Here is a 57,671-nt window from a genome sequence, read left to right on the forward strand (position 1 = left end):
ATGCGAGAACATGGTAGACGGCCTTGACAGCGAATTTGAGAACATTGAATCATTGATCAGACAAAAAGATGTTCCTAACTACAGCTTCAGGGCAGAAGGAGCAGAAAAGAGTAACCTGACGAATGAACAGTATATGGACATCGTCGAAAAAGGTAAACAACACTGCTTCCGCGGAGATGTGTTCCAGGTAGTACTCTCCAGAGCTTTCCAGCAACAGTTCAAAGGTGATGAATTCAATGTATATCGCGCACTCCGTTCCATTAACCCTTCTCCTTATCTCTTCTTCTTCGATTACGGTGATTATAAACTGATGGGCTCCTCTCCGGAAGCACAGCTGATCATCAAAGACAATAAAGCTATTATCCATCCTATCGCAGGTACTTTCAAACGTACCGGTAATGATGAACAGGACCGTGAACTGGCTGCCAGACTCCTGGAAGATCCGAAGGAGAATGCAGAACACGTAATGCTGGTGGACCTGGCAAGAAATGACCTCAGCAGACTGGCCACAGATGTAGAAGTGGAGTCTTACAGGCAGATCCAATACTACTCACACGTGATCCACCTGGTAAGCGAAGTGTCTGGTAAGATCCAGCCTGGTCTGAATCCGTTCTCACTACTGGCCGCCACATTCCCGGCAGGTACTTTATCCGGCGCACCTAAGTACAGGGCAATGGAGATCATCGATGAAAATGAACCTACTGCACGTGGCTTCTATGGTGGATGTATCGGCTCCGTTGGTTTCAACGGCGATTTCAACCATGCTATCATGATCCGCTCCATACTCAGTAAAGCAAATACGCTGTACTACCAGGCAGGTGCTGGTGTAGTTGCCAAGTCCGTAGCTGCTTCTGAACTGGAAGAAGTGAACAATAAACTGAATGCATTAAAACAGGCAATTATCCTGGCTCAAAATATCTGACATGAACATTCTGGTGTTTGATAATTACGACTCTTTTACCTACAACCTGGTACACCTGGTGGAAAAGATCATCAATGGAAAAGTGACCGTGGTACGCAATGATGAAATTCCATTGGAGAAAGTAAAAGACTATGATAAGATCATCCTCTCTCCCGGACCTGGCATTCCTGAAGAAGCGGGGCTGCTGCTGCCACTGATCAAAGAATATGCGGCCAGCAAATCCATCTTCGGCGTATGTCTCGGTCAGCAGGCTATCGGAGAGGCTTTCGGTGCGAAGCTGATCAATCTCAAAGAGGTATACCATGGTGTCGCTACCAATGTGAACATCATTGCAAGAGACGGAAGGCTGTTCAATGGCCTGCCCGATCAACTGGAAGTAGGCCGGTATCACTCATGGGTAGTTGATGAAAGTACATTGCCGGCAGCGCTGACCATCACAGCAAAAGACGACAATGATTTTATCATGGCACTGCAACATAATACCTATGATGTAAGTGGTGTACAGTTCCATCCTGAAAGCGTACTGACGCCAAAAGGAGAACAAATACTCCGTAACTGGTTGAACGCTTAAATTCCGAGTAATGAAAAAGATACTGAATTACCTTTTTGAACATAAAACATTTACCCGTAGTGCTGCTAAAGAGATACTGATCAGTATTTCCAAAGGCATGTACAATGAAAGTGAACTGGCGGCATTTATGACCGTGTTCCTCATGCGTAGCATTACGGTAGACGAACTGCTGGGCTTCCGCGATGCCCTGCTCGAACTCTGTATCCCGGTAGACCTGAAGGGATATGACGTACTCGATATCGTAGGTACCGGCGGCGATAACAAGAATACCTTTAACGTATCTACCTTGTCATGTTTTATCGTGGCAGGTGCCGGCGGTAAAGTAGCTAAGCACGGTAACTACGGTGTGTCATCTATAAGTGGCGCTTCTAACCTGATGGAATCTGCCGGTTATAAATTCAAGAACGATGATGCCAGGCTGCGACAGGAACTGGAAGAAGCAGGCGTTTGTTTCCTGCATGCTCCGCTGTTTCATCCTGCATTGAAGAATGTAGCCGGCATCCGTCGTCAGCTGGGTATACGCACCTTCTTCAACATGCTTGGCCCCCTGGTGAACCCAGCTTTCGCGCAGCATCAGCTCATAGGCGTATACAGCCTCGAACTGGCCAGGGTGTATAATTATCTGTTCCAGCAGACGGATAAACGCTATGCGATCGTTTATAGCCTGGATGGTTATGATGAGATCTCACTGACTGCCGATACCCGTGTCATCACGAATGATGGTGAGAGAGACTGGACGCCTGAACAGCTGGGTAAACGCAAAGTATATCCCGAAGACATCTACGGTGGTGCCACTGTAGAAGCGGCTGCCAAGATCTTTATGAAGATCCTCAAAGGTGAGGGTACCTGGGCGCAGAACTCTGTAGTAATGGCCAATGCTGCCATGGGCCTTTACTGCATGCAGAAATATGATAACTATGCCGATTGTTTCCAGGCAGCTGTTGAATCACTGGAATCAGGCGCCGCATACAATGCGTTTAAGAAGTTGATAAGCTTGCAATCATGAAAAATATCCTGACAGAAATAGTTGCCCATAAGCATGTAGAAGTGGCTGCCCGCAAACAACAGCGGAGCGTGGAAGAGCTGGAACAGACCTCCCTGTTTAAGCGTACACCACTGTCACTGGCGCAGTTCCTGCAAGACCCTGCCAAGACAGGTATCATTGCAGAATTCAAAAGGCGTTCTCCTTCCAAAGGATTGATCAATGGAGAGGTAACCGTACAGGACGTGACCACTGCCTATACCCGTTATGGTGCATCCGGTCTGTCTGTACTGACGGATGAGAAGTTCTTCGGCGGCTCATCTGATGACCTGCAACAGGCGCGTGCACTGAATAACATACCTATCCTGCGGAAGGATTTTATTGTGGACGAATACCAGATCGTTGAAGCGAAGGCGATCGGCGCTGATGTGATCCTGCTGATAGCAGAATGCCTGACGAAAGATGAAGTTGCACAACTGGCTAAGTTTGCGCACAATCTCGGCCTGGAGGTATTGCTGGAAGTACACAGTGGTGATCAGCTTGAAAAGGTAACCGACCACATACAACTGGTAGGTGTGAACAACCGTGATCTCACTACATTCAGGGTAGATTTCAACCGTTCCTGTGAACTGGCCCCGCAGATACCTGCTGGTAAATGCAAGATCGCGGAAAGTGGTATCAGCAATACCGATGCGATCATTACGCTGAAACAGGCGGGCTTCCAGGGATTCCTGATCGGAGAGCATTTTATGAAGGAAGCTAATCCGCCAAGAGCATTTGAACAATTCGTTTCAGAACTGGCCAATAAATCAGCAAAATGAAAATAAAGGTCTGTGGAATAACCAGGAAGGAAGACCTGCAACAACTGGTCGAATACCAGGTGAACTATGCCGGTTTTATTTTTTACGAAAAGTCGCCGCGCTTTGCCGCACCAAAGATCGATGCACGTACCGTGCGGGAGATCAGCGGTATTAAAAAAGTAGGTGTATTCGTCAATGCTTCCCTGGAACAGGTTCAGCGTACCATTCTCGACTACGGACTGGACATGGTACAGCTGCATGGTGATGAAACACCCGCATTCTGTGCCACGATCCGGGAGACAGTGCCGGTGATCAAAGCTTTCAGGGTAGGTGAAAATGTGAACTGGTCGGCACTGCTGGCTGCCTATATACCCGTGACCGACTACTTCCTGTTTGATACCGAAGCTGGTAAAGCTTATGGTGGCACAGGTAAACGTTTTAACTGGGAGTTGCTGCAGGCATATCCCTACGCACATCCTTTCTACCTGAGCGGTGGTATAGGACTGGAAGAAACACCGGAACTCATGCAATTACAGCTGCCGGCATTATTTGCAGTAGATGTGAACAGCAGGTTCGAAGAACGGCCAGGTGTAAAGAATATGGAAAAGGTGAGGTTATTTACAGATCAGATTCAATCAACTTATTTAAAATAGTCATAGCATGAAGATAGCGGAAAACACGTTCGGCTCTAAATATCATGTAGATGAAAAAGGCTTCTATGGAAGATTCGGTGGCGCATACATCCCTGAGATGTTGTTCCCGAATGTAGACGAGCTGCAACGCAATTACCTGCAGATACTCCGGGATCCGGGATTCCAGGAAGAATTTGACCAGTTGTTACGCGACTATGTAGGCCGCCCTTCGCCTTTGTATCTCGCAAAGCGTTTATCTGAAAAATATAAGGCGCAGATCTACCTGAAACGCGAAGACCTGAACCATACCGGTGCACATAAAGTGAATAACACCATCGGTCAGATACTGCTGGCAAAACGTCTCGGTAAGACACGTATCATCGCAGAAACCGGCGCCGGACAGCATGGTGTGGCTACAGCTACAGTATGTGCACTTATGGGACTGGAATGTGTGGTATATATGGGTAGCATAGATATTCAGCGCCAGGCGCCGAATGTAGCCCGTATGAAAATGCTGGGTGCTACCGTGGTACCCGCTACCAGCGGCAGCCAGACCCTGAAAGACGCCTGTAACGAAGCGATCCGCGACTGGATCAATAATCCGGTAGATACCCATTACATCCTGGGTACTGCCGCAGGTCCTCATCCTTATCCGGATATGGTGACCCGCTTCCAGTCCGTGATCAGTGAAGAAATAAAAAAGCAGCTGCTGGAGAAGACCGGTAAAGCTAATCCCGATTATGTAATGGCCTGTATCGGTGGCGGTAGTAACGCAGCTGGCGCCTACTATCATTTCCTCGATGAACCGGACGTTAAACTGATCGCTGTTGAAGCAGGTGGTAAAGGGGTGCACTCCGGTCATTCCGCCGCTACAACGCAGCTGGGTAAACTGGGTATTATACATGCGAGTAAGACATTGCTGATGCAGACGGAAGACGGACAGATCACTGAGCCATATTCCATCTCCGCAGGACTGGATTATCCTGGTATCGGCCCCCTGCACGCGCATCTCTATGAAACAGGTCGCGCTACCTTCCTGAATGCTACCGATGAGGAAGCATTGCAGGCTGCCTATGAGCTGACCCGCCTGGAAGGTATTATCCCGGCACTCGAATCTTCTCATGCCCTCGCTAAACTGGGACAGGTCGCTTTCAAACCGGATGATGTGGTAGTCGTATGTCTTAGCGGTCGTGGTGATAAAGACATGGAAACCTACATTCGTAATTTGCCAGGTAACACCGGCGGTAACGTATAAATATATTTTATGAGCAATCGTATAGATCAATTATTTGCCGGCAAAAAAACAGGTGTCCTGAACATTTACTGCACAGCAGGTTTTCCGGAACTGAACGATACGCTGCCTGTCATGCAGTCATTACAACAGCATGGTGCTGATATGATAGAACTGGGTATGCCATTCTCCGATCCGCTGGCGGATGGTCCTGTTATCCAGGATAGCAGCACACGTGCTATCAAAAACGGGATGAGCCTGAAAGTGCTGTTCGAGCAACTGAAGGACTTCAGACTAAAAGTACACGTACCTGTATTGCTGATGGGCTATCTGAATCCGGTGTTACTGTACGGTATCGAGAACTTCTGTCAGAAATGTGCGGAAGTAGGTGTGGATGGTGTTATCCTGCCGGATCTGCCGATGGATGAATATGAATCTGAATACAGACCTGTATTTGAAAAATATAACCTGCACCTCATCTTCCTCGTCACGCCGGAGACCAGTGAAGAAAGGATCAGGAAGATCGACAGCGTGAGCAGAGGTTTCGTATATGCGGTGTCCTCCTCTTCCACAACCGGAACAGATAAGAACATGGGGCATCAGCAGACTTATTTCGAGCGCCTGAAAGCACTGCAGTTGAAGAATCCGGTATTGATCGGTTTTGGTATCAAAGATAAAGCTACCTTTGATGCGGCCGCAGCCTGCAGTAATGGAGGTATTATCGGTACTGCCTTTATCCGCGCAATTGAAAATACGACCAACCTGGATACTGCAATAGAAACGTTTATTGCAGGCGTAAAACACAATTAGTATATGAAAACGGTTATCATAAAATACAATGCCGGTAATATCCGTTCAGTGCTATTCGCACTCGACAGAATTGGTGTGGAAGGTGTTGTAACAGACGATCCCGAGGCAATAAGATCGGCGGACAAAGTTATCTTCCCGGGTGTGGGAGAGGCGAGTACTGCCATGAATTATCTGAAGGAAAGAAACCTGGATAAGCTTATCAAAGAACTGAAACAACCTACCTTAGGCATCTGCCTCGGTATGCAGCTGATGTGTAAACATTCTGAAGAGAATGACACACCCTGCCTGGGTATCTTTGATGTAGAGGTAAAGCGCTTCACTTCTCCGGTGGATAATCTGCTGAAAATACCACAGATCGGCTGGAATAATATCACAGGTCTCTACAGCACGATGTTTGAACATGTACCGGAGAACTCCTACATGTACTTCGTACATAGCTACTATGCCGCGTTAAGCGCCGATACAGTAGCGACCACTAACTATGTGATCAACTACAGTGCTGGTTTGCAGAAAGATAATTTCTATGCCGTACAGTTCCACCCTGAAAAGTCGGCTACTGTCGGCCAAAAGATACTGGAGAACTTCCTGAAGTTATAAGCAATGATGCAACAGGTACAGATAAGAAGGGTCACTGCCGACGAAACATTACCCTTACGCAGGGATGTATTGTATCCTGACTGGGAACTGAGCCGGGTGAAGGTGGACCATGATGAGGATGGATTGCATTTCGGTTTGTTTGAAGATAACCGACTGAGAGGCGTCGTGTCCCTGTTCCTGCAAAAGAACGAAGCACAGTTCCGTAAGCTGGCCGTACATCGGGAGAGCCAGGGTAAGCGCTATGGCAGTATGCTGATGCTACATATAGAGAACTTTTGCAGAAAGGAACATATCCCCCTGTTATGGTGCAACGCACGCGATGCTGCCGAAGGGTTTTATCTGAAACGTGGGTATGAATACTGGGGCGATCATTTCACAAAAGATAATATTGTCTTCAATAAGATGAAATTACAACTGGACAAAACAACGGAAAGTGGTATCACCATTATTCCGGCCATTGATATTATAGATGGTAAGTGTGTACGCCTCACACAGGGCGACTATGCACAGAAGAAAGTATATAATGAGCATCCGCTGGAAGTGGCCAAGGAGTTTGAAAGCATTGGCGTTCGTCGTTTGCACCTGGTCGATCTGGATGGTGCAAAAAAAGGAGCCGTAGTGAACTGGAAAGTGCTGGAAGCTATTGCTGGTAAAACTAACCTGGTGATCGACTTTGGTGGTGGTATCAAAACAGAAGATGATCTGCGTATCGTATATGAGAATGGCGCCGCACTGGCGACTATTGGTAGTATTGCAGTAAAAGATCCTGAGCTGTTTTCCGGCTGGGTGAAAAAATACGGATCAGATAAGATCTTCCTGGGTGCTGATGTGAAAGAGGAAAAGATCGCTGTAGGCGGATGGCTGGAAACAACATCGCTGTCTGTGTTTGACTTCCTGGACGAGAACGTGAAACAAGGCGTTAAACATATCTTCTGTACAGACATTGCAAAAGATGGCCTGTTACAGGGGCCTTCCACCGATCTGTATAAAAAGATCCTCGGGCGTTTCCCGCAGATCAGCTTCGTGGCTAGCGGTGGTGTGAGTACCATGGCAGATGTACATACGCTGGCAGAGATCGGGTGCAGTGGCGTGATCGTTGGAAAAGCGATTTACGAGGAGCGCATTAGTATGAAGGAATTGTCGGACTTTATTAAAAATAATTAGGAATTGGGAATTAGGAATAATAGCTCAATTCCTGATTCCTGATTCTTAGTTCTTAATTAAAAATTACATTCATGTTAACGAAACGCATCATACCCTGTCTTGATATAAAAGATGGCCGCACTGTGAAAGGTGTGAACTTTGAGAACATCCGCGATGCCGGTGATCCGATAGAGCTGGGTGCTTTATATGCGGAGCAGGGCGCAGATGAACTGGTATTCCTGGATATTACAGCGACCAATGAGCGCAGGAAGACATTGTCAGAACTGGTAACCCGTATTGCTAAACATGTGAATATCCCATTTACCGTAGGTGGTGGTATTTCTTCTGTGGATGATGTGAATGTACTGCTGCAGTCAGGTGCTGATAAAATATCTGTCAATACATCTGCTTTCAAACGTCCCGGGCTGATAGATGAACTGGCCCGTGAGTTCGGCAGTCAGTGTGTGGTACTCGCCATAGACACCCGCTTTGAAGAGGATGACTGGTACGTGTACCTGAACGGTGGTCGTGTTAAGACAGATATCAAAGCTTATGACTGGGCGAAAGAGGCGGTACAAAGAGGTGCAGGCGAAATTCTGCTGACATCCATGAACAACGATGGTACCAAAAAAGGCTTTGCCCTGGATATCACCGGTAAGTTATCACAGCACCTCAACGTGCCGGTGATTGCCTCCGGAGGTGCTGGTAACATGGAACACTTCATGGACGTATTTGAAAATGCACAGGCAGATGCGGCACTGGCGGCCAGCATTTTCCATTATAAAGAAATAGAGATACCAGCCCTTAAAACCTACCTCTATCAGCGAGGTGTGAATATCAGGTTCTGATGCCGTGGAAAACTACTAATTTTGCCGGCTGAAACGGTATCATTGACCAACCAAAAAACAAGAGCACTGCATGTATAATAATAAACAGATCAATTTTCAGAAATGTGCTGACGGACTGGTGCCTGCAATCGTACAGGATTCAGCTACCCTGAAGGTCCTGATGCTTGGTTATATGAACCAGGAGGCCCTGGATAAAACCCTGCAGGAAGGTAAAGTGACCTTCTTCAGCCGTTCCAAACAGCGCCTGTGGACTAAAGGTGAGGAAAGCGGTAATTTCCTGTCGCTCCAGGAGATCAGGGTTGATTGTGATAGCGATACCCTGCTGATCAAGGCTATTCCTGCCGGTGTCGTATGTCATACCGGCGCCGATACCTGCTGGGAAGAGAGTAATGTCAGCAATGACTTCCTCGCTAAACTGGAAAGCATTATCGTGGACAGGAAGAATAACCCTTCCGACGATTCCTATACTTCCAAACTATTTGCTAAAGGTATCAATAAAGTAGCCCAGAAAGTAGGGGAGGAAGCCGTCGAAGTCGTTATAGAAGCGAAAGATGATAACGAAGAGCTTTTCCTGAACGAGTCAGCCGATCTGCTGTTCCATTACCTGGTACTGTTGCATGCCAAAGGTTATCAGCTGGCAGATGTACTGTCTGTGCTGCAGAAAAGACATAGTAAATAACGTTTTTTTTATATATTAGTACGGATGAAACAACTTGTTACCGGCGCCTTCGCGGTGCTATTTTCATTTACGGCCATTGCTCAACAGACTGTTTCTGGTACGCTAAAAGGGGCTGATGGAAAAAATCTCTATCTGTATTCGGATGATGATAATCATCCGAAAGACTCAGTGACACTGAAAGGTGGAAAGTTCTCCTTTACCGTACCTGCCACCGAAGGACCGAAGATCTTCGCGCTGATCTTACAGGATGTGCAAAACCCGCTGTTACTCGTTTCTGGAAAAGAGTCTTTACAGTATACGCTGACTGCTGAGGAGTTTCCCATTGCCACTTCTTTGAAAGCAAATGAGGAAAATAAGGCAATGCAGGCTTACCAGAAGACTTTCCTGACACTGGTTAAGCGTGCGCAGGGACTGAATGAGGAAATGGCATCCCTCTCTGACAATGACGCTGCCGGTAAGAACGCGATCCGTGCTAAAGCGGCCATGTTCAATGATGACGTCGTGACAACAGGAACGGATTTCATCAAGGGACATCCCAAACAGATCGCAAGTATCTGGATACTGGTGAATGAATTACGTAACAGACTGGAACCGGATGATTTCGAGAAGTATTATAACATGCTGGATAAGCAGCCAAAAACATCCAAATATGGTGTAGCGGCAGCTAAATATATCAACAGTATCAAAGGAGATGAAGGCGTTGTCGCGATGGACTTTACCCAGGAAGATATCAACGGAAAGCAGGTCAGCCTGTCCTCATTCCGCGGTAAATATGTGCTGGTTGACTTCTGGGCAAGCTGGTGTGGTCCCTGCAGGGCTGAAAATCCGAACGTAGTGAAGGCATTTGAACGCTTTAAAGGCAAGAACTTCACTATCCTGGGTGTCTCGCTGGACCAGAATAAGGACCGCTGGCTGGGAGCTGTAAAGCAGGATAATCTCCAATGGACCCAGGTCTCCGATCTGAAAGGATGGGGAAATGAGGTCGCCCAACTGTACCGTATCAGTGCGATTCCTGCTAACCTGCTGATCGATCCGGAGGGTAAGATCATCGCCCGCAACCTGAGAGGCAGCGCATTGGAAGCTAAATTGCAACAAATATTAAAATAACTTACTTACCGGCCTCGTTCCCACACGAGGCCGCTTTGTTTACTGTCACCACCTTCACCGTTTATCACAATCAGGTTGATTTTCCTCCCGGGATATGTGAATTTCGTTAGTCTTAAATAATCTAAATCAATGAAGTCCTTGATGATGGCCGTGGCGCTTCTTGCGCCTATGGTCCTGTTGGCGCAGGAAAAATGGAAGGGAGAGCAGGCGTTTACGATCCAGGGAACTGTTACTGCATTACAGAAGCCGGCGAAAGTATATTTAAATGTAAAACGTTACGGAGATAATACGTTGGATAGTGCTGAAGTAAAAGATGGGCAGTTTTCTTTTGCCGGCAAACTGGCGGAACCGACACTGGCTAATCTTTACCTGAAAGTGCTCGATCCGGAAATGCCGGAACGTAAAGGCTGTGACGTGCTGACAGTATTCCTGGACAAGGGTAATATCACCCTCACGGCGGAAGACTCGATCAGCCATGCAGTGGTGAAAGGATCTGTGGCCAATAATGATTACCTCCAGCTCAATAACCTCCTGAAAGATGTGAACAAACGGCTGGACGAACTGGAAAAACAATACCGGCAGGCATATATGGCTGAAGATGAAGAAGGTATGAAGCGGATGGAGCCACAGTTTGATGAACTGGAAGCCAGGAAAAAGCAGGTAATGGCCGATTTTCTGAAGAATAACAGCAACTCTCCGATCGGGTTGTATATACTGAATAAGTACGCAGACTATGATATCAATCTGACGGAAATAGAGCCTATGTTCAATAAACTGAGCAGGCACCTGCGTAATACCCCTTCCGGGAAGGAGTTTGCCGCCGGACTGGATAAAGCCAAGAAGACAGCAGTAGGGCAGCCGGCAATGGATTTTGACCAGCCGGATAAAGACGGAAAGAATGTAACGCTGGCATCCTATAAAGGTAAATATGTGCTCATCGGCTTCTGGGCCAGCTGGTGTGGACCATGCAGGGCGGAAAATCCGAATGTACTGAAGGCCTACAGCCGGTTCCGGGACAGAGGGTTCGACGTGGTGTCTATCTCCCTGGATGAGAAAAAGGAAAAATGGCTGGCCGCTATCCAGGCCGATAACCTGGCATGGACACAGCTGTCTGATCTGAAGGGATGGAGGAATGCAGTGGCAGAAAAGTATGGTATCAAGGCTATCCCCCAGAATTTACTGATCGATCCTAATGGAAATATCATCGCTAAAAATCTACGGGGAGATGCCCTGGAACGCAAGCTGGAAGAAGTGTTAAAGTAGAATATACCCAGTTATGGGGAATAAGGGCACCTGTCGGTTAACAGGTGTCCTTATTTTTTTATTTGGTGGTTTACGAAAGTTTCGTAGATTTACGAAACAATCGTAGATGATTGTCTTTAAAAAGAATAACTATGGAAAAGTTAACGCAGCAGGAGGAACTTGCTATGATAGCGATATGGAAAACAGGTGGTGGTTCTGTAAAGGATTTCCTGGAAGTACATCCTGCTCCCCAGCCGCCTTATACTACTCTCGCATCAACGATCAGGAACCTCGAAAAGAAGGGGTTCGTGAGCAGCCGTAAGACAGGGAACGTCTATGAGTATACACCTATAATTGCGGAAGAGGTGTACAAACAACAGTTCATGAGCGGATTTGTGAAAGACTATTTTGAAGATTCCTATAAAGCCCTGGTGACATTCTTTGCCAAAGAGAAGAAGATCTCACCGGAAGAACTGAAAGAAATTGTCAGGATGATTGAGAAAAACTAATCACCATGCTTATCTATTTGCTTAAAGCCAACATCGTACTTGTTTTGTTTTACCTCGCCTATCGTTTCGGATTAAGGCGGTTGACCTTCTACACGCTGAACCGTTTTTTCCTGGTGGGCGGCATTGTCTGCGCAACGGTGGCTCCGTTGATCGATCCTTCTGTTTTCATCAGGGAACACCATGAGCTGAATGCTGTAGCAGAAGCGTATATACCAGATCTTTCCGCTTTGGGACAACATCCGGCGGAGCCGTTTATCAACAGGCTGGTGGTGTATGTGTTCTGGATAGGTGTGATGGTAATGACTATCCGTCTGGTCATTCAGCTGTTATCTCTGTGGAAGTTGCACCGGCAAACCCGCAAGACCCTTTATGATGATAAGTCCTTGCGTATCATGGAGAAAGAAGCTAACCCGTTCTCTTTCATGCGCAATATTTATATCAATCCTTCTCTGCATACGCCGGAGGAATTCAGTTCCATTATCGAGCATGAAAAAGTTCATGTGCAGCAGTGGCATACACTGGACGTACTGCTGGGAGAGCTGAACAAGATCTTCTACTGGTTCAACCCGGGGGCATGGCTGATGAGTATCGCCATCCGTGAAAACCTGGAGTTCATTACCGACAGGAGCATCCTGCGGCAGGGAATAGATGCAAAAGCATATCAATACAGTCTTTTAAAAGTAAGTGGGATCCCATATGCGACGGCCATCGCGAACAATTTCAATTTCTCACACTTAAAACAAAGGATCATGATGATGAATAAGAAAAGATCATCCAGTTATCACCTGATGCGCTATGTAGCGCTTGGAGGTATGATGGGGATCGCGGTACTATCACTGAATTTCACAAGCGCCATCGCTAAGGCAGAGACGTCTGCCAGGACATTGGCCGCTGTATTTCAGGCTGATACCCTGCAACCTGTTCCACCACCACCACCTCCTCCTCCTGCACCTCCGGTACCGCCGCCACCACCACCTCCTGTAAAGGGGAAAGTAAAAGCTGCGAAACCTGCCCCACCAGCACCTCCGGCTGTACCAGCACCGGCTGCTGCTCCGGCTGCCACGTCCATCCCTGCTCCGCTGACACTCAATGAGTCTCCGGTATCGGGCGAAACGGTAATGGTCAAGGCGCAGTCAGACGAGCAGCAGGATCATCCCAAGATTGTCCTGAGATCAGGAACGGGAGCCACTCCTCTATATGTCATAGATGATGTGCCTTATGGACATACCTTACCGGCAAATCTGTCCCCTGAAAATATCAGTTCTATACATGTGTTCAAAGGGGAAAGTGCAACGGGCATATATGGAACTGCCGGTGCAAATGGTGTAATAAAGGTTTACACCAAAGGGTATCAGAACGAGCCCAATGTACAGTTTGTGGATAACATAAAAGCTAAAGACAACTTAACTGCTGCTCCTGTAAAACTTACAGAAGTAAAGACAGATGCGAAATCCCAGGTGTCAGCTAATCCCGATATTGTTACAAGAATAGAAGGAGACGGCGTCGCTACCTATATTAATGAAGATGGTAGTAAACAGCTGTCAGGAAAACGTAAACAAAGCAGAAAAGCGGAAAAATTAACAGAAGTCCGCAGTACGAATACTGATACTAAAAATCAGTCGTCTACCGGAACCAGATAGTCCCCTGGTTATATAAAAAGCAAAAGCCGTTCACCTTCCAGGTGGACGGCTTTTGCTTTTTATGTGTTTATATAGCATTTAGTATTCAATCTATACAGTCACCTCAAGATTATTTATATATCATTTATATATCCCTTGGATATTCAAGTGATATATAAATGACGTATTAGTACTCATTCAGATTGGATGCCTCATCAATACTAAGTACCTTTGTAACTATTACCTCAAAATGAATTATTATGGCCATTGTTAAAGACAATATCCTTCTGCAGCTCGTCCGCGGCTCTATAGGCAGACAAATCACCATCTACGAAAGGAATGGACAGATCATTATGGCGAAGAAGCGCCGTCCTTCCAATAAGAAACCAACACAGAAACAGCTGGAAGCCAGGCTTAAAATGCGTGTAGCGGCTGATCTGGCGAGGGATATGATGAATGATCCCGAGATCAAGGCGTATTACGCCTCGCTGGCCGGACCCGGGCAGAACGCCTATAATATGGCTGTAAAGGATGCTTACCGCTCTCCTGAAGTGCAGCAGATCCGGTTAGAAGAGACAAACGTGGTCGTGACCGCGAAAGATGAGTTCCGGGTAGCGGCAGTCACTGTGCAGGTAGTTGATAAGGAAGGAGTTATTACGGAAAGTGGTCCGGCGGTATTAGGCCGGAACGGGGTAGACTGGTACTATAAAGCAGCTGTGCTGCCTGCCGGCGGCAGGGTCATCGTGGTAGCAACAGACCTGCCCGGGAAGAAAACCACGAGAGAGCTGCTGTACACATAAAAGAGCCACCACATATAGTATGTTTGGCCAGTCCCGGAACATCAGGATCGTATCCGGTGGCGGGGCCCTGGGGATTATTGCCTTGTTTTCCCGCATAATAGCGGCTGTCATACCAGTCGACACCATTCCCATACATTACCCGACATGTCGTATAAGCCTGTGGCTATAGGACTATGGAACATTTGTCCGGAATCGGGAATCCGCGGATTAAATTTTAGTCCCCTTAACAATTAAATAATCAGCTTTACAAATAAACTATTGTAAACTGCATCCTTGTTTTATATATGGAACAATTTAGCGCACCTTTCAGCCGTCATGATTTTGGAGAGAATTTCCTTTGGGGAGTGACTATTTCTGCATTTCAGAATGAAGGTGCGTGCGATGCGGATGGCAAAGGAAAGTCTATCTGGGACGAGTTTACAGCAAAAAAAGGGAAGATCAAAGACGGCACCAACGCCCTTGTAACAGTAGATTTCTATAACCGGTACCGGGAGGATATTCAGCTGGTGAAAAAGATGGGCTTCCAGGTATTCCGTTTTTCTATTTCCTGGCCACGTATACTGCCAATGGGCACTGGTAGCGTGAACCCTGCCGGCATTGCCTTTTATCACCGGGTGATAGATGCCTGTCTGGAAGCCGGTTTGATACCCTACGTAACATTATATCACTGGGATCTGCCACATGCATTGGAACAGAAAGGAGGATGGTGCCACCGGGGCGTCATCTTTGCTTTCGAGGAATATGTGCGTATATGCGTGCAGGAATATGGGGATAAAGTGAAGAACTGGGTGGTGATGAATGAGCCCTTTGGGTTTACCTCTCTGGGGTATATGCTGGGCGTACATGCACCGGGTAAATTTGGTATATCGTATTTCCTGCCGGCGGTGCATCATGTGTTACTGGCACAGGCAGCCGGAGCGAAGGTGATCCGGGCGACCGTAAAAGGGGCCAATATCGGGACGGCCTTGTCCAGTTCCTATATTTATCCATACACACAACAGGAAGGCGATATACAGGCCGCCAGGAAGGCGGACGCGCTGTTTAACAGACTATTTATTGAGCCTGTACTGGGCATGGGGTATCCGGTGGATGATTTTCCGCTGTTGCGCCGTATAGAGCGCCGCTATGCCTTGTGGCGGGACTGGGACCAGCTGGCTTTTGACTTTGATTTCATTGGCGTACAGAATTACTTTCCCCTGGTGGTGCGAAAGAATGCATTTATGCCGGTGGTAGGCATATCTGAAGTGAAACCTAAGTTCCGCAAGGTACCGATAACAGCATTAGGATGGGAGATCAGTGGAGAGGGAATGTATGCGATCCTGAAACAGTTCGGCGCTTACAAGGGAATTAAAAAGCTGATGGTGACGGAGAGTGGGGCTGCTTTTGCAGATATTATGAGTGGAGGGGCGATAGATGATCAGGACCGCATCGGGTATTTTAGGGAATACCTGGCAGGTGTGTTAAAAGCGAAGCGGGAGGGAGTGCCGGTAGAGGGTTACTTTGCCTGGACGTTAACAGATAATTTTGAATGGGCAGAGGGGTACCGCGCACGTTTCGGACTGGTGCATGTGGACCTGGATACGCAGGAACGGACGCTCAAAAGTTCCGGTCACTGGTTCCGGGAGCTGTTAACCATGTAAATAAGGATGGAAGCTATTCAGATAGAAAAAGCCCATAGCATATGCTATGGGCTTTAATATTTTCGGTAACCGGATCATCAGATCAATCGTATGTTCTGCGCAGGAACCAGATATCTCTCAGTGAGAAGTGGAACACACCGTTGACATAGGTTTCCTTGATAAGGCCACCGCTGGTAGTACCTCTCTGGCCAACTTCAACACCTATGTAATAACGCAGGTAGTTCGATTTGGAAGGAAGGGATACGCCGACAGTACCAGCGACATCCTTGATCTGGTTGTTGTTCAGTACCAGGTAAGATTTATAATAGGAAGCACCTGCCTGGATCACTACACCTTCTACCTGCTGCGTACCATATTTACGTCTGAAGGTATATTCCAGACCCGTAGACATTCTCTCAGAGTTAGCGAATTTGTAGTTAGTACCAGGCGCCTGGGTTTCACCCCACATTTGTCTGCGGTAGTCAGCCAGCCAGCTGATCGTACCGTTACCCAGGTGGATACCACCGCCGAATTGCTCAGGCAGGGTATATTTTTCTTTTGCGAGATTATCTTCAAACAGGGTAGTCTCTGTAGCGTTCATCACAATGAGCTTTTTCTCATAGCTCAGTTTTGTTTTGAAGCGGTAGGTAGCACCGAGACCGAGCACCCAGTCACCACCTAATCTACCGGCATATTGCGCACCCAGATTGAAGTTGGTGTTGAATGCGTACCGCTGGATTTTAGTAGAAACGGTATCACCGCCTACGTTCTCAGTGGTATTGTTAGGTCCGAAAAGGAAGTTGGTGGATACACCGACAGCGAAGTTCTTGGTAAGTCTTACGCCATTGGAGATGTATGCTTTATAGATACCACCAGTACCTTCGGTAGTAGTAGTCTGGGGTGATGTATCGACAAATTTGGTAGATACGAGCTTATAGTCCACGCTGCTGAACTGTCCGAAGCCGGCACTCATCCCCCATCTGCTGTTTACTTTGAAGCCCATTGCCAGGCGTTTTACGTTAACGTCGCCGGCCTGTCTGTTCAGGTTGACAGCATCTTTGTAAGTAACGGACTGAGCGCGCAGGGATACGTCAAACATGAAATGCTGACGAGGTAAAGCAGCATAAGAAGCAGGGTTCAGCTCATTCAGATAGTTATCTGAACGGCGGCCGATACCGGTGCTACCCAAGCCAAAGTTGCGGGTATAATCGCGCTCTTCCTGGTCACCGATGGCATACGCAGAGTAGAGAGAATTGATCCCGTGTTGTGCCATTGCCTTGCCGCCGAGTAAAAGCATCAGGCCGCATAAGCCGGTCGTATATTGTATTCGCTTCATGTAGTCAATTCTTGATTGCATTATTTATACCGCAGGTAATAGATCTGTATAGTAATTCTGTTGGTCGAATTTCTGCCATCACCCAGGATCGCACGGTCAAAGTTAGTAAGACCAGTGTTTCTGGGAGGCAATAATGCCAGACCACGGTAAGAATTATCAGTAGTATTTAACTGTGCAATGCAATAATTGGTAATGTCGTAAGTATAGGCGGTTCCTGTATTATAGATATTGTCCAGCACCAGGGTACCGTACTGAATGGCACCGGTAAGCGGGGAGCGGAGGGTGTCTTCAATGACGTTGCCATTGGTGATGACACCGAGTGGCAGGTTGGCAGGCAGTGGATAAGGGTATTTGTAGGTACCCTTTTCCGGTCTGACAGTGAGGGTAGCTCTCATAATTTTAGAGAACTTGCTCAGCTGGTTGAAATTCTTCAGATAAGGGAAGTCGATACGGCCAATGAGGTTGGTCAGCGGCTGTACAAACAGCTGGCGGTCAGCGTCAGCAGAAGGGAGCAGTCGTTTAGAAGGGCTTAAAGCAGCCAGCGGAGAACCGGCTGGGCGCTCTACGTCTATACGATTGAACTGTGTAGCTGAATTATATACAGCAAAGTCTCTGTATTCCTGTTTGATCTCGCCGGGAGTAGTATGGAAGAAGAGGCGCAGGTTGAGGGAGTCATCCGCTCTCAGGGAGGTGATGACCTGACTGTTGGCCCCTGGTTTCAGTGCCAGTCCTTTAAAGTAATTTAAGAACTGTTGCTGATTGGTGATGGTGGTAGCGTTTCTGTCAGCGAGGTCGAAGAACTCCTTACCCAGCACGTCATTGATCGCGATCCTTAAGACAGTATCACGATGGGGACGGATGGTTCGCTGGATCTGACCTAACGGGGTAGTTTCAGTAGCGAAGTTACTGCGGCTGTAGAGGAACGCGCTGTTTCCCGGGCGTTTGATCTCTTCGGTCACACGATATACCTCAATATGCTGAGGGAGGGTCGTGTCGCCGTAGTGTTCGTATTTCGGATGTATTAATAATACAAGAGAGTCATAAATTGCCCTGTCGGGGATAGCGGTACCGCTATATGCTTTTACCTGCCAGAAAGAGCTGGCGGATATTTTACCGAAGTAAGGGTCGTTATTGGTACCCACCAGCGCAACGCCCATATTAGAAGTAGGAACAGAATCAAGGTATGCCGTGCTCATGTTCATTGTAATGGTATCTGTAACGAGATACTCGGTACCACTCTGATCTGTGACACCATCATACAAAAAACCTTCCTTTTCACAGGCAGCGGCGCCAGTGATCAATAATGCACAAACCAGGTATTTACAGGCCACTTTGGCGCGGATACTTTTATTCATGGAGCGCAATTTTAGACAGGAACCCAACTTCACGCTGATTTAATATGCGAATAAGCTCTTTTCATCGACGAATAACCATTCATATTCTTTGTGCTACTGTTGGGGTAGCAAGGTATACTATATGTCAAAAAACGGGTTGGCAGATAAAAAGACCTAGTTTGTCTGTCAAAACTCCCCAAATATCTATTTTATGATTGAGCTTAGATAAGTGCGGATAATTTTGGCAGCTATTAAAAAAGTAAAAATAACTTATGCGCTATTTAAAAGTATGTTTTCTGGGATTGGCAGTACTTACATTAGCCTCCTGTTCATCAAGCGAAGATACGACCACGCTGGGTAACTGGGTAAGAAGAGCAGATTACCAGGGCGATGCCAGAAGGGAAGCAGTGAGCTTTGTGATTGGAGATACAGCGTATGTAGGAACCGGTACCAGCGGTGTTGATGGTGGTACTTTATTAAGTTCTTTTTATAAGTACGACCCGGCGAAAGATAACTGGACTATGATAGCGTCTTTGCAGGATCCGAACGATGCTACTAAAAATCTGGCCCGTACCGGTGCATCAGCTTTCGCAGCTGCAGGCAAAGGTTACGTAGCTACTGGTAGCGATGCAGATTTCAAATCACTGAAAGATACCTGGGAATATAACCCAACTACCAACACCTGGGCCAGCAAAGCTGATTTCCCTGGTGCTGCACGTTACTTTGCAGTTGCCTTCTCCGTGAAAGACCAGGGTTACCTGGGTACTGGCTACGATGGCGGTAACAACATGAGCGACTTCTTCAAATTCAACCCGGCTACCAACAGCTGGACACCGATCACTGCACTGAAAGATAAAAGAAGACAGGCAACTGCTTTCGTTATCAAAGACAGCGCATACGTTGTGACTGGTACCGGTGCTGGTACTGTTCCTACCCGTATGTATGTATACGATGCAGCGAACGATGTATGGAAAGAGAAAGCTAAGATCGAAAACGCTACTGATGAGTCTTTCGATGATGATTACTCTTCTATCTCCCGTTATGCAGGTGTTTCCTTCGTGATCAACAACAAAGGATATGTAACTACAGGTTCCAGCTCAGCTACCTGGGAGTACGATCCGGTTAACGACCGTTGGACAGAAAAAACCGCTTTCGATGGTGCTAGCCGTACCAGCGCAGTTGGTTTCTCCGTAAAGAACAGAGGTTTCATCGGAACTGGTTACTCCAGCAGCACTTACCTGGATGACCTGTATGAATTCTTCCCTGATCAGGAAAATGATACGAATGACTAATCCTAAGTCTATTCTCATCGCTTCCCTGTCAGCAGGACTGGCTTTAACTGCCTGTCAGCAGCAACAGACGAACCGAACCGAAAATATGCAGGAAACTACCGCTACCGCAGTGCATGACAGCATTGCGGTAGTGACGTTTCAACCAGCAAATGGTGGCTGGGGTTATAAGATCAACAAGGGTACTCATACCTACATTGAACAACCATTCATCCCGGTGATCCTCGGCAATAAACCTTTTCAAAGTGAAGAGGACGCCAGGAAAGTCGGAGAACTGATAGCGGCCAAGCTCAGGAAAAACCCGGGCGGTTTGCCGGATTTAACGCGGCAAGAGCTGCTTGAAATGAAAATAGCCGGTGTAGAGTAGCACTAAAAACACTCCGGTAGATACATGTTAACTTATATTAATATTGGCCACAGTACTGTGTCTGGCCATATAGGCTATCTATTCCCCTCCAAATTTTAACATTCCTTTTACTACACTTAACAAATTTTAACAGCCTGTTTACGGGAATTGAGTGTAAGTTTATCGCGCTTTTGGGCTACATGATAAATTTAAAACAACTCTATAGGAACCGGTTAATCAAAATAGGGCTGCATATTGTAGTTTGGACCTGTTTCCTGTGCTTTCCCTTTTTCATCTATCGGATAAAGATCCAGCATCCCTGGTTCTTCGCCCGGGAAATCGTGGATAACCTCTTCCTCATAGGACTGTTTTATCTCAATTTTTATGTACTGATCCCGCGGTTTTTCACAGTAAAGAAAATCGTCTACTACCTGTCTTTTGTGGTACTGACATTGGTCTTTATCATTATGCAACAGGCTGTGACAGAATACTTTTTCTGGAAAGGCTTTGCCACTGAAGAAACAGTTGTAATACCCGCCGGGACCAGAGATGTCGGATTTGCACCACCGCCTCCGGGCTTTATGCGATATGACCTTCTCGAAAGCAGGGCACATACCAGGCATTCCCGCAAAAGCAGCCGGGCAGCACTGTATACAGATGCCAGCCTGAACGATTCGATGGTCGTTCCAAATAAGGAAATCGTTGATAATCAAACGGAAATGTCGTTTCTGGATTACATTTTGTTTCCAGAGATCTTACGGAAATCAGTGTTTGCCGCACTACTCATGCTCTTTATGAGCGGATTTATCAAGATAGCCCAGGAATGGTTTAAGAGCGAACAGCAGCGGGAGGAACTGAAAGTGGAGAATCTCAATGCTGAACTGAAATTTTTAAAGTCGCAGATTAATCCTCACTTCCTGTTTAACTGTCTAAACACCATTTATTCACTGGCCCATAAGCATTCCGTCCAGACAGAGCACGCCATTGTGAAGCTGTCTACCATCATGCGGTATATGATCTATGATTCGAATGAAGACAAGGTGCAGTTACAGCAGGAGTTGCAATACCTGGAAGACTATATTGACATACAACGTCTTAGAATGCCTGATGATATAATAGTGGATTATGCGGTACAGGGAAATCCGGCAGGATTAAAGATAGCTCCCATGTTATTGGTGCCCTTTGTGGAAAACGCCTTCAAACATGGGATCAGTTACGCGGAACCTTCTTTTATTGCCATTGCCCTGGCCATTGAAAAGAATGAGATGAGACTGGTGGTGGAGAATAGCCGTTTCCGCCAACGGGTAGCTGAAAAAGGTGGTATCGGTTTACAGAATGTGCGCAAGCGCCTTGAATTACTGTATGCGGATCATCATGAGCTGGAAATCACAGAATCCGAAAACCAATTTATTGTTGATTTAAAAATCGTGTTGAAAAATGATCAGGTGTATAGCGGTGGATGATGAACCACTTGCGTTGGAAATAATCACTGATTTTGCAAAGAAGGTGCCCTTCCTGCAACTGGTAGGCACGTTCCAAAATGCAACCGAGGCCCTGCGCTTCCTACAGGAAGAGCGGGTAGACCTGCTTTTCCTCGATATCAAGATGCCCGATATTACAGGTATTCAGTTAATGAAATGTTTGAAGTATCCGCCGATGGTCATTTTTACCACTGCATATGGTGAATATGCGCTGGAAGGCTTTGACCTGGAAGTAGTGGATTATCTGCTGAAACCTGTACCGTTCGAACGTTTCCTGCGAGCGGCCACCAAAGCGCTTGAGTTCAGAAGCATGTCTCAGCAGAAAAACGGAGACAGCAGTAACGGGCATGTAAATGATTACATCTTCATTAAGACAGAATACAAGATCATTAAGATCAATCTGGAAGATATTTTATTCATCGAAGCACTGAAAGACTATACGAAAATTTATACTCCTTTTCAGCCGGTGTTAACACTGCGCAGCCTTAAATCATTTGAAACACGTTTACCTGCGGATAAGTTCATCAGGGTACACCGCTCGTACGTGGTATCGCTGAATAAGATCAATTCTGTGGAAAAGAACACCGTGATGATCGCTAATCAGTCTATCCCTATCAGCGATGGTTACAGGGAGAAATTCTATGATGTGATCAACCGCAACAGTTAGGACATTCAGCATATTATCAACATAAAGGAAAACGGTAACCAGTATGATACTGATTACCGTTTTCTTATTTATGGATAAGCTGTTTGCTGTTATCGTTTAGATGATCTCTTTCAGCTTCGCTATAACCGCATCGATCTCTTCTTTAGTGTTGTCTTTACCAAATGAGAAACGTACGGCTATCTTGTTAGGATCGCTGTTGATAGCACGGATCACGTGAGAACCTGCATCCGCACCGGATGTACAGGCACTACCGCCGGAGGCGCAGATACCATTGATGTCCAGGTTAAACAGCAGCATCTCACTCTTCTCCGTTTTAGGGAATGATACGTTCAGTACGGTGTACAGGCTGCGTCCATAGAGGTCGCCGTTGTAACCTACACCTGGAATGTTTTTAATCAGCTCTTCCATCATGTATAAACGCAGATCATTGATGTACCTGCTGTGCTCTTCCATGTGCTCAGTAGCCAGTTCCAGTGCTTTCGCAAAACCAACGATACCATATACATTCTCTGTACCGGCGCGCATGTTACGCTCCTGTGAACCACCATGAATGAACGGGGAGATCTTTACATTTTCGTTGATGTAAAGAATACCCACGCCTTTCGGACCATTGAACTTATGCGCAGAACCGTTAATGAAGTGTACCGGTGTATTACGCAGGTCGAATGGATAGTGGCCTACTGTCTGCACAGTATCAGAATGGAAGATAGCGTCAAACTCCTTACACAGGTTACCTACAGCATGAATATCCAGCAGATTACCGATCTCGTTGTTGGCATGCATCAGGCTTACCAGGCAGCGTTCAGGGGAGTTAGCCAGCAACTCACGGAGGTGTTCCATATCTACGTGCCCGTTCGGCAGCAAACGAACATTGCTCAGCTTTATCTTCTCTTTGGAATGTGCATGCTCTACGGAGTGCAGGGTAGCATGGTGTTCAATCTCAGAAGAGATGATGTGGCGGCAGCCCAGGTTATGGATAGCTGCGCTAACGGTTGTGTTGGTACTTTCAGTACCACCGGAAGTAAAGAAGATCTCTCCCGGATTCGCATTCAGGATCTTGGCTACGGATTTACGTGCATTTTCGATGGCCAGTCTGGTTTCGCGGCCATAGGAATAGATGGACGATGGATTACCATACTTTTCAGTCAGGTAGGGCAGCATCACATCCAGCACTTCTTTATCCAGCGCCGTGGTGGCTGCATTATCAAAATAAATTCTTTTCAAGATGGTGGTGGTTTTTGATAAAAAAATGCCGTTGGCGGTCACAAATGTCTGAATTTTTTGGAAAATATGCCCAATGTAATATGCTACATGACAGTATTGTGATGAATAAACCGGAGCCGCCGGGGTAGAACCAGGAATGGGGAACTAAACCAATTGCCACCATATAAATGACAGGGGCGCTTTCCATTATCGAAAGCGCCCCTGTCGTTTATAGTAAGCAGTACATTTAATAGTCAAAGTGCTCAGGCAGCATTCCTGATTCCTGATTTTTAATGCATAAACTCCCTGATATCCTGCATGATCCTTTTGGCAATGTTATCCGCTGTCGTCTCATTCTGGCTTTCCGCATAGATACGGATGATAGGTTCAGTGTTGGAGGTACGGAGGTGTACCCAATCCCTGTCGAACTCTATTTTTAAGCCGTCTTCGGTGTTAACAGGCTGGTTTTTGTATTTACCCCTGATCTTGTCGAAGATGGTTGCCACGTTTACACCTTTGTCCAGCTCTATCTTGTTTTTAGAGATAAAGTAGTCAGGATAGCTGTTACGAATGGCTTTCAGGTTCTTTTTGGTCTGGGCTACATGGCTGAGGAACAGACCGATACCGATCAGTGCATCACGACCGTAGTGCAGGTCAGGAACGATGATACCACCATTTCCTTCCCCCCCGATCACGGCGTTCACTTCTTTCATTTTACGTACTACGTTCACCTCACCTACAGCAGACGGGTGATATTCGCCGCCATTCTTCAGGGTCACATCTTTCAGTGCCTGTGTGGAGGACAGGTTGGAAACGGTGTTCCCTTTTCTTGATTTCAGCACGTAATCAGCTACAGCTACGAGGGTATATTCTTCACCGAACATGCTACCGTCGTCACAAACGAAGCAAAGACGGTCTACATCCGGATCAACAGCGATACCCATGTCAGCGCTGGATTTATTGACTTCATTGCTTAGTGCAGTGAGGTTTTCCGGAAGAGGCTCCGGATTATGGCTGAAGCGGCCGTTCACTTCATCAAACAGTACAGTAACTTCTTCCACACCCAGTGCTTTGAGCAGGGCAGGAACGAAGATGGCGCCGGTTGAATTGACAGCATCTACGACTACTTTGAAATTGCGGGCTTTAATAGCTTCAACATCGACCAGCGGGTAGTTCAGTACCATGTCAATATGTTTCTGCATATAGGTGTCATCCTGGCGATAAACACCGAGTTTATTCACATCAGCGAAGGTAAAATCTTCACGTGCGGCCAGGTCGAGTATGATGGCACCTTCTTCGCCGGAGATAAATTCGCCTTCACCGTTCAGTAGCTTTAGCGCATTCCACTCTTTAGGATTGTGGCTGGCGGTAAGGATAATACCACCCGCTGCCTGTTCCGCTTTCACCGCAATTTCAACGGTGGGAGTGGTGGAGAGGCCAAGGTCCACGACATCCAGCCCCAATCCGGTTAAAGTAGCTACGACGAGTTGCCTTACCATTTCTCCCGAAATGCGGCCGTCGCGTCCGATCACCACTTTTTTATTGTCAGATTGTTTAAGTAGCCAGGAGCCGTATGCCGCTGTGAACTTTACAACATCAAGAGGGGAGAGTCCTTCTCCAGGTTTACCTCCGATAGTTCCGCGAATACCAGAAATCGATTTGATCAGTGCCACGAATTTCAATTTTTAAAGGAAGGGCAAATATAAAATTACAATCAGCAAACAACAAATGAATTAAATATATAGCACTGCCTTTCAGTGATATAGTGAATTTAATAGATGTGTTATGGTTTTAATGTAGGCTAATTATATAGGGGTTAGGAAACTTTTGCCTGTTTTTCTTTAATGCCACAGTTTAGCATACTTTTGCATGTCAAATTAATCAACAGCTACGTTTACATGAAATATTTATGGAAGAGTATACCCAGGTATATTAGGTATGTGATCGTTCAAGTCTTATTCCTGTACCTGTTCATGGTCGTTTTCCGCCTGGTATTCTTTCTGTTCTTCTTTAAGACTACAGTTACGGGGAGTAGTCCGATATGGAAGGCCTGGAGCCTGGGATTGCGGTTTGATCTACGGCTTACACTGATCCTGGCCGTTCCCATATTACTGGCCGCGTTTATTGCCCGGCATCACTTTTTCACTAAAGCAGCCATCCGAAGGCCCCTTTTTGTATATCTTTTTATGGTATACCTGGGGCTGACTGTCATGTATATCTTTGACCTGGGGCATTATGCTTACCTGGGATTGCGCATGGATCCTTCCGTTACCCGTTTTCTGGCGTATGGAGAGCGGGCAGACAATGCCCGGATGTTGTGGCAAAGTTATCCGGTGGTCCGTGCCGTGATCGGCATCGGCCTGTTCCTGTTCCTGATCACCGTCCTGTTCACCCGGTCTTATTACCGGCTGGGTAAGGAGCCGGCTGTAAAACTGGGCGGCTGGAAATATACCGGCTGGGTCGCGTCTCTGGTCATTCTCTTTGCTGCGGGTATTTATGCGAATGTGGCCTATTTCCCGTTGCGCTGGAGCCAGGCCATGTTCACAAAAGATAACGGTGTTACCAGTTTGTCGTTGAACCCGGTTTTGTACTACGTGTCAAACATGTCGGTACAGAAAGATACCTATGATCTTAAAAAGACGAAGGAGTTTTATCCGTTTATAGCCGACTATCTGAAAGTGGATCAGCCGGATGTGAATACGCTCAGCTTCGTGCGAAATGTTCCGGGCAGGGACGGAAAGAAAATGAATGTGGTACTGGTTATGCTGGAGTCTACCGGCGCAGCTGTCACCAGTATGTATAATAATCCCATGATGCCGACGCCGAATATGAAGCAGCTGGCAGACAGCGGCGTACTATTCAGGAACTTCTTTGTACCGGCAATCAGTACGGCAAGAACCGTCTATGGTGTAACCACCGGGCTCCCCGACCTGACCATCACCAAGACAGCCTCTCGTCACCCGCAGATGGTCGATCAGCGGGTAGTAATGGACCAGTTTAAAGGATATGAAAAGTTTTACATGCTGGGAGGTAATACGAACTGGGCTAATATCCGGGCAGTGTTCACCAGTAATGTGGAAGGGATCAGGATATTTGAGGAAGGCTATTATAAAGCGCCGAAGGCCGACGTATGGGGAGTATCGGATTTTGACCTGATCACCGAAGCGGATGAGATATTCAGGGATGCCAGCAATAAGCAGCAGCCCTTTATCGCCTTCCTGCAGCTGGCTGATAATCATCCTCCATACACCACTACCAAAGGCCGGGGGGATTTTAAGAAGGTAACGGAGAAGGATGTTGACAAAGAAAAGTTCAAAAAGGCAGGATTTGTGTCTATGGAGCAGTTTAATGCGATCCGTTATGAGGACTATAATATAGGGCACCTGATGGACCTCGCGAGGAAAGGCGGTTACCTGGATAACACGATCTTTATCATGTTTGGCGACCATAACTGTACGTTGAATCCGTATCACTTTATGCCTACGCCGGAGTATGAGCTGATCAGCGGGGGGGTGCATGCCGCCTGCTTTATTTATTGCCCGGCGCTGTTAAAACCACAGGTGGTGGACTATGCGGTGAGTTTGGTGGATGTTTATCCGACAGCGGCGAAACTGGCGGGCGTACCGTTTAAAAACTACACGCTGGGGCAGGATATGCTGGATACAACTGTCACCAACCGGTATGCATTTGCCACTTATTTAAAGAACCTGCAGACATATATTTCCCTGATCGGCGAGCGCTATCAGTATGAGATAAATACTTATACACACCAGTCATATCTGTATGATATGAAGGGAGATCCGTTAAAGGATGTGAAGCAGCAATATCCGGATACAGCAAAATCCCTTGATAATTTAACGCGGGCATTTTACGAAAGCACCCGATATTTGATGTTTAACAATAAAAAATAGAGCTTTGGGGCGTTCATCTGATCATGGAAGTTTTTAATGAGTTAGCAGTGGAAATACAAAAACATTGGTTTAAAGACTGGTTCAATTCTCCTTATTACCATTTGTTGTATAGCAACAGGAACACCGCAGAGGCGTCTGTATTCATTGACAAGCTTTTGCAATACCTGCGTCCGCCTGCTAATGCGACCATGCTGGATGTGGCTTGTGGTACCGGTCGTCATTCCGGTTACCTGGCATCCAAAGGATATACAGTTACGGGTATTGACCTTTCCATCCGCAGCATCAATATTGCTAAAAAACTGGAGAACAGTCATCTGAGTTTTTTCCAGCATGACATGCGTCTGCCATTCAGGGTGAATTATTTTGACCTGGTATTTAACTTTTTTACCAGCTTTGGCTATTTTGACACGGCACGGGAGAACGAGAATGCACTTCGTACCATGAAGAATGCGCTGAAACCGGGAGGTCGCCTGGTACTGGACTACCTGAACAGTCCTTTTATTGCGGCTAACCTGGTGCCGAATGAAGTGAAAGAGAAAGGGGACGTTGTGTTTGACATTGTGCGGGAGATGAATGGCGGTAAATTCCAGAAGCAGATCAATATACTGGACCGGGCGAGAATGCAGCGGGCTGTTTTTACGGAGAATGTGAGTGCCTTTACCCTGTTAGATTTTGAAGAGATGTTTGCCCGCCAGGGTTTACAGATAACCGAAGTTTTTGGAGACTATCATTTCAACAGCTATGACGAGGAGCATTCACCGAGGCTGATCCTTGTAGCTGAAAAACAATAGCCATCATGTTGGAAAGACTGCTTAGACTGGATTACAAACTTTTTTTTCACATCAATAACGTCTGGCAGCATCCGGTACTGGATGCTATCATACCCTGGTTACGGGAGCCTTATTTATGGGCGCCACTGTATCTCTTTCTGTTGCTGTTTGTGACGATCAATTATGGCTGGAAGGGATTCTGGTGGATGGCGTTTTTCCTGATCACATTTGGTCTGGCGGATCAGTCCAGCTTATTTATCAAGGATGCCGTGGGCAGGATACGGCCATGCCGGGACCCGCTGATGCAGCATTTTGTAAGGGTACTGGTTGTATATTGCCCTGGTAGCGGAAGTTTTACTTCTTCTCATGCAGCCAACCATTTTGCACTGGGCACTTTTTGTTTCTTCACTTTCAGGCATATCTCAAAATGGTTTGCCTCTCTGTTTTTTGTCTGGGCTGCATTGATCTGTTATGCACAGGTCTATGTGGGCGTCCATTACCCATTAGATGTGATAGGCGGAGGCCTGTTGGGCATTTTTTTAGGGGGGATGAGTGCCGGGTTTTTCCAACGGCGCATCAGACTGGAACCTGAACTCGCAACATGAACTGGATCTTTTTGTTAATTGTATTACTGGCTACCTTAGGTGGTGGCATGATTCCAATGATGGTGAAACGGGTTAATCCCAATTTTCCCATCTATATGCTGGCATTTACCGGTGCCTGTCTGTTCGGGATCACGATCATGCACCTGTTGCCCGAAGTTTATCATGAACTGGGGCACCAGGCCGGTATCTATATCGTACTGGGCTTTTTTCTGCAGGTAGCATTGCAGGCATTGTCGCATGGTACGGAGCACGGGCATACCCATGTTCCTACCAACAAGCATCAGCATGTACACCTGGCACCACTGCTGCTGGGATTGTCTATCCATGCCTTTATGGAGGGGATCCCGATGGGGTTCCGTTTTCAGGACAAGGCAGCGTTGTCTTCCCTGGTGATAGGGGTGGCCGCACATAAACTCCCCGAGGCCTTTACGCTCATAACGGTGATGTTACACGCAAAACAGCAGGGCGCCAAACTCTGGCGCATCCTCATACTGTTCTCGCTGGTAACACCGGTAGCAGCATTACTAGCTTCAGTACTTGGGGCGCATTCGACGTTTATCTCCAATTTTACAGCTTATATTGTGGCTTTGGTGATAGGTGCATTCCTCCATATTTCAACCACCATTTTTTACGAGAGCGGTACTAAACACCACGAGTTAAGCTATCGTAAAGTGGTCGCTATAGCGGCAGGTCTGGTTTTAGCATTTCTTACTTTAATATTTGAATAATTCTTTATTTTTAGGCTTTAATCATGGAAGTCGTCGTCATTATCCTCATCCTTATTTTATTGAATGGCCTGTTCTCAATGTCTGAGATCGCCATGGAATATGCACGTAAAGCAAGGCTGGAATATCTGGCCAATAAAGGGGATGAAAAGGCAAGGGCCGCACTCAAGCTGGCCAGCAATCCGGACAGGTTCCTTTCTACCGTCCAGGTAGGTATTACACTTATCAGCATTTTAATAGGCGTTTTGTCAGGTATCAGCCTTAAGCCATACCTGGCCTCCTATATTTCCGGTTTTCCTCAGTTAAGCACTTACAGCGATGGGATCTCGATCACGATCGTAGTCGTGGTGGTGACCTATTTTACGCTGGTAATAGGTGAGCTGGTGCCGAAACGCCTGGGTATACTGCGTCCCGAGTCGGTAGCCCGCCAGATGGCAGGACCTATGAAATGGGTGTCTATGGTCACTTATCCTTTCATTTGGCTGCTGACTATTTTTACCAATTTCCTCGTTAATATTTTCAACCTTAAGCCAACCGTGGATAATAATGCCACGGAAGAGGAGATCAAGGCATTGATCAATGAAGGCGCCACTTCAGGCGCGATTGAAGAGACTGAACAGGAGATCATCGAGCGGGTATTTCACCTGGGAGACAGGAATATTACCTCCCTGATGACCCACCGTACGGATATTGTCTGGCTGGACATCAATGATCCCAAAGAGATCATCCGTCGCAAGATACTGGACAGTCCCCACTCGGTCTATCCGGTCTGCGATGATGAGATTGATAATATTAAAGGTATCATCTCCATCAAAGACCTCTATATGGCAGCAGCAGATAATACACATGCGCTGTCTCCGATTATGAAAAAGCCCCTGTTTGTCCCTGAAAATAACTCCGCCTACCAGGTACTGGAAAAATTCAAGGAAACACAGAGTCACGCTGCTTTTATTGTTGATGAATACGGCACTTTCCTGGGAATGATCACCCTGAATGATATTCTGGAAGCCATTGTGGGAGATATGCCGGAAACCGGACAGGACGATGATTATGAAATTGTGCGCAGGGAGGATGGTTCCTATCTGGTAGATGGACAGATCCCCTTTTATGACTTCCTCAGCAAATTTGACAAGGAAGACTGGATGGCTGAATTTGAACAGGAATTTGACACTATGGCCGGCTTTATCCTTCATCACCAGGAACATATACCTAAAATAGGAGAGAAGTTTGAATGGAGAGGATTTACCTTTGAAATAGTCGATATGGACGCCCACCGTATTGACAAAGTGCTGGTAGAAGCACCACAGGAGAACATAGAAGAAGGCTGATCACATACACTATAATAAGAGAATGTATCGGTTATGAATTATAGATGGCTCCGGCTACGTAGGTTTATCATTTGTATAAATTACGTAGTTCCCCATTTGTAATTCGTAATTGTTTTTTGCTAATTTTGAGCACTTTTTTACATAATCAAATAATTTAATTTAAAGTAATGGTTGTTTTAGGAAGTAAGGTGCTTTCACTGGACGAAGTGTACCGCGTGTTATTTGATGGGGAGGAGTTAAGCCTGGATGAAGCCGCTTTACAGCAGGTATCCGAGAACTTTGAGTTTTTGAAGAAGTTTGCGGCGAAAAAGCTCATTTATGGTATTAATACCGGTTTTGGGCCGATGGCGCAATACCGCATCAGCGAGAGCGATACCCACCAGTTACAGTATAATCTTATCCGCAGCCATAGCTCGGGTGCCGGTAAATACCTGTCGCCCGTGTTAACCAAAGGCCTGATGATAGCGCGTCTCAGCAGCTTTATGCAGGCTCATTCTGGTGTACATCCTGAGGTGGTACACCTGCTTTGTGATCTGATCAACAAAGACGTTTATCCATGTGTATGTGAGCACGGTGGCGTAGGTGCCAGCGGAGACCTGGTACAGCTGGCCCATCTGGCATTGGTGCTGATCGGCGAGGGCGAGGTATTGTACGAAGGTAAACTGCGTCCGACAGGGGAGGTGTATGTACAACTGGGACTGAAACCAATTGGCATTCACGTGCGGGAAGGTCTGGCCATCATTAATGGTACTTCTGCTATGACCGGTATTGCCCTGGCTAATATCATTGAAGCGAAGAAACTGCTGGGTTGGAGCTGCATCCTGTCATCCATGATCAACGAAGTGGTAGAAGCGTTTGACGATCACCTGTCAAAAGAGCTGAACGCCGTAAAACGTCATGAAGGTCAGAACAAAGTGGCTGCCGCCATGCGTAACATCCTGAAAGATAGTAAGATGATCAGGCATCGTCCTGACCATTTCTACAAAGAACTGGAAGAAGAGATCTTTAAAGATAAAGTACAGGAATACTACTCGCTGCGTTGTGTACCGCAGGTACTGGGTCCTATCTATGATACCCTGGCACAGGCTGAACAGATCGTTGTGCAGGAGTTAAATTCCGTGAGTGATAATCCGGTGGTAGATCATCACCAGGAGAATGTGTTCCATGGTGGTAACTTCCACGGCGACTACATCTCCCTGGAAATGGATAAGGTAAAGATCGCTATCACCAAGCTGTCTATGTTATCAGAAAGACAGCTGAACTACCTGATGAACGATAAGCTGAACCACAAGTTCCCGCCGTTCATGAACCTGGGTAAACTTGGCCTGAACTTCGGTATGCAGGGTATCCAGTTCACAGCTACCTCCACCGTAGCGGAAAACCAGACACTTTCTTTCCCAATGTATGTACATAGCATTCCCAACAATAACGACAACCAGGATATCGTGAGCATGGGTTGTAATGCGGCGCTGATGACCAACCGTGTTATTGAGAATGCATATGAAGTACTGGCTATCCAGGTGATGACCATGCTGCAGGCGGTTGACTACCTGAACTGTCAGGAAAAGCTGTCCTCTTTCTCACAACGCATTTACAGTGAAGTAAGGGCAATTTTCCCTAAATTTATTGAGGACAGTCCTAAGTATAAAGACGCTAAGAAGATCAAGGAATACCTGTTACAGCATGATCCTTCAATCGTATGGTAACCTACTAAAACAATTATCGGATGAAATGTGCTTTAATAACAGGTGGCTCCAGAGGTATAGGCAGGGCAATATGTGTGAAGATGGCCGAAATGGGGTACTATGTACTGATCAATTATAAAGGAAACGAAGCTGCTGCAACTGAAACGCTGGAGGCTGTAAGAGCAAAAGGAAGTGATGGAGAACTGTTGCAGTTCAATGTTGGTAACAACGAGGAGGTAATAGCGGTATTAGGCGCCTGGGTGGAGAATAATAAGGAAAAACAGATCGAAGTACTGGTGAATAATGCCGGTATACGGGAAGATAACCTGCTGTTCTGGATGAATGCGGAACAGTGGAGGAATGTGCTGAATATCAGTCTGGATGGCTTCTACAATGTAACCAAACAGGTACTGAACAATATGCTGATGAAGCGTTACGGACGCATTATCAACATCGTATCACTTTCCGGTATCAAGGGGTTACCCGGACAGACCAACTATTCAGCAGCAAAAGCTGGTGTCATCGGTGCTACCAAAGCGCTCGCGCAGGAAGTGGCGAAACGTGGCGTAACAGTGAATGCTGTAGCGCCTGGTTTTATCAAAACTGATATGACAGCGGAGCTGAATGAGAAGGAGCTGGCAGCACAGGTACCTATGAACCGTTTCGGTACACCGGAAGAAGTGGCGGAAGCTGTCGCATTTTTTGCTTCGAAGGCATCCTCTTATATCACAGGAGAGGTGTTGTCTATTAACGGAGGACTATATACTTGATTCAATCAGGAATTAAGAATTAGAGATCAGGACTATTCAGCGGAGATCTTGCTGCATTCAATTCCTGGTTCTTCATTCCTGATTCCTGATGCAAATTGACTTACATGAACAGAGTAGTGATAACAGGACTGGGAATATATTCCTGTATCGGTAAGAACCTGGAGGAGGTACGTGATTCATTATACAAAGGTAAATCCGGTATTATCCTGGATCCAGCCAGAAAAGCGTTCGGATACCGTTCTGGTTTGACAGGTTATGTAGACCGTCCTGATCTGAAAGGAATACTTGACCGCCGTTCCCGCACGATGATGCCGGAGCAGGCGGAATTTGCATATATGAGTACCCGTGAAGCACTGGAGCAGGCAAAGATCGATCCTGATTATCTGGAGAAGACAGATGTGGGTGTGCTGTTTGGTAATGACAGTTGTTCTAAATCTGTAATAGAAGCAAACGACATTATACGGGAGAAGAAAGATACGATGCTGGTAGGTTCCGGGTCTGTGTTTCAGACCATGAACTCTACTGTAAATATGAACCTGGCGACCATCTTCAAGCTGAGAGGGATCAACTTCAGCGTGAGTGCTGCATGTGCCAGCGGTTCACATGCTATCGGACTGGGTTATATGTTCATCCGTAATGGTATGCAGGACTGTGTGGTATGTGGTGGTGCGCAGGAGATCAATATTTACTCCATGGGGAATTTTGACGGTATTGCTGCATTTTCTGTAAGGGAAAATGATCCCGGTAAGGCCAGCCGTCCGTTCGACCGCGATCGCGATGGACTGGTGCCAAGTGGTGGGGCTGCAACCGTCATACTGGAAAGCCTGGAGTCAGCGCAGCGCAGAGGCGCTACTATTCTGGGAGAGGTGATCGGTTACGGTTTTTCCTCTAATGGCGCACATATTTCGAATCCGACAGTAGAAGGTCCTGCCCGTTCCTTACAGATCGCGTTAAAGGACGCTGGTTTGCAGGCGAAAGATATCGAGTATATCAATGCACACGCCACCAGTACACCGGCAGGAGATGCGAGTGAAGCAGCAGCGATAGACCAGGTATTTGGTGAGTCCAAGCCGCATGTCAGCTCTACCAAGTCCATGACAGGGCATGAGTGCTGGATGGCGGGTGCGAGCGAGATAGTCTATTCTATGCTGATGATGCAGAATGGGTTTATTGCGCCGAATATCAACCTGGAAAATCCTGACGGCGCAGCTGCCCGTTTAAATATTAATAATACCACCATTAATAAAGATTTTAATATATTTTTGTCTAATTCCTTTGGCTTTGGAGGGACTAATTCGTCCCTGATAGTCAGGAAATGGACGAAATAAGTAGCTAACTGTCAACACTTTTAACATCACAACATCCGGCAATAGTTAATATCTGCCCGGATATTTTTACCTTTGAGGGGAACTAAACATGCGCCAAGCAGGTTGATCAGGTGAACTATTTATTGGAAGACAACATTTGAAGAAACATCAGTCCGGATTAACAGCCAGTCTAAGCGAGTATTTAATTTCTGAATAACAACGTATATAGTTCAACCTATATCCTAGAGTTACACTGATATGGACAAACAAGAAATCATAAAAATCACGAATGCATTCCTGGTAGAGGAATTTGAAGCTGATGGGGACAAAATTACACCTGATGCCAATCTTAAAGCTACCCTTGATCTGGATAGCCTTGACTATATCGATCTGGTAGTAGTGATAGAGAACAACTTCGGATTTAAAGTAAATCCTGAGGATTTCCAGGGAATAGCCACATTCCAGAACTTTTATGATTACGTGGCTGATCGTATCAAACAAAAGGAACTGGTATAATGTCTTCCTGGGAGGGGAAATCCAAGGGAAATAAGCTGGGGTACAGTATTTTTATAGGGACATTGCGTTACGGGGGCGTACTGCCTGCTTATGTATTATTGAGGTTTGTAGCCGCATATTATTTTTTGTTTTCCTATAGCTCCTCACGCCCCATTTTTCAATACTTCAGAACCAGGGTCGGTTACGGCTGGTGGCGTTCGCTGATAAGTGTTTACCGGAACTATTACGTTTTCGGTCAGGTACTTATTGACAAGGTCATCGTTATGTCCGGTATCAGGAATAAGTTCACCTTTGAGTTTGAAGGTGAACAATACCTGCGGGAGATCACTGCCGCAGGTAAAGGAGGTATTATGCTCAGTGCTCACCTGGGAAACTGGGAAGTGGCCGGGCATCTTTTCCGTCGTTTGGAGACACGGATTAACATTGTCATGTTTGATGGCGAACATGAGCGTATAAAAAAATACCTTTCATCCGTTACAGGAGAACGTAATGTGAATATTATTGTTATTAAGGATGATTTGTCGCACATTTACGCTATTAATGACGCATTAAGCAATCAGGAACTGGTATGTATGCATGCGGACAGGTTCCTGACTGGTAATAAAACAGTGACTGTTCCCTTTCTGGGAGCAGATGCCCGTTTCCCGGCAGGTCCTTTCCTGCTGGCTTCTACGTTCCGTGTACCGGTGTCCATGGTGTTTGCTTTTAAGGAAAGTAATACACATTATCACCTGTATGCGACCCCGCCACGGGAATATCATGGCCGCCGCAGGCAGGGCGTTGAGAATGCAGTGCAGGATTTTGTACAGGAGCTGGAAGGAATGGTGAAGAAATATCCTGCGCAATGGTTTAACTATTATGATTTCTGGGAGATGCCAGAAGAAAAATAAATGGATCTTATGTTCATCCACACCGACGACATTACAGCATATATTCCGCAACGTACGCCTATCGTTATGATCAGTGGTATATTGGAAGTAAGGGACAATATTACACGTACCGGCCTGCAGATTGCGGCCGATAATCTTTTTGTGGAAGATGGTGTGCTGCAATCCCCCGGATTGCTGGAAAACATGGCTCAGACGGCTGCTGCCCGTGTCGGATACATTGCGTTACAGGAAAACACGCCTGTTCCTATTGGCTTTATCGGCGCCGTAAAAGACTTTGAAGTCTTTGCATTCCCACCTGCCGGTTCTTTTATCGAAACTACCACTGAAATACAAAGTCAGGTGTTTAATGCTACGATGGTAGCAGCAAAAGTGACCCTGAACGGACAATTAATGGCACAATGTGAACTGAAAATTTTCATAAACCCTTAAAAATCCATTTGTAATGACCACCTTAAAGAAATGCCTGCTGGCAAGCCTTGCGCTGATATTAGTATGCCTGTCCACAGGTAATAGCCACGCACAGACCCTGAAGGATTTTTTCAATGATGAGTCTACCCCATTGACTTACCTGGGTGTTGACTTCTCCGCTGTCAGAATAGAGGGAGAAGCCGCTACTGCCGCTGAAATTGTTAGCAAGTTTGAACCCATCAACTCAGTGATCCTTACAGAGTCCAAAAAGTATGATGTAGCCGGCAGTTTCAAAAGAGCCAGCGTTACGAACTCACTCGATGCTGTGAAAAAACTGAATGCTGGTGTAAATCCGGGTACTATTAAGACAGACAATGCCGGCGACCTTGATAAGGGTTTAACAACTGCTGATATCGATAGGCATGTGAAAAAATATGACCTCTCCGGTAAAAAAGGTATCGGGCTGGTATTCATTATGGATGGTATGAGTAAAACCAATAAGGAAGCATATGTCTATGCGACACTTATTGATCTTGCCAGCAAAAAAGTACTGCTGACAGAACGGATGACTGGTAAGGCACAGGGTTTCGGTTTCCGTAACTACTGGGCTTACACGATATATAAAGTGCTGCATTCCATAGATCATGGAAAATATAAAGAATGGAAGGATAAATCGGCTGCTACAGCAGATACAAAGGTAGCTGTAGCCGGTAGTCCCTCCAGGCAAATGACAAAATAATCAGGAAAAATAAAGATGATGAACCCTGTATTGACCGAGAGTGCGAACATACTTGTGAAGTTCAATGAAGCAGATCCGCTGGGGATCGTATGGCATGGACATTATGTACGCTATTTTGAAGATGGGAGAGAAGCATTCGGTGAAAAATACGGGTTGAGATACCTCGATATTTATAACGAAGGATACACCGTACCCGTTGTGAATGTACAATGCAATTATAAACGCTCTCTGCGTTACGGAGACCGTGTAATTGTGCAGACTAACTACGTTAATACCGCTGCTGCAAAAATTAAGTTCGAGTATAAACTCTACAATTTTGTAACCGGTGAACTGGTGGCAGACGGTACTTCGGTGCAGGTATTTCTTGATGTGCCTACATCTACCCTGCAACTGACCATCCCGCCGTTTTTTGAGAAATGGAAAACAACCCACGGTTTGATCCTTCCTCCTAATAATGTGAAATGATGAAAAGTGTGTACGTAGTGGCGGATAATATTCTATCTCCGCTGGGCAGAACAACAGAAGAAAACTTTGCAAATGTGAGCAACGGGCAAAGCGGCATCAGTCTGCACGACGATCCCGGCATGTCCGCAGCGCCTTTCTACGCCGCTATGATGGCGGATGGCCAGCTGGAGAGCAGCTGGAATGAAGAAAGCCTGGACCAGTACACAAAGTTTGAACAACTGTTAATCCTGTCTGTACAGAATGCACTGGACAGAACATCCATTGACATTACCAATGGCCGTACTGCCTTCATCGTATCTACTACGAAAGGGAATATCGAGCTGCTCGAACAACAGGAGCATCCTGCGAATGCGCCTTTGCAGGAAATGGAGCTGTTTACAACAGCAAAAAAAGTGGCGCGCTACTTCAATTACACACAAGATCCTATTGTAGTCAGCAATGCCTGTATCTCAGGGTTGCTGGCTATTTTAACAGCCAGAAGGCTGATATTGTCAGGTCAGTACGATCATGCGGTAGTGACAGGTGCAGATGTGGTGACCCGGTTCGTATTGTCCGGTTTCCAGTCGTTCCAGGCTGTCAGTAGTGAACCATGCCGGCCTTTTGACGTTTCACGTAAAGGGGTGACCCTCGGTGAAGGCGCCGCTACAGTGATCATGACCAGTGATGAGCAGTACCTCACACCGGCAGCTATCCGCGTCGGAGCAGGGGCGGTGAGCAATGACGCCAATCATATTTCCGGACCTTCCCGCACCGGGGCAGAGCTAAGCGCTGCCATGCAACAGGCGATGAAGGGGTCGGGACTGACGCAGGCAGATATCGGTTTTGTTTCCGCACATGGTACGGCAACCCTGTACAATGATGAAATGGAATCTAAAGCATTGCATCTGGCCGGATTGCTGGATGTGCCGGTAAATAGTCTGAAAGGCTATTATGGGCATACCTTAGGGGCTGCCGGACTGATAGAGGCAGTGATCGGTATGCATGCCCTGCAACAACAATTAGTGATACCTACAATTGGCTTCCGTGAACTGGGTGTACCGCATCCGGTGAAGGTGAGCAATCAGATCAGCAGCAGACCAATGCAGCATTTCCTGAAAACAGTATCAGGCTTTGGTGGTTGTAATGCAGCTATGATATTTTCGAAATAATCTAATCTTAATTCAGAATGGAGTTTTTTACTAAAGAGACGAAAACAGCACTACAGGCACAGGAAGCAGCATTAAGACTGGCCTTTGCACCAATAGCATTCCAGGCCACCCGCGCGTTACGCGATATGGGATTACTGGATGCTATCAGTGACGCCGGACAAACAGGGCTGACCATCGATGAAGTAATAGAAAAAGTGTCCCTGTCCCGCTATGCCGTGCGCGTACTGCTGGAGGCTGGTCTGGGTATTGAACTGCTGATCATTAAAGACAACAGGTACATTCTGACCAAGACGGGTTATTTCATTCTGCATGACAAACTGACCCGTATCAACATGGACTTTACCCAGGATATCTGCTACCTCGGCATGAATCATCTGCAGGAGAGTTTACGGGAAGGCAAACCTGCCGGTTTGAAAGAACTGGGTCCATGGGATACCATCTACCCGGGGTTACCCCTGCTGCCTCCTGAAATAGGAAAAAGCTGGTTCGAATTTGACCACTATTATTCCGATCTGGCATTCCCCCAGGCACTGCCGATCGTATTTGAAAATAAACCACGCAAACTGCTGGACATCGGTGGCAACACTGGTAAATGGACACTGGCAAGTACCGCTTACGATAAAGACGTGCAGGTAACCATGTTCGACCTGCCGGGTGAAATCGCCATTGCACAGCAAAGAGCAAAGGAAGCAGGCGTCGCTGACCGCGTCTCTTTCCATGAAGCCAATATCCTGGATGAAAGTCTGCCTTTCCCTTCCGGTTTTGATGCCATCTGGATGAGCCAGTTCCTCGACTGCTTCTCTGAAGAGCAGATCGTGTCCATCCTGAAACGTTGCGGTAACGCATTAACTGCAGAAGGCACCATCTTTATTCTGGAACCTTTCTGGAATAAACAACGATTCAAGGCTGCCGCTTTTTCATTACAGCAGACATCCCTGTATTTCACAGCGATGGCAAATGGTAACAGCCAGATGTACCATACCGACGATTTCTTCAAATGTATTGACGATGCAGGATTGCAGATAATCGGAGAACATGAGATCGGTCTGAGCTATACGCTGCTGCGATGTAAGAAAAAATAATCCATGTAACACTTCATATCCCATGACCAGAGAAAAAGTAGACGTATTAGTAATCGGTGCAGGCCCGGCAGGTTCCGTGGCGGCTTCCATTATTCACCAGGCGGGTTATTCCGTTAAGATTGTGGAAAAGCTGACATTTCCCCGTTTTGTGATCGGAGAAAGTTTGCTGCCTCGCTGCATGGAAGCCCTGGAAGAAGCAAAATTCATCGATGCGATCAAAGCACAGGGCTTCCAGGAGAAGTTTGGTGCTAAATTCGTCAAAGGTGATAAGGTCTGTGACTTCACTTTCAAAGAGCAGCATACCAAAGGCTGGGAGTGGACCTGGCAGGTAACAAGAGCTGACTTTGACAAGACCCTGGCCGATACGGTAGCATCAATGGGTGTACCAGTGTCCTACGAAACGACAGTAACCGATATCAGGTTCAATGGATCAGATTCTGTAACGACCGTAGAAGACGTCAATGGTAATAAAAGTGAGATAGAAGCCCGTTTCATTGTAGACGGAAGTGGTTATGGGAGAGTGATCCCACGTCTGTTCAACCTGGAGAAGAACTCAGTGTTACAGCCGCGTAAGGCGTTGTTCGCACATACAGTGGACGCTCGTCGTTCCATGGCGGACGAACCTAACCGTATCACTGCTGTGGTACATAAACCAGGTACCTGGATATGGATCATTCCTTTCTCCACTGGTATCACTTCTGTAGGCTTCGTAGGCGATCCGTCATTCTTTGATGGTTTCCCGGGTACACTGGAAGACAAATACCGTGCAATGCTGGAATCAGAGCCATTTACCAGAGAGCGATTCCGTGATGTGGAACTGGTGTTTGAACCGCGTGTACTGGAATCATGGTCGGCTACTACTGATAAGTTCTATGGAGATGGTTTTGTACTGACAGGTAACGTAACAGAATTTCTCGACCCTATTTTCTCATCTGGCGTAACTTTGGCCTGCGTTTCTTCGCAGACAGCGGCCAAACTGGTGATCAGTAAGCTGAAAGGGGAGAACGTGGACTGGGATAAAGAATACATGGAACCGACCATGCAGGGGGTGAATACCTTCCGTTCTTATGTAATGGCATGGTATGAGGGGACGCTGGATAAAATATTTTTCTCCGATGAGAAACGTCCGGACGTGAAAAACCAGATCTGTTCAGTATTGGCAGGATATGTATGGGATATGACTAATCCATACGTGAAAAATCATGATACTGCGCTGAAGCGTCTGGCACGTACGATTGAATTATCAGAAATCATAAAACAGGACCAATAGTTTGTATAACGGCGAGGCATATATAACAGGTAGCTGCGTGATCCGGAACAACCGGGTTTACAAAGATGGCGCATTATTGTGGGAGGCACCGCAGGACCAGGAATTACCGGAATTTCTACGGGCAGGATATGATCATTTCGCTGGTCAGTATCCCAAGTTTCACAAAATGGACCCGCTGAGTAAACTGGGATGGCTGGCTACGGAAGTACTGCTGAAGGATCAGCCGTTGTCAGTCCCGCCGGAAAGAACAGGATTGGTACTGGCAAATAAAAGCGCCAGTCTGGACACGGATCTGCGGTATTTCGATACCGTGAAGGATATTGCCAGTCCGGCGCTTTTTGTATACACACTGCCTAACATTGTCATGGGCGAGATCAGCATCCGTCATGGTTTTAAAGGAGAGAATGCCTTTTTTACCATGGATACCTTTGATGCCGCATTCATCGCAGGATATGTTACGCAGCTGTTTGCAGAAGGTGCTGTTTCAGCGTGTATCTGCGGATGGGTGGAGGTCATGGGGCCTGTGTATGATGTATTCCTTTACAGGGTAGAGCAGCAGGGAGCAGGTGTTTTATTTAACACCGGCAATCTGCAAGAGATAATAAGCATTTAAATCATTTAGAGTTAATATAATCATGGAAAATTTGATGGCGGCGCTGAAGGCGCAGATCGTAGAACAGCTGAACCTGCAGGAAGTAAAACCTGAAGATATCGGGGATGATCAACCATTGTTCAAAGATGGCTTAGGGCTGGATTCTATCGATGCGCTGGAAATCATCGTATTGCTGCAGCAGCATTATGGTATCCGCATTGCCAATCCTGAGCAGGGGCCGGAAATATTCCATTCCGTGCGTACCATCGCTGAATTTATTACCGCCCACCAAACCAGTAAATAATGCATAGTGATGTATGGATTGCCGGAGGCGGCGTCATTTGTGGCATAGGCAATAACCTGTCTGAATGCCTGACTGCATTCAAACATATGGAGCCGGGCATGGCCCATATGGAGTATCTGCACTCCATACACCGCCATACATTTCCCGTAGTGGAAGTAAAAGCGGCAAATGAGACCCTGGCCGGTTGGACAGGTATGTCTGCAAAACTCAGCCGTACCGCGCTTCTCAGCCGAGTGGCAGCTGAGGAAGCCTGGCAAAGCACCGGTCTTGGAGATATACGGCAGTACCGGGTAGGTTTTGTTTCTGCGAATACAGTCGGCGGTATGGATAAGACGGAAGACTTCTTTGCAGACTATCTGCAGGACCCGTCCCAGGGTCATCTCAGTCAGGTCGTACACCATGAATGTGGCGCGATCACTGAACTGGTGGCCGATGCAATGGGCATCCGTCATCATATATCGACGATCAGCACCGCCTGTTCGTCAGGCGCTAATGCGCTGATGTATGGCGCAAGACTGATCAAAAATAACCTGGTAGATGTGGTCATTGCCGGTGGAACCGACGCGCTGACCCGTTTTACCCTGAATGGATTTAATACCCTCATGATCCTTGACCAGGCTGCCTGCCGCCCTTTCGATGATACGCGTACCGGGTTGAACCTGGGAGAAGGTGCAGGTTATGTTGTGCTGGTAAGTGATGCACTGGCCGCTGAAATGCCAGTGGGCAAAACGCCATGGTGCAGATTAAGCGGATATGCCAATGCAAATGACGCTTATCACCAGACAGCCTCTTCTCCTGATGGTACAGGTAATTTCCTTGCCATGCAGGGGGCAATGGAAATGAGTGGGATCAAACCGGAAGATATCAGCTATATCAATCTGCATGGTACGGGTACCCAGAATAATGACGTGGCAGAAGGCAGCGCTATTGCCCGCCTGTTTGCACCGCATTATCCACCGGCCAGCAGTACCAAATCATTCACCGGCCATACACTGGGTGCCAGTGGTGGTATTGAGGCCGTGTTCTCTGCCTGGGCGGTGAAGGAAGGGATCATCTATCCGAATGCCAATTTCAGCAAACAGATGAAAGAGCTGCCATTTGCGCCGGAGACCAGATTTTCTACAGGCAATAAGATACAGCATGTGATGTCAAACTCATTCGGGTTTGGCGGTAACTGCTCCAGCCTGGTATTTTCAAAAAGCGCACAATCGTAAAATATGAACATCTATATACAAGGAACGGGTTGTGTGTCACCACAGGAAACTGCCAATGGTGGTCCATTCCCTGAGCAGGTGCTTCCCTGGGAAGGTGCGCGTATGAAAGCGGCGGAGCCTGATTATAAGCAATGGATAGATGTAAAGCTCATCCGCCGTATGAGCCGTGTGATCAAAATGGGGGTTGCTGCTGCTCAGCTGAGCTTACAGGATGCCGGCATAGAGAAACCCGACGCTATTATCACCGGCACCGCTTACGGCTGCCTGGATGATACCGGCGTGTTCCTCTCAAAGATGATCAATCAGCAGGAAGAGATGCTGACGCCTACGGCGTTCATCCAGTCCACCCATAACACCGTAGCCGGACAGATCGCCCTGATGCTGGGCTGTCATGGTTATAACAATACCTTCGTTCATAAAGGTTTTTCTTTCGAAAGTGCACTGCTGGACGCATCGATGATCCTGAAGGAAGGCCGCTCCGGCACCATCCTGACAGGAGCAATGGATGAACTGACCAATCATAGCTTTAACATCCTCTCCCGTTTCGATATATACAAAAAAGAGGTGGTTACACCTGCTGAACTGTTACATAGCCAGACGCATGGTACCGTGGCAGGAGAAGGCGCTGCCTGCTTTGTACTGGGAACGGAAAAAGGGGCGAATACGGCCGCAAAACTGACCGGAGTGACTACCTTGTACAAACCCGGAGGGAAGGCGGAAATTTCGGCAGATATAGCCGCTTTTCTGGCCGCTCATAACTGTAGTGAGGATGAAGTCAGTCTGTTCATCAACGGGCGCAATGGTGATGCCAGTGGAGATGAGTGGTATGAGCATATGGAAAACAGTGCGTTAGCCGGTAAGCCGGTGGCCTGTTTTAAACATCTCTGTGGAGAATATCCGACTGCTGCAGCTTTTGGCATGTGGCTCGGTGCAAAGGTGATCGCTGCACAACAGGTGCCGGCAGCGGCCCTGTATAAAGGGACTGCGCCTGATGCTATTAAAAAGGTACTGATCTACAATCATTATAAACAAACGCATCACTCGCTGATATTGTTATCCGCATGCTGACACACCGTACTGCAAATATCGGCCTGATCGTGTTGCTTGCGGCGGCGTTACTGGTGCATAACCTGTGGACGGCGCTGCCCTGGTGGTTGTTTGTACTACTGCCGGTGCCTTATGTGGCCGCACTGGTGTGGGGTGCATGTAATATCGGGTCAGATTTTTACGTTCCGGTAGTATGTGCAGCAGAGACACAGGAAAAGAAGATGGCTATCACATTTGATGACGGTCCCCTGGAACAGTATACACCGGTTATCCTGGATATACTGCGTAATGAACGGGTGCCTGCTACCTTCTTTTGTATCGGTAGCCGCATAGGGGGAAAAGAAGCATTGTTGCGTCGTATAGATGCCGAAGGGCATGTGATCGGAAACCACAGTTTCTCCCATCATTTCTGGTTTGATATGTTCGGGCCGGATAAGATGCTGAAAGAATTACAGTTAGTAGATGATACGGTGGAACAGGTGACCGGCAAACGGCCCCGTCTTTTCCGTCCACCTTATGGTGTAACAAATCCGAACCTCGCCAAGGCGATCAGAAGAGGACATTATACACCGGTAGGCTGGAATATCCGTTCACTGGATACAGTAGCAAAAGATAAACAGGCGCTGCTGGAAAGAATAAAGAAAGGTGTCCGTCCGGGCGCGGTGCTACTACTGCATGACTCCATGGAAGTGACAGTCCAGGTACTGCCTGCGCTGATACAATACCTGAAGCAGGAAGGATATATCATTGAAAGAATAGACAAATTATTAAATATACCCGCTTATGCGTAGATGGCTTTTGATATTGGGTTGTATGCTTTGCGTTCTCCCCGTGATGGCGCAGTCTGGTTTTAAACCGGTAGCCGACGTAGCCGCTTTCAAACAACAGTTTGCAAAGGCTTCTCAGGCGACGCAGTCCATACAGTGTGATTTTGTGCAGGAGAAGAATCTCAGTATGCTTGCTGATAAGATCGTGTCCAAAGGCAAGTTCTGGTTCAAGAAAGACAATAAGGTGCGCATGGAATATGCCCAGCCATCCTATTATCTGCTGATCATGAATGGTAAGGAGATCAAGGTGAAAGACGGACAGAAGGAAAACCGCGTTTCTACAAAAGGTAATAAGCTGTTTGAGCAGATCAATAAGATAACCGTTGACTGTGTACAGGGCAATATTGTGAATAACGCTGACTTCAACACGAAAGTGCTGGAGAACGGGCAGTCTTACCTGCTGGAAATGACGCCGGTCAATAGATCACTGGCGCAGTATTTTAAATCCATTCATCTGCTGGTAGACAAGAAGGATTACTCCGTATCAAAGATTGAAATGTATGAAGCCGGTGGCGACGATACCACTATCAGCTTCGTGCATAAACAACTGAATGTAAATATTGCAGATGCGGTCTTTGCTGTTAAATAGTATACTGGCCATGGGACTGTTGTCCGGCTGTTCTTCTGCTTATAAACACCTGCAGCCGGCTACGGCTGATGCAGCCTGTATTACGCAGTTCCGTCCGCAGTTCCGCAATACACTGTATAGCACACAGGTGGATGTGTTGAAGCATCATCTCAGCGGATTACTCTTCTTTAAGCAGATGCCGGATAGTAGTCTGCGGGTGGTATTCGCCAATGAAATGGGCTTTAAGTTCTTTGATTTTGAATTTACGAAAGATGGCGGTTTTGTAAAACATTACATGCTGCCTAAGATGGATAAAAAAGCAGTGGTTAAAACACTGCGTGGTGATTTCGAGCTGGTACTGCTGCGTCCTGATCTGGCAAAGGCACATGTGATGCAGGATAGCGGTTATCACTACACCGTCGTGCCGACGGAAAAAGGCAATAATTATTACATTACAGATGCTGCCTGTGAACGGTTGGACCGGATTGAAAAGTCTTCCAAACGTAAGCCGGTAGTAAAAGTATGGATGGAACATTATGCCGCTGGTGTACCCGATACGATCAATGTTCGGCACCAGGGTTTTAAATTTAATATTTCACTACAACGCGTACAGAAATAATGTTAGCAGGAAAATTATATACACTTGAGCAGGAGCAGACGGCAGGCGAAGCAGGCACTTACCAGGTGTTATGGAATGCAGCGCATCCCGTATTTGAAGGACACTTCCCGGGGCGTCCTGTAGTACCAGGTGTTTGCATGATGCAGACCGTCCAGGAATTACTGGAAAAACTGCTGCAAAAGAAAGTATTGTTTAAAAAGGCTTCCCAACAGAAGTTCCTGAATATGATCGATCCGCACGTGCACCCGCGTGTCGGGGCGACTGTTCAGTATAAGCTGCAGGATGGTGAAATAAAAGTGACCGCTTCCCTGAAACATGAAGACCTCACCTTCATGAAATTCCAGGGAACATTTGTTGATGCATAATGACCGATACCATAACATATCACGATCAGTTCACTGCCCAGAAAACGGCAGTACTGGTGCCAACCTACAACAACGCAAAAACACTGGAAGCTGTTATAAGAGATGTGCTCTCCTATACTTCCCATGTGATCGTTGTGAATGATGGCAGCACAGATGGAACTGCCGCTATCCTGGATACCTTTCCGCAGATACAGAGAGTTGACTATACACCCAACAGGGGTAAGGGAATCGCGCTCCGCCGTGGTTTCAGATATGCTGTTGAACAGGGCTATGACTATGTGATCACCATGGATGCCGACGGGCAGCATTTTGCGTCCGATCTGCCTGTAATGCTGGAGAAGCTGGAAACAGAAAGAAACACTATTGTCATCGGCGCACGTAATCTGCAACAGGAAAATATGCCCGGCAAGAACACGTTCGCTAATAAGTTCTCCAACTTCTGGTTCTATGTGGAAACAGGCCTGAAAGCACCGGACACACAATCCGGCTATCGCCTGTATCCGGTATACGCCATGCGCAACATGCGTTTCTGGTGCACCAAGTATGAATTTGAGATCGAAGTGCTGGTGCGTAGCTCCTGGAAAGGTATTAAGATCGACTGGGCGCCTATTAAAGTGTATTATCCACCTGCGGACGAAAGGGTCTCCCATTTCCGTCCGTTCCGCGATTTTTCGCGTATCAGTGTGCTGAATACGGTACTGGTGACGATCGCATTCCTGTACATCAAACCAAGGGATTTCATCCGCTATCTCCTGAAACCGGAAAGCTGGCGCAGTATGTGGTATGACCATGTGCTTAATAAGGAAGAGTCTAATTTCAGGAAGGCGATCTCCATCGGCTTTGGCGTATTTATGGGCATTATACCGATCTGGGGTTTCCAGATGGTCACTGCTATGGCGCTGGCAGTATTATTCCGCCTCAACAAGGCACTGGTATTTATGTCCTGCCATGTCAGTCTGCCTCCCATGATCCCTTTTGTCATCTTCGCCAGCTTCGCCACCGGCAGGGTATGGGTCAGGGATGGTAGCTTATTATTGCCATTCAGTACAGATCTCTCACTGGATATCATCAAACAGAATTTATTTCAATATTTAACAGGCGCCTGTACACTGGCGGTGGCAGCAGGTTTGCTGGTTACCCTGGTTGTATATGTGCTGCTGGCCATCTTCCGTAATGATCCGGCCAGACAGCGACAGGCACGCTAGTATTCGGTATTTAAAAATATGGGTAAGTTATTCGTAAGCATATATGATTTCTTTAACCGGCATAAAGCCTGGCTGTGGATATGTACCATCGTCAGTTTTGCGCTGGCTGGTTTCTTTGCCTCCCACATTGAGCTGGAAGAAGATATTACCCGTATACTGCCGAAGGACAAAACACTGGATAAATTGCAGCAGGTCTTCAATGACTCCCGTTTTGCAGATAAACTGGTGGTCGTGGTTTCTCAGGCAGATACTACGCAGCCTGCACAGCCGGATAGCCTGACCGCTTTTGCCCAGACGCTGACTGACAGCATAAATGCCAAATATGGCAGTCATATCAAATACCTGCAGGCACGGGTAGAAGATAATACTGTACTGGACCTGATGCAGGTGATCCAGCAGCACCTGCCCGTTTTCCTCGAAGAAAAGGACTACCGGCAGATAGATTCGCTGATCATGCCTGACCGGTTACAACAAACACTGGAAAGTAACTATCATACGCTGATATCTCCGGCCGGACTGGTCGTAAAGAAAGTCATTGCAGGAGACCCGGTTGGCATGTCCTGGCTGGGTATTAAGAAACTGCAGCACCTGCAGTATGATGAGCAGTTTGAACTGTATGATGGTTTTGTGATGAGTAAAGATCAGCGCCATCTGCTGCTGTTCATTACGCCTGCCAATCCACCCAGCGCTACCGGAAAGAACCTGGTCCTGCTGAATGGCTTACAGAAAGAAATAGCAACCCTCCAGCAATATTCACATGCTGCCAACGCCTTCTTTTATGGCGCCGCTGCTGTATCAGCTGGTAATGCCACACAGATCAAACAGGATTCCTGGCTGACTTTAGGCATCACCATCACTTTGCTGGTCGTACTGATCGCTTTCTTTTTTAAGAGAAAACGTGCACCTATCCTGATCATGTTGCCGGTGGCTTTCGGTGGATTATTCTCCATCGCCATCATCGCGCTGACACAACATAGTATCTCCGGTATTGCTTTAGGTGTGGGCGCCGCCGTACTGGGTATTGCGGTGAACTACTCCATGCATATCTTCAACCATCATCGTCATGCGCCTGACATCCGTGAAGTGATCCGCGATCTGGCGGAACCGATGACCATAGGTAGCTTTACAACGGTAGGCGGGTTCCTTTGTCTGCAGTTTGTACATTCTCCCATGCTGCGCGATGTAGGTATGTTCGCTGCCTACAGCCTGATAGGCGCAGCATTGTTCTCCCTCATTATCCTGCCGCACTGGATCGTCATAGGACGTAATCCTGAACAGCACCACGCTCATTCAGACACATGGCTGGACAGACTGGCTGCTTACCGGCCAGAAAAGAATAAGGTACTGGTCTACAGCATCCTGGTGCTCACCGTATTCTTCTTCTTTACTTCCGGTAAAGTTGGTTTCGAAAGTGACATGATGCGTATGAACTTCATGCGTCCGGAACTGAAAGCAGCCGAGACAAAGTTCAATCAAATTAATGCATACACTGCACAATCCGTTTACCTGGTAACAGACGGAGCGGATCTGCAGGAGGCCCTGCGCAATAGCGAAAAGCTCTTACCGCTGGTTCACCAGTTACAACAGCAGGGTATCGTAAAGAAATACGCCGGCGTAAATACATTACTGCTCTCCACACAGGAGCAGGAACGCAGAATAGCACGCTGGAAAGACTACTGGACACCAGAAAAGAAACAGCTGGTCATCAACTACCTGCAGCAACATGGACCAGCCATCGGCTACAAAGCCGCTGCTTTCAACCATTTCGAACAGTGGTTACAGCAGGACTTTTCTGTTATTCCAGAAGAAGATTTCCAGTCACTCCGTTCCGGTAACCTGGGTGACTTCATTACAGAAAAGAAAGGCAATGTGTCATTAGTTACATTGCTGAAAATAGACCCGGCGCAGAAAGCGGCTGTGTACAACGCATTCGGTGAACTGGAACACACCACCATATTCGATAAACAGTATGTGGCCAACCGACTGGCAGTCGTGATCCGTGATGAGTTTAACAGCATCGCCTGGATGACTTCCCTGCTGGTATTTGTAGCCTTGTTAATATCTTACGGCCGTATTGAACTGGCCCTGATCACATTTATACCCATGCTCATCAGCTGGGTGTGGATACTTGGTATTATGGGACTGTTCGGTATCAAGTTCAATATTGTCAACATCATTCTGAGCACATTCATATTTGGTTTGGGTGATGATTACAGCATCTTTACCATGGATGGGTTATTACAGGAGTATAAATCAGGCAAGAAGGAGAATCTTTCCTCTTTCCGCTCTTCTATCTTCCTGTCAGCCATCACAACGGTCCTGGGCATAGGTGTGATGATATTCGCCAAACATCCTTCCTTAAGATCTGTTGCTTTAATCTCCATTATTGGTATCAGCTGCGTGGTGCTCACCTCGCAGGTACTCATCCCGCTGTTGTTCAACTGGCTGATCACGAACCGTGTGAAGAAAGGCAGAGCGCCATGGACATTACATGGCTGGGCGAAATCGGTGTTCTCATTCACTTATTTTACGGTAGGTTGCCTGGTGCTAACAGTGATCGGCTGGATACTCGTGAAGTTCAATCCTTTTAAGAGAAAAGAAAAAGCGAAATATCTCTATCATCGTATCCTGTCTGCTTACACAAAGTCAGTGATCTATATCATGGGCAATGTGAAAAAGAAGATCATTAATCCGTTGGATGAACAGTTGGCGACGCCTGCTGTCATCATCAGTAACCACCAGTCTTTCCTGGACATCCTGATCTCTACCATGCTGCATCCGAAGGTGATATTACTGACGAGCAAGTGGGTATGGAACTCTCCGGTGTTCGGCGCGGTCGTGCGTATGGGTGATTACTATCCGGTAGCTGACGGCGCAGAGAACAGTATCGATAAACTTAGAGAGAAAGTAGCACAGGGATATTCCATTGTGGTATATCCTGAAGGTACCCGCTCCGAAGATGCTACCGTAAAACGTTTCCACAAAGGGGCGTTCTATATTGCGGAGCAGATGGGACTGGATATATTGCCGATCGTACTGCATGGTACCGCGTACACCATGAGCAAGAATGACTTCCTGCTGAAAGATGGTACTATCACTGTGAAATACCTGCCCAGGATCAAGGCCGGCGATAGTAACTGGGGAGATGGGTATGCCGCACGCACCAAACAGATCAGCCGTTACTTCAAAACGGAATACGAGAAGGTGCGCCAGGAAACGGAAACGCCTTTCTATTTCAGGGAACAACTTATTTACAACTATATCTACAAGGGCCCGGTGCTGGAATGGTACATGCGTATCAAAACAAAGCTGGAAGGTAACTATGCCCTGTTCGATCAGTTGCTGCCTAAGAAAGGCCGCATACTCGATATTGGTTGCGGATATGGTTTCATGAGCTATATGCTGCACTGGTTATCCAAAGACAGGGTTATGAAGGGACTGGATTATGACGAAGATAAGATCATCACCGCACAGCATTGTTACCTGCGTAATGAACAGGTGAGCTTTGAACATGCCGATATAACCAACTATACCTTTGAACCTTGTGACGCCTATGTCATCAGTGACGTGCTGCATTATCTGCAACCGGCAGAACAGGAAAAAGTACTATCCGCCTGTATCAGTCAGCTGAATGAAAACGGAGTGATCATCGTACGTGATGGTGATGCCGATCTGGAAAAGAGACATGAAGGTACCAAGCTGACGGAGTTCTTTTCAACGAAGCTGATCGGCTTTAACAAGACAAAAGATAAACCCTTGTCTTTCTTCTCATCTTCCCGCATCCGGGAGATCGTTGCTGCCAATGGTGCAGTCATGGAGCAGATAGACAATACGAAGTATACCTCGAACGTAATTTTTATCATCAAAAAGTTATCCCCTGTACATGCAATATGATGTAGTCATAATAGGAAGCGGGCTGGGAAGTCTTGTGTGCGGAGCTATTCTCAGTAAGAACGGTTACCGTGTCTGTATCTACGAAAAGAACAGACAGATCGGTGGCTGCCTGCAAACCTTTTCACGCGACAAAGCTATTATTGATTCAGGTGTACATTATATTGGTGGATTAGATGAGCGGCAGACACTGAATCAGGTATTCCGTTATCTGGGCATCATGGATAGCATGAAACTGAAGCGACTGGATCTGGATGGGTTCGATCATATCCATTTCGGAAATGAAGAGAAAACCTACCGGCATGCCCAGGGCTATGATAACTTCATTAGTGAATTACTGAAAGATTTCCCTGATGAAAAGGATGCTTTACATGCCTACTGTGAGAAAATGCAGGACGTATGTAATAAGTTCCCGTTATTTAAGCTGCGGATGGGAGACTACCGGGAGAAGGAAAGTGTGATGGGGCTGGATACGCATAAATTCCTGTGCAGTATTACGGACAATGACAGGCTACGGCACGTACTGGCGGGTAACAACATGTTATACGCCGGTGAACAGGGTAAAACCCCTTTCTACGTCCATGCCCTTGTGCAGAACAGCTATATAGAAAGCTCCTGGAAATGTGTTGATGGTGGTTCACAGATAGCCCGCAGCCTGAACAGGATCATCAAAGACAATGGCGGGGTCATCATTCGTAATACAGAAGTAAAACGTATCGTAGAATTTGATGGCAAGGTAGATCATATCGTACTGGGGAACGGTGAGGAAGTTTACGCAAGGCATTACATATCAGGTTTGCATCCGGCAGTCACCATGCAGATGACAGACAGTGTGAGCCTGCGGGCTGCCTATAAAACCAGGCTACAGTCGCTGGAGAATACGCCGGGCACCTTCATGCTGAACGTGGTGCTGAAGCCAGGCACTTTCCGCTATCATAACTATAATTACTATCATCACCTGACAGATAATGCCTGGGATGGGGTGAACTATACGGATGCTAACTGGCCTAATACCTATGCGATGTTTGTATCAGCTGGTACTGGCAGGGATGTCTATGCTGATAACCTGTCTATCATGACCTACATGCGTTATGAAGATGTGGCGCCATGGCATGATACCTTTAACACAGATTCCTATCCGGACGACAGACATGCTGACTATCAGTCATTTAAGAAAGAAAGGTCGGAGAGGCTCCTGGATGCTGTAGAGAAACAGTTCCCGGGATTAAGAAACTGCATCCATGCCTACTATTCCTCTACACCACTGACTTACAGGGACTATCTGGCAATGCCGGAGGGAAGCATGTATGGTGTGTCTAAAGATGCCAGCGATCCACTGAGAACAGTTATCTCCGCTGCCACTCGTCTGCCTAATTTGTATCTTACCGGGCAAAATCTGAACTTGCATGGGATTTTAGGCGTAACAATGACAGCAGTGATCACCAGTTCGGTGCTGCTGGGCATGGAAAAGCTGATAAACGATATTAACGCAGCATAAATATAACTGAGAGATGTCATTGAATAAGGGGAAAAAACGGAGCGGATGGCGTAAACTGGGAAGGGCGCTGTTATACATTACTGGTACGATCATATTATTACTGATCATACTGGTTGTCTATGTAATGAGTGTATCACATATTGATCCACCCGAGATAGCGGATAAGTCATCCCTGCAATGGCAGCGTAAGCAGCTGGACAGTACCAGTTATACACTGGGCAACAGCTGGTTCCGTAAAAGCGAAAGCGGACTGTATGAGCTGTATGTGGAAGGAAAACCTTTTGAGAGAGGTGTCGTAGAGGGCAAACTGGCAGCGGAGCTGATCCAGCGTCAGGAAGACCATTTCACGGATCAGATCAAAAAAATGATCCCTTCACAGTCCTACCTGAAATTCCTGCGTTATTTCGTGGGCTTCTTCAACAGGCACCTGGCTGATAATATTGCCGAAGAGAATAAGGAGGAGATCTATGGGATCTCTTTTTCCGCTTCCGATAAATACGATTTCATCGGTACCAACTATGAGCGTATCCTGAACTATCATGCCGCACACGACATCGGGCACGCCCTGCAGAACATGGCGCTGGTAGCCTGTACTTCCTTTGGTACCTGGGATGGCGCGTCTGCCGACAGTAACCTGATCATCGGGCGTAACTTTGATTTTTATGTAGGTGATAAATTCGCAGAAGATAAGATCGTTGCGTTTTATCGCCCGGAGAAAGGATACCGTTTTATGATGGTGACCTGGGGTGGTTTCACAGGTGTTGCTTCCGGTATGAATGAGAAGGGACTCACCGTAACCATCAATGCAGATAAAAGTGATATTCCTACCGGTTCCGCAACACCGGTATCACTGGTGGCAAGAGAGATATTGCAGTATGCACATAACATCGATGAAGCCTGGGCGATTGCCAACAGGCACAAGATGTTCGTATCAGAATCTTTCCTGGTAGGCTCCGCAGAAGATAACCGCGCGGTCATCATAGAGAAGACGCCTGAGAAAATAGGCATGTACGATCCGAAGGACCAGTTTATTACTTGTACCAATCACTTCCAGAGTAAAGAACTGGGTACAGATGAAAAGAATATAGCACAGCGGGAGCAAACAGCTTCCGGCTACCGTTTCAACCGCTTATCTGAATTGCTGAAAGAGAAAGGCCCTAACACGGTACAGAAAACGGTGGACATCCTGCGTGACCGCAAAGGAATGAACGGACGTAACATCGGTATGGGCAACGAAAGAGCGATCAACCAGTTCATCGCGCACCATGCGGTGGTATTTGAACCTAAAAAGAAGATGGTATGGGTGTCTACGGCGCCATGGCAGTTAGGTAAATTCGTTGCCTATAACCTGGACACTGTATTCGCGATGAAAGGACTGCAGTACGATCATGAGATATACGACAGCTCACAGACCATTGCAGCAGACCCGTTCCTGCAAACACAGGACTACCAGGCTTTCGTCGCGTTCCGTAAGATCAAGACAGATATTATGGATGGAAAAGATGCCGATGTGAAGCAGCTGGTAAGTCTGAATCCTGAATACTATCATGCCTATGTACTGGCAGGTGACTATGCATTTAAAAGGAAACAATACGCTGCCGCCACCGGTTATTATAAACAAGCGCTGACAAAGGTTATCGCAACAAAGGCGGAGGAAGATCATATCCGCAAACAGCTGGAGAAATGTGCTAAAAGTAGATAATCATGATTTACGGGATCGGTACCGATATTATTGAAGTAGACCGCATCGCGGTGAAACTCGGGAAAGGGAAAGGATTCCGTGATCTGGTATTTACAGCGCAGGAAATTGCTTACTGCGAACAGCAGGTACATCCGGCACAACACTATGCTGCCCGTTTTGCTGCCAAAGAGGCTTTCCTGAAGGCCCTGGGAACAGGTTGGGGGCATGGTACGATCAACTTCAACGAGATCGGGATTGTCAACAGTGAAACAGGAAAACCCCTGTTGCAGCTAACCGGCAACGCAGTGGCCAGTTATAGTGAATTACAGATTAAACAGATACATGTCTCTCTATCGCATGTGAAGGCTACCGCAGTAGCCATAGTGCTGATAGAGGTCTGAAAACCGACAACCATGTACATACCCGACATAGAACTGCAGTCCGGTGCAGCTATCAGAAAGTTCCAGGAAAAAGAAGTATTACACTTACTGGGTTATCTACGCCAGTTTTCTCCCTTTTACAGAGAATGGTTTGCACAGCATGGTATACAACCGTCCACTGTTAGATCACTGAACGACCTGTGGCTGATCCCGCCTGTTACCAAAGAACATCTGCAACAGCAGAACTGGGATTTCCTTTGCGTAGATAAGAGTAAGATCGCTGAATATACGACTACGTCGGGTACACTGGGTAACCCTGTTATCATTGCACTGACACAGAAAGACCAGGAGCGTCTGAGCTATAATGAATACATCTCCTTCTGCTGCGCAGGAGGCACGGAAAGCGATATCTATCAGCTGATGCTGACACTGGACCGCCAGTTTATGGCCGGTATGGCATATTACAATGGCATCCGTAAGCTGGGTGCAGGTGTACTGCGTGTGGGACCGGGAGTACCTTCCCTGCAATGGGAGAATATCCGCAGGATTCAACCTACCACGATTGTGGCCGTACCGTCTTTCATTGTGAAGCTGATCGCTTTTGCAAAGGAGCATAACATTGATATCAACGCCTCTTCCGTGAAGAGTGCGGTATGTATAGGAGAGAACATCCGTAATGTGGATTTCTCATTGAATGTATTAGGAAAGAAGATCACCGAGCAATGGGATATTCAGCTGTATTCCACTTACGCGTCTACGGAAATGCAGACCGCATTCACGGAATGTAAAGCAGGGCAGGGCGGTCATCATCATCCGGAGCTGCTCTATGTGGAATTACTGGATGATAATAATCAGCCTGTTGGCCCGGGCCAGGATGGGGAGGTAACGATCACCACATTGGGCGTGGAAGGCATGCCGCTACTGCGTTATAAAACAGGAGATATCTGCCGGTATTATGAGGAGCCTTGCTCCTGTGGCCGTCATACCATGCGCTTATCGCCGGTGATCGGTCGCCGCAAGCAGATGATCAAGTACAAAGGCACTACCTTATATCCACCTGCGCTGTTTGACCTGCTGAATGATATGGAAGAGGTGAAGGAGTTTGTTGTAGAGGTCTTTTCCAACGAAATAGGTACAGACGAGATCCTGTTACATCTCTGGCCGGTAGCGGAGACAGAAGACATTGACCGGAAGATCCGCTCTTATCTGCAGGCAAAACTGCGTGTCATCCCGCAGGTGCGCTATTGTTCACAGGCCGACGTCATGAAGATGCAGTTTCCCGAAAGCAGCAGAAAGCCGATCAAATTTATTGACAGAAGATAATCAGAAAGAAAAGTCAGCGTCTGCTTTCGGATTGTCCAGTTTAGTACTTTTCCTGACACCATTGACGATCACGTGTATCATGTTGATCTGGTTAGGGTGTTCATCGTACAGTACATTATTACGGACGTGGGCACTTTTGAAAGCAGGCACTTTTTCGGCGGAGAGGAAGCACCAGGCAGCTTCTTCTTCTATTTTGTAACCCAGGTATTGGAGACGGATGGTCTTGCCATCAGCGGTCACAAAAAGATGTTTCCGCAGGTACCCGGCAATCAGGCTGTCAGTAGCCGCCCGGTTAGCCGGGTGAATAATATCCAGTGAGCCTTTAGACTGCTTTTTCAGGGCACTTTCCAGGTCATCAGCAAAGATACGGCAGCTGACATGCAGTTCGTTATCAGACTTATCATGTTCGATCTCTGTGACACTGACGTAGAACGGATGCCATAAAATAGATGCCGCAATCAACCATTTATATAATAATACCCCCACTTGCCTAAAAAATTTTAAATATTAAGATGACCTTTGTATAATTACTAAAACTAGCAACAAATATAGGGTAATGAACGAGTTTGTGATGTACTTCGAAATGGGTTGGCAGCATATTGTGGATTGGGAAGGTATGGACCACATATTATTTATCGCAGCACTATGTGCCATTTACCTGCTCGAAGACTGGAGAAAAGTACTGGTGCTGGTCACCGCTTTTACGATCGGACACTCTATCACCCTGGCATTGAGCGTAACAAATGTGGTGCATATCAGCAGCGATCTGAT

At 46.9% G+C, this 57,671-nt stretch carries 58 protein-coding genes (2 of these 58 cut by a window edge); 52 read left to right on the top strand and 6 right to left on the bottom strand.

Annotated features, from left to right (window positions below):
* From GWR21_RS24540 to GWR21_RS24615, 16 genes are all read left to right on the top strand, one after another.
* A protein-coding gene (locus GWR21_RS24540) for an anthranilate synthase component I family protein (protein WP_162334264.1) crosses the window boundary here: on the top strand, positions 1-922 show its 3' portion. It extends 488 nt beyond the left edge of the window; only the last 922 of its 1,410 coding nucleotides appear in the window; the start codon falls outside the window, past its left edge; it ends in the stop codon at positions 920-922.
* Between the two features lies 1 nt (position 923).
* Positions 924-1,493 carry an anthranilate synthase component II gene (locus GWR21_RS24545; RefSeq protein WP_162334265.1) on the top strand — a complete coding sequence of 190 codons (570 nt, stop codon included), beginning with the start codon at positions 924-926 and terminating at the stop codon, positions 1,491-1,493.
* Between the two features lie 10 nt (positions 1,494-1,503).
* Positions 1,504-2,499: an anthranilate phosphoribosyltransferase gene (gene trpD, locus GWR21_RS24550; protein WP_162334266.1), complete on the top strand. Its 996-nt coding sequence runs from the start codon at positions 1,504-1,506 to the stop codon at positions 2,497-2,499.
* On the top strand, positions 2,496-3,296 hold the full coding sequence (trpC, locus tag GWR21_RS24555; RefSeq protein ID WP_162334267.1) for an indole-3-glycerol phosphate synthase TrpC: 801 nt from the start codon (positions 2,496-2,498) through the stop codon (positions 3,294-3,296). The genes trpD and trpC overlap by 4 nt, the downstream gene beginning before the upstream one ends.
* Positions 3,293-3,928, top strand: coding sequence for a phosphoribosylanthranilate isomerase (locus GWR21_RS24560; RefSeq protein ID WP_162334268.1), 636 nt, complete (start codon positions 3,293-3,295; stop codon positions 3,926-3,928). The genes trpC and GWR21_RS24560 overlap by 4 nt, the downstream gene beginning before the upstream one ends.
* Before the next feature lie 7 nt (positions 3,929-3,935).
* Positions 3,936-5,162 carry a tryptophan synthase subunit beta gene (gene trpB, locus GWR21_RS24565; RefSeq protein ID WP_162334269.1) on the top strand — a complete coding sequence of 409 codons (1,227 nt, stop codon included), beginning with the start codon at positions 3,936-3,938 and terminating at the stop codon, positions 5,160-5,162.
* A 9-nt stretch (positions 5,163-5,171) separates the two neighbouring features.
* A complete protein-coding gene (trpA, locus tag GWR21_RS24570) occupies positions 5,172-5,948 on the top strand; it encodes a tryptophan synthase subunit alpha (protein WP_162334270.1) in 777 nt (258 codons plus the stop codon).
* A gap of 3 nt (positions 5,949-5,951) precedes the next feature.
* The gene (gene hisH / locus GWR21_RS24575) at positions 5,952-6,545 is read left to right on the top strand and encodes an imidazole glycerol phosphate synthase subunit HisH (RefSeq protein WP_162334271.1); all 594 of its coding nucleotides are present in this window, start codon (positions 5,952-5,954) and stop codon (positions 6,543-6,545) included.
* 3 nt (positions 6,546-6,548) lie between these two features.
* A complete protein-coding gene (gene hisA / locus GWR21_RS24580) occupies positions 6,549-7,709 on the top strand; it encodes a 1-(5-phosphoribosyl)-5-[(5-phosphoribosylamino)methylideneamino]imidazole-4-carboxamide isomerase (protein WP_162334272.1) in 1,161 nt (386 codons plus the stop codon).
* Positions 7,710-7,780: 71 nt separating this feature from the next.
* On the top strand, positions 7,781-8,536 hold the full coding sequence (gene hisF / locus GWR21_RS24585; RefSeq protein WP_162334273.1) for an imidazole glycerol phosphate synthase subunit HisF: 756 nt from the start codon (positions 7,781-7,783) through the stop codon (positions 8,534-8,536).
* A gap of 70 nt (positions 8,537-8,606) precedes the next feature.
* Positions 8,607-9,215 (top strand): bifunctional phosphoribosyl-AMP cyclohydrolase/phosphoribosyl-ATP diphosphatase HisIE, encoded by a 609-nt coding sequence (gene hisIE, locus GWR21_RS24590; protein WP_162334274.1) that lies wholly within the window; start codon positions 8,607-8,609, stop codon positions 9,213-9,215.
* A 24-nt stretch (positions 9,216-9,239) separates the two neighbouring features.
* Positions 9,240-10,322, top strand: coding sequence for a TlpA disulfide reductase family protein (locus tag GWR21_RS24595; RefSeq protein ID WP_162334275.1), 1,083 nt, complete (start codon positions 9,240-9,242; stop codon positions 10,320-10,322).
* A gap of 129 nt (positions 10,323-10,451) precedes the next feature.
* Entirely contained in the window at positions 10,452-11,585 is a 1,134-nt protein-coding gene (locus GWR21_RS24600) for a TlpA disulfide reductase family protein (protein WP_162334276.1), read from the top strand.
* A gap of 131 nt (positions 11,586-11,716) precedes the next feature.
* Positions 11,717-12,073 (top strand): BlaI/MecI/CopY family transcriptional regulator, encoded by a 357-nt coding sequence (locus GWR21_RS24605; RefSeq protein WP_162334277.1) that lies wholly within the window; start codon positions 11,717-11,719, stop codon positions 12,071-12,073.
* A 5-nt stretch (positions 12,074-12,078) separates the two neighbouring features.
* Positions 12,079-13,713, top strand: a complete 1,635-nt coding sequence (locus tag GWR21_RS24610) for a M56 family metallopeptidase (protein WP_162334278.1) — start codon at positions 12,079-12,081, stop codon at positions 13,711-13,713.
* Between the two features lie 239 nt (positions 13,714-13,952).
* Entirely contained in the window at positions 13,953-14,492 is a 540-nt protein-coding gene (locus GWR21_RS24615) for a hypothetical protein (RefSeq protein WP_162334279.1), read from the top strand.
* A gap of 107 nt (positions 14,493-14,599) precedes the next feature.
* Here the strand turns inward: GWR21_RS24615 and GWR21_RS31965 are convergent, their stop codons facing one another.
* A complete protein-coding gene (locus tag GWR21_RS31965; protein WP_394367278.1) occupies positions 14,600-14,674 on the bottom strand; it encodes an SUMF1/EgtB/PvdO family nonheme iron enzyme in 75 nt (24 codons plus the stop codon).
* A 102-nt stretch (positions 14,675-14,776) separates the two neighbouring features.
* On the opposite strand from GWR21_RS31965, the gene GWR21_RS24625 reads away from it, so the two are divergent.
* Positions 14,777-16,132, top strand: a complete 1,356-nt coding sequence (locus GWR21_RS24625; RefSeq protein WP_162334280.1) for a GH1 family beta-glucosidase — start codon at positions 14,777-14,779, stop codon at positions 16,130-16,132.
* An 82-nt stretch (positions 16,133-16,214) separates the two neighbouring features.
* Here GWR21_RS24625 and GWR21_RS24630 read toward each other — a convergent pair whose 3' ends face one another.
* Together GWR21_RS24630 and GWR21_RS24635 are read right to left on the bottom strand one after the other, a co-directional pair.
* The gene (locus GWR21_RS24630; RefSeq protein ID WP_162334281.1) at positions 16,215-17,447 is read right to left on the bottom strand and encodes a hypothetical protein; all 1,233 of its coding nucleotides are present in this window, start codon (positions 17,445-17,447) and stop codon (positions 16,215-16,217) included.
* Positions 17,448-17,467: 20 nt separating this feature from the next.
* Entirely contained in the window at positions 17,468-18,802 is a 1,335-nt protein-coding gene (locus GWR21_RS24635) for a DUF4270 family protein (RefSeq protein ID WP_162334282.1), read from the bottom strand.
* 251 nt (positions 18,803-19,053) lie between these two features.
* Between GWR21_RS24635 and GWR21_RS24640 the strand changes: the two genes are divergently transcribed.
* The 4 genes from GWR21_RS24640 to GWR21_RS24655 all read left to right on the top strand — a co-directional run bounded on the left by GWR21_RS24640 (position 19,054) and on the right by GWR21_RS24655 (position 22,564).
* A complete protein-coding gene (locus tag GWR21_RS24640) occupies positions 19,054-20,073 on the top strand; it encodes a Kelch repeat-containing protein (protein ID WP_162334283.1) in 1,020 nt (339 codons plus the stop codon).
* A complete protein-coding gene (locus tag GWR21_RS24645) occupies positions 20,066-20,437 on the top strand; it encodes a DUF4907 domain-containing protein (protein ID WP_162334284.1) in 372 nt (123 codons plus the stop codon). The genes GWR21_RS24640 and GWR21_RS24645 overlap by 8 nt, the downstream gene beginning before the upstream one ends.
* A gap of 179 nt (positions 20,438-20,616) precedes the next feature.
* A complete protein-coding gene (locus GWR21_RS24650; protein WP_162334285.1) occupies positions 20,617-21,879 on the top strand; it encodes a sensor histidine kinase in 1,263 nt (420 codons plus the stop codon).
* Entirely contained in the window at positions 21,854-22,564 is a 711-nt protein-coding gene (locus GWR21_RS24655) for a LytR/AlgR family response regulator transcription factor (protein ID WP_162334286.1), read from the top strand. Before GWR21_RS24650 ends, GWR21_RS24655 begins: the two co-directional genes overlap by 26 nt.
* 96 nt (positions 22,565-22,660) lie before the next feature.
* On the opposite strand, the gene GWR21_RS24660 is transcribed toward GWR21_RS24655, so the two are convergent.
* On the bottom strand, positions 22,661-23,788 hold the full coding sequence (locus GWR21_RS24660; protein WP_162334287.1) for a cysteine desulfurase family protein: 1,128 nt from the start codon (positions 23,786-23,788) through the stop codon (positions 22,661-22,663).
* 269 nt (positions 23,789-24,057) lie between these two features.
* A complete protein-coding gene (glmM, locus tag GWR21_RS24665) occupies positions 24,058-25,440 on the bottom strand; it encodes a phosphoglucosamine mutase (RefSeq protein WP_162334289.1) in 1,383 nt (460 codons plus the stop codon).
* A gap of 267 nt (positions 25,441-25,707) precedes the next feature.
* On the opposite strand from glmM, the gene GWR21_RS24670 reads away from it, so the two are divergent.
* The 30 genes from GWR21_RS24670 to GWR21_RS24815 all read left to right on the top strand — a co-directional run bounded on the left by GWR21_RS24670 (position 25,708) and on the right by GWR21_RS24815 (position 56,900).
* Positions 25,708-27,678, top strand: coding sequence for an LTA synthase family protein (locus tag GWR21_RS24670; RefSeq protein WP_238429992.1), 1,971 nt, complete (start codon positions 25,708-25,710; stop codon positions 27,676-27,678).
* Positions 27,679-27,725: 47 nt separating this feature from the next.
* Positions 27,726-28,469: a class I SAM-dependent methyltransferase gene (locus tag GWR21_RS24675; protein WP_238429994.1), complete on the top strand. Its 744-nt coding sequence runs from the start codon at positions 27,726-27,728 to the stop codon at positions 28,467-28,469.
* Positions 28,470-28,474: 5 nt separating this feature from the next.
* Positions 28,475-29,053 carry a phosphatase PAP2 family protein gene (locus GWR21_RS24680; protein ID WP_162334294.1) on the top strand — a complete coding sequence of 193 codons (579 nt, stop codon included), beginning with the start codon at positions 28,475-28,477 and terminating at the stop codon, positions 29,051-29,053.
* Positions 29,050-29,781, top strand: a complete 732-nt coding sequence (locus GWR21_RS24685; protein WP_162334296.1) for a ZIP family metal transporter — start codon at positions 29,050-29,052, stop codon at positions 29,779-29,781. Before GWR21_RS24680 ends, GWR21_RS24685 begins: the two co-directional genes overlap by 4 nt.
* A gap of 23 nt (positions 29,782-29,804) precedes the next feature.
* Positions 29,805-31,106, top strand: coding sequence for a hemolysin family protein (locus GWR21_RS24690; RefSeq protein WP_162334297.1), 1,302 nt, complete (start codon positions 29,805-29,807; stop codon positions 31,104-31,106).
* Positions 31,107-31,273: 167 nt separating this feature from the next.
* Positions 31,274-32,812 carry an HAL/PAL/TAL family ammonia-lyase gene (locus GWR21_RS24695; protein WP_162334299.1) on the top strand — a complete coding sequence of 513 codons (1,539 nt, stop codon included), beginning with the start codon at positions 31,274-31,276 and terminating at the stop codon, positions 32,810-32,812.
* A 20-nt stretch (positions 32,813-32,832) separates the two neighbouring features.
* A complete protein-coding gene (gene fabG, locus GWR21_RS24700; RefSeq protein ID WP_162334301.1) occupies positions 32,833-33,561 on the top strand; it encodes a 3-oxoacyl-ACP reductase FabG in 729 nt (242 codons plus the stop codon).
* A gap of 104 nt (positions 33,562-33,665) precedes the next feature.
* The gene (locus tag GWR21_RS24705; RefSeq protein WP_162334303.1) at positions 33,666-34,889 is read left to right on the top strand and encodes a beta-ketoacyl-[acyl-carrier-protein] synthase family protein; all 1,224 of its coding nucleotides are present in this window, start codon (positions 33,666-33,668) and stop codon (positions 34,887-34,889) included.
* Positions 34,890-35,126: 237 nt separating this feature from the next.
* Complete coding sequence (locus GWR21_RS24710; protein ID WP_162334304.1) at positions 35,127-35,384, top strand: phosphopantetheine-binding protein; 258 nt, start codon at positions 35,127-35,129, stop codon at positions 35,382-35,384.
* Positions 35,384-36,274, top strand: coding sequence for an LpxL/LpxP family acyltransferase (locus GWR21_RS24715; protein WP_162334306.1), 891 nt, complete (start codon positions 35,384-35,386; stop codon positions 36,272-36,274). Before GWR21_RS24710 ends, GWR21_RS24715 begins: the two co-directional genes overlap by 1 nt.
* A gap of 9 nt (positions 36,275-36,283) precedes the next feature.
* Positions 36,284-36,703 carry a 3-hydroxyacyl-ACP dehydratase gene (locus GWR21_RS24720; RefSeq protein ID WP_162334308.1) on the top strand — a complete coding sequence of 140 codons (420 nt, stop codon included), beginning with the start codon at positions 36,284-36,286 and terminating at the stop codon, positions 36,701-36,703.
* 13 nt (positions 36,704-36,716) lie between these two features.
* Positions 36,717-37,421: a hypothetical protein gene (locus tag GWR21_RS24725; protein ID WP_162334310.1), complete on the top strand. Its 705-nt coding sequence runs from the start codon at positions 36,717-36,719 to the stop codon at positions 37,419-37,421.
* An 18-nt stretch (positions 37,422-37,439) separates the two neighbouring features.
* Positions 37,440-37,886 carry an acyl-CoA thioesterase gene (locus GWR21_RS24730; RefSeq protein WP_162334312.1) on the top strand — a complete coding sequence of 149 codons (447 nt, stop codon included), beginning with the start codon at positions 37,440-37,442 and terminating at the stop codon, positions 37,884-37,886.
* The gene (locus tag GWR21_RS24735; RefSeq protein WP_238429995.1) at positions 37,883-39,034 is read left to right on the top strand and encodes a beta-ketoacyl-[acyl-carrier-protein] synthase family protein; all 1,152 of its coding nucleotides are present in this window, start codon (positions 37,883-37,885) and stop codon (positions 39,032-39,034) included. Before GWR21_RS24730 ends, GWR21_RS24735 begins: the two co-directional genes overlap by 4 nt.
* A 17-nt stretch (positions 39,035-39,051) precedes the next feature.
* Positions 39,052-40,116, top strand: a complete 1,065-nt coding sequence (locus GWR21_RS24740; RefSeq protein WP_162334314.1) for a methyltransferase — start codon at positions 39,052-39,054, stop codon at positions 40,114-40,116.
* 22 nt (positions 40,117-40,138) lie between these two features.
* Positions 40,139-41,386 carry an NAD(P)/FAD-dependent oxidoreductase gene (locus GWR21_RS24745; RefSeq protein ID WP_162334316.1) on the top strand — a complete coding sequence of 416 codons (1,248 nt, stop codon included), beginning with the start codon at positions 40,139-40,141 and terminating at the stop codon, positions 41,384-41,386.
* 1 nt (position 41,387) lies between these two features.
* Complete coding sequence (locus tag GWR21_RS24750) at positions 41,388-41,999, top strand: beta-ketoacyl synthase N-terminal-like domain-containing protein (RefSeq protein ID WP_162334317.1); 612 nt, start codon at positions 41,388-41,390, stop codon at positions 41,997-41,999.
* Between the two features lie 22 nt (positions 42,000-42,021).
* A complete protein-coding gene (locus GWR21_RS24755; RefSeq protein ID WP_162334319.1) occupies positions 42,022-42,282 on the top strand; it encodes a phosphopantetheine-binding protein in 261 nt (86 codons plus the stop codon).
* The gene (locus GWR21_RS24760) at positions 42,282-43,496 is read left to right on the top strand and encodes a beta-ketoacyl-[acyl-carrier-protein] synthase family protein (RefSeq protein WP_162334321.1); all 1,215 of its coding nucleotides are present in this window, start codon (positions 42,282-42,284) and stop codon (positions 43,494-43,496) included. The genes GWR21_RS24755 and GWR21_RS24760 overlap by 1 nt, the downstream gene beginning before the upstream one ends.
* Positions 43,497-43,499: 3 nt before the next feature.
* Entirely contained in the window at positions 43,500-44,564 is a 1,065-nt protein-coding gene (locus GWR21_RS24765) for a beta-ketoacyl synthase N-terminal-like domain-containing protein (protein WP_238429997.1), read from the top strand.
* Positions 44,558-45,334 (top strand): polysaccharide deacetylase family protein, encoded by a 777-nt coding sequence (locus GWR21_RS24770; RefSeq protein ID WP_162334323.1) that lies wholly within the window; start codon positions 44,558-44,560, stop codon positions 45,332-45,334. Before GWR21_RS24765 ends, GWR21_RS24770 begins: the two co-directional genes overlap by 7 nt.
* A complete protein-coding gene (locus GWR21_RS24775; RefSeq protein ID WP_162334325.1) occupies positions 45,327-45,959 on the top strand; it encodes an outer membrane lipoprotein carrier protein LolA in 633 nt (210 codons plus the stop codon). The genes GWR21_RS24770 and GWR21_RS24775 overlap by 8 nt, the downstream gene beginning before the upstream one ends.
* Entirely contained in the window at positions 45,937-46,557 is a 621-nt protein-coding gene (locus tag GWR21_RS24780; protein ID WP_162334327.1) for a hypothetical protein, read from the top strand. Before GWR21_RS24775 ends, GWR21_RS24780 begins: the two co-directional genes overlap by 23 nt.
* Positions 46,557-46,922, top strand: coding sequence for a 3-hydroxyacyl-ACP dehydratase (locus tag GWR21_RS24785; RefSeq protein WP_162334329.1), 366 nt, complete (start codon positions 46,557-46,559; stop codon positions 46,920-46,922). Before GWR21_RS24780 ends, GWR21_RS24785 begins: the two co-directional genes overlap by 1 nt.
* Positions 46,922-48,127 (top strand): DUF2062 domain-containing protein, encoded by a 1,206-nt coding sequence (locus tag GWR21_RS24790; protein ID WP_162334331.1) that lies wholly within the window; start codon positions 46,922-46,924, stop codon positions 48,125-48,127. The genes GWR21_RS24785 and GWR21_RS24790 overlap by 1 nt, the downstream gene beginning before the upstream one ends.
* 18 nt (positions 48,128-48,145) lie before the next feature.
* A complete protein-coding gene (locus tag GWR21_RS24795; RefSeq protein ID WP_162334333.1) occupies positions 48,146-52,021 on the top strand; it encodes a trifunctional MMPL family transporter/lysophospholipid acyltransferase/class I SAM-dependent methyltransferase in 3,876 nt (1,291 codons plus the stop codon).
* Positions 52,011-53,516, top strand: coding sequence for a phytoene desaturase family protein (locus GWR21_RS24800; protein ID WP_162334334.1), 1,506 nt, complete (start codon positions 52,011-52,013; stop codon positions 53,514-53,516). Before GWR21_RS24795 ends, GWR21_RS24800 begins: the two co-directional genes overlap by 11 nt.
* Positions 53,517-53,529: 13 nt before the next feature.
* On the top strand, positions 53,530-55,218 hold the full coding sequence (locus GWR21_RS24805) for a C45 family peptidase (protein ID WP_162334336.1): 1,689 nt from the start codon (positions 53,530-53,532) through the stop codon (positions 55,216-55,218).
* 2 nt (positions 55,219-55,220) lie between these two features.
* On the top strand, positions 55,221-55,598 hold the full coding sequence (gene acpS, locus GWR21_RS24810) for a holo-ACP synthase (RefSeq protein ID WP_162334338.1): 378 nt from the start codon (positions 55,221-55,223) through the stop codon (positions 55,596-55,598).
* A gap of 12 nt (positions 55,599-55,610) precedes the next feature.
* Entirely contained in the window at positions 55,611-56,900 is a 1,290-nt protein-coding gene (locus GWR21_RS24815) for a phenylacetate--CoA ligase family protein (RefSeq protein WP_162334339.1), read from the top strand.
* On the opposite strand, the gene GWR21_RS24820 is transcribed toward GWR21_RS24815, so the two are convergent.
* Positions 56,901-57,386, bottom strand: coding sequence for a DUF6702 family protein (locus GWR21_RS24820; protein ID WP_162334340.1), 486 nt, complete (start codon positions 57,384-57,386; stop codon positions 56,901-56,903).
* 70 nt (positions 57,387-57,456) lie between these two features.
* Here GWR21_RS24820 and GWR21_RS24825 point away from each other — a divergent pair, with 70 nt between their 5' ends.
* Positions 57,457-57,671, top strand: the beginning of a protein-coding gene (locus GWR21_RS24825; protein ID WP_238430000.1) for a HupE/UreJ family protein. Its footprint extends 376 nt past the window's final position; the window shows 215 of its 591 coding nt (coding positions 1-215); its start codon is at positions 57,457-57,459; its stop codon lies beyond the right edge, outside the window.

It is taken from the genome of Chitinophaga agri, assembly GCF_010093065.1.
GTDB classification, from domain to species: domain Bacteria; phylum Bacteroidota; class Bacteroidia; order Chitinophagales; family Chitinophagaceae; genus Chitinophaga; species Chitinophaga agri.

Bases quoted from the DNA above. Each gene is read 5' to 3' on its own strand.
- trpC (WP_162334267.1), top strand. From the start codon at position 2,496: ATGAAAAATATCCTGACAGAAATAGTTGCCCATAAGCATGTAGAAGTG.
- hisH (WP_162334271.1), top strand. From the start codon at position 5,952: ATGAAAACGGTTATCATAAAATACAATGCCGGTAATATCCGTTCAGTG.
- trpA (WP_162334270.1), top strand. From the start codon at position 5,172: ATGAGCAATCGTATAGATCAATTATTTGCCGGCAAAAAAACAGGTGTC.
- GWR21_RS24680 (WP_162334294.1), top strand. From the start codon at position 28,475: ATGTTGGAAAGACTGCTTAGACTGGATTACAAACTTTTTTTTCACATC.
- acpS (WP_162334338.1), top strand. From the start codon at position 55,221: ATGATTTACGGGATCGGTACCGATATTATTGAAGTAGACCGCATCGCG.
- GWR21_RS24795 (WP_162334333.1), top strand. From the start codon at position 48,146: ATGGGTAAGTTATTCGTAAGCATATATGATTTCTTTAACCGGCATAAA.
- GWR21_RS24720 (WP_162334308.1), top strand. From the start codon at position 36,284: ATGTTCATCCACACCGACGACATTACAGCATATATTCCGCAACGTACG.
- hisIE (WP_162334274.1), top strand. From the start codon at position 8,607: ATGTATAATAATAAACAGATCAATTTTCAGAAATGTGCTGACGGACTG.
- GWR21_RS24705 (WP_162334303.1), top strand. From the start codon at position 33,666: ATGAACAGAGTAGTGATAACAGGACTGGGAATATATTCCTGTATCGGT.
- GWR21_RS24640 (WP_162334283.1), top strand. From the start codon at position 19,054: ATGCGCTATTTAAAAGTATGTTTTCTGGGATTGGCAGTACTTACATTA.
- GWR21_RS24630 (WP_162334281.1), bottom strand. From the start codon at position 17,447: ATGAAGCGAATACAATATACGACCGGCTTATGCGGCCTGATGCTTTTA.
- hisF (WP_162334273.1), top strand. From the start codon at position 7,781: ATGTTAACGAAACGCATCATACCCTGTCTTGATATAAAAGATGGCCGC.
- GWR21_RS24760 (WP_162334321.1), top strand. From the start codon at position 42,282: ATGCATAGTGATGTATGGATTGCCGGAGGCGGCGTCATTTGTGGCATA.
- GWR21_RS24690 (WP_162334297.1), top strand. From the start codon at position 29,805: ATGGAAGTCGTCGTCATTATCCTCATCCTTATTTTATTGAATGGCCTG.
- trpD (WP_162334266.1), top strand. From the start codon at position 1,504: ATGAAAAAGATACTGAATTACCTTTTTGAACATAAAACATTTACCCGT.
- GWR21_RS24735 (WP_238429995.1), top strand. From the start codon at position 37,883: ATGATGAAAAGTGTGTACGTAGTGGCGGATAATATTCTATCTCCGCTG.
- GWR21_RS24800 (WP_162334334.1), top strand. From the start codon at position 52,011: ATGCAATATGATGTAGTCATAATAGGAAGCGGGCTGGGAAGTCTTGTG.
- GWR21_RS24770 (WP_162334323.1), top strand. From the start codon at position 44,558: ATGCTGACACACCGTACTGCAAATATCGGCCTGATCGTGTTGCTTGCG.
- GWR21_RS24560 (WP_162334268.1), top strand. From the start codon at position 3,293: ATGAAAATAAAGGTCTGTGGAATAACCAGGAAGGAAGACCTGCAACAA.
- GWR21_RS24605 (WP_162334277.1), top strand. From the start codon at position 11,717: ATGGAAAAGTTAACGCAGCAGGAGGAACTTGCTATGATAGCGATATGG.
- GWR21_RS24775 (WP_162334325.1), top strand. From the start codon at position 45,327: ATGCGTAGATGGCTTTTGATATTGGGTTGTATGCTTTGCGTTCTCCCC.
- GWR21_RS24600 (WP_162334276.1), top strand. From the start codon at position 10,452: ATGAAGTCCTTGATGATGGCCGTGGCGCTTCTTGCGCCTATGGTCCTG.
- GWR21_RS24740 (WP_162334314.1), top strand. From the start codon at position 39,052: ATGGAGTTTTTTACTAAAGAGACGAAAACAGCACTACAGGCACAGGAA.
- GWR21_RS24785 (WP_162334329.1), top strand. From the start codon at position 46,557: ATGTTAGCAGGAAAATTATATACACTTGAGCAGGAGCAGACGGCAGGC.
- GWR21_RS24610 (WP_162334278.1), top strand. From the start codon at position 12,079: ATGCTTATCTATTTGCTTAAAGCCAACATCGTACTTGTTTTGTTTTAC.
- GWR21_RS24780 (WP_162334327.1), top strand. From the start codon at position 45,937: ATGCGGTCTTTGCTGTTAAATAGTATACTGGCCATGGGACTGTTGTCC.
- GWR21_RS24805 (WP_162334336.1), top strand. From the start codon at position 53,530: ATGTCATTGAATAAGGGGAAAAAACGGAGCGGATGGCGTAAACTGGGA.
- GWR21_RS24715 (WP_162334306.1), top strand. From the start codon at position 35,384: ATGTCTTCCTGGGAGGGGAAATCCAAGGGAAATAAGCTGGGGTACAGT.
- GWR21_RS24625 (WP_162334280.1), top strand. From the start codon at position 14,777: ATGGAACAATTTAGCGCACCTTTCAGCCGTCATGATTTTGGAGAGAAT.
- GWR21_RS24595 (WP_162334275.1), top strand. From the start codon at position 9,240: ATGAAACAACTTGTTACCGGCGCCTTCGCGGTGCTATTTTCATTTACG.
- fabG (WP_162334301.1), top strand. From the start codon at position 32,833: ATGAAATGTGCTTTAATAACAGGTGGCTCCAGAGGTATAGGCAGGGCA.
- GWR21_RS24765 (WP_238429997.1), top strand. From the start codon at position 43,500: ATGAACATCTATATACAAGGAACGGGTTGTGTGTCACCACAGGAAACT.
- GWR21_RS24695 (WP_162334299.1), top strand. From the start codon at position 31,274: ATGGTTGTTTTAGGAAGTAAGGTGCTTTCACTGGACGAAGTGTACCGC.
- GWR21_RS24815 (WP_162334339.1), top strand. From the start codon at position 55,611: ATGTACATACCCGACATAGAACTGCAGTCCGGTGCAGCTATCAGAAAG.
- GWR21_RS24645 (WP_162334284.1), top strand. From the start codon at position 20,066: ATGACTAATCCTAAGTCTATTCTCATCGCTTCCCTGTCAGCAGGACTG.
- GWR21_RS24655 (WP_162334286.1), top strand. From the start codon at position 21,854: ATGATCAGGTGTATAGCGGTGGATGATGAACCACTTGCGTTGGAAATA.
- GWR21_RS24755 (WP_162334319.1), top strand. From the start codon at position 42,022: ATGGAAAATTTGATGGCGGCGCTGAAGGCGCAGATCGTAGAACAGCTG.
- GWR21_RS24710 (WP_162334304.1), top strand. From the start codon at position 35,127: ATGGACAAACAAGAAATCATAAAAATCACGAATGCATTCCTGGTAGAG.
- GWR21_RS24545 (WP_162334265.1), top strand. From the start codon at position 924: ATGAACATTCTGGTGTTTGATAATTACGACTCTTTTACCTACAACCTG.
- GWR21_RS24685 (WP_162334296.1), top strand. From the start codon at position 29,050: ATGAACTGGATCTTTTTGTTAATTGTATTACTGGCTACCTTAGGTGGT.
- GWR21_RS24725 (WP_162334310.1), top strand. From the start codon at position 36,717: ATGACCACCTTAAAGAAATGCCTGCTGGCAAGCCTTGCGCTGATATTA.
- GWR21_RS24730 (WP_162334312.1), top strand. From the start codon at position 37,440: ATGAACCCTGTATTGACCGAGAGTGCGAACATACTTGTGAAGTTCAAT.
- GWR21_RS24790 (WP_162334331.1), top strand. From the start codon at position 46,922: ATGACCGATACCATAACATATCACGATCAGTTCACTGCCCAGAAAACG.
- GWR21_RS24650 (WP_162334285.1), top strand. From the start codon at position 20,617: ATGATAAATTTAAAACAACTCTATAGGAACCGGTTAATCAAAATAGGG.
- GWR21_RS24635 (WP_162334282.1), bottom strand. From the start codon at position 18,802: ATGAATAAAAGTATCCGCGCCAAAGTGGCCTGTAAATACCTGGTTTGT.
- trpB (WP_162334269.1), top strand. From the start codon at position 3,936: ATGAAGATAGCGGAAAACACGTTCGGCTCTAAATATCATGTAGATGAA.
- GWR21_RS24615 (WP_162334279.1), top strand. From the start codon at position 13,953: ATGGCCATTGTTAAAGACAATATCCTTCTGCAGCTCGTCCGCGGCTCT.
- hisA (WP_162334272.1), top strand. From the start codon at position 6,549: ATGATGCAACAGGTACAGATAAGAAGGGTCACTGCCGACGAAACATTA.
- GWR21_RS24745 (WP_162334316.1), top strand. From the start codon at position 40,139: ATGACCAGAGAAAAAGTAGACGTATTAGTAATCGGTGCAGGCCCGGCA.